General features: G+C 62.7%; 46 protein-coding genes and 3 tRNA genes. 13 read left to right on the top strand and 36 right to left on the bottom strand.

Annotation, left to right across the window (positions count from 1 at the left end):
* Positions 1-127: 127 nt before the first annotated feature.
* Positions 128-1,573 (bottom strand): APC family permease, encoded by a 1,446-nt coding sequence (locus DWV48_RS01810; RefSeq protein WP_118652854.1) that lies wholly within the window; start codon positions 1,571-1,573, stop codon positions 128-130.
* Positions 1,574-2,195: 622 nt separating this feature from the next.
* Between DWV48_RS01810 and DWV48_RS01805 the strand changes: the two genes are divergently transcribed.
* Positions 2,196-3,329: a C39 family peptidase gene (locus DWV48_RS01805; RefSeq protein WP_233546045.1), complete on the top strand. Its 1,134-nt coding sequence runs from the start codon at positions 2,196-2,198 to the stop codon at positions 3,327-3,329.
* Between the two features lie 447 nt (positions 3,330-3,776).
* Here the strand turns inward: DWV48_RS01805 and arcC are convergent, their stop codons facing one another.
* The 3 genes from arcC to DWV48_RS09335 all read right to left on the bottom strand — a co-directional run bounded on the left by arcC (position 3,777) and on the right by DWV48_RS09335 (position 5,577).
* A complete protein-coding gene (gene arcC, locus DWV48_RS01800) occupies positions 3,777-4,739 on the bottom strand; it encodes a carbamate kinase (RefSeq protein ID WP_118652852.1) in 963 nt (320 codons plus the stop codon).
* A 450-nt stretch (positions 4,740-5,189) separates the two neighbouring features.
* A complete protein-coding gene (locus tag DWV48_RS01795; RefSeq protein ID WP_233546063.1) occupies positions 5,190-5,306 on the bottom strand; it encodes an agmatine deiminase family protein in 117 nt (38 codons plus the stop codon).
* Positions 5,272-5,577 (bottom strand): hypothetical protein, encoded by a 306-nt coding sequence (locus DWV48_RS09335; RefSeq protein ID WP_233546043.1) that lies wholly within the window; start codon positions 5,575-5,577, stop codon positions 5,272-5,274. The genes DWV48_RS01795 and DWV48_RS09335 overlap by 35 nt, the downstream gene beginning before the upstream one ends.
* On the opposite strand from DWV48_RS09335, the gene DWV48_RS09330 reads away from it, so the two are divergent.
* Positions 5,576-5,713, top strand: a complete 138-nt coding sequence (locus DWV48_RS09330) for a helix-turn-helix transcriptional regulator (protein WP_233546042.1) — start codon at positions 5,576-5,578, stop codon at positions 5,711-5,713. The two genes, DWV48_RS09335 and DWV48_RS09330, sit on opposite strands and share 2 nt — an antisense overlap.
* Positions 5,714-6,262: 549 nt before the next feature.
* On the opposite strand, the gene nifJ is transcribed toward DWV48_RS09330, so the two are convergent.
* Positions 6,263-9,805 (bottom strand): pyruvate:ferredoxin (flavodoxin) oxidoreductase, encoded by a 3,543-nt coding sequence (gene nifJ, locus DWV48_RS01785; RefSeq protein WP_118652848.1) that lies wholly within the window; start codon positions 9,803-9,805, stop codon positions 6,263-6,265.
* 703 nt (positions 9,806-10,508) lie between these two features.
* Here nifJ and DWV48_RS01780 point away from each other — a divergent pair.
* Positions 10,509-11,573, top strand: a complete 1,065-nt coding sequence (locus tag DWV48_RS01780) for a hypothetical protein (protein WP_118652846.1) — start codon at positions 10,509-10,511, stop codon at positions 11,571-11,573.
* Between the two features lie 444 nt (positions 11,574-12,017).
* Here DWV48_RS01780 and recR read toward each other — a convergent pair whose 3' ends face one another.
* From recR to DWV48_RS01755, 5 genes are all read right to left on the bottom strand, one after another.
* A complete protein-coding gene (gene recR / locus DWV48_RS01775) occupies positions 12,018-12,614 on the bottom strand; it encodes a recombination mediator RecR (RefSeq protein ID WP_118652844.1) in 597 nt (198 codons plus the stop codon).
* Positions 12,615-12,754: 140 nt separating this feature from the next.
* Entirely contained in the window at positions 12,755-13,081 is a 327-nt protein-coding gene (locus DWV48_RS01770) for a YbaB/EbfC family nucleoid-associated protein (RefSeq protein WP_118652842.1), read from the bottom strand.
* Between the two features lie 9 nt (positions 13,082-13,090).
* Entirely contained in the window at positions 13,091-13,273 is a 183-nt protein-coding gene (locus tag DWV48_RS01765; protein WP_147352832.1) for a hypothetical protein, read from the bottom strand.
* Between the two features lie 116 nt (positions 13,274-13,389).
* Positions 13,390-15,990, bottom strand: coding sequence for a DNA polymerase III subunit gamma/tau (dnaX, locus tag DWV48_RS01760; RefSeq protein ID WP_199588832.1), 2,601 nt, complete (start codon positions 15,988-15,990; stop codon positions 13,390-13,392).
* A 49-nt stretch (positions 15,991-16,039) separates the two neighbouring features.
* Complete coding sequence (locus DWV48_RS01755; protein WP_118653043.1) at positions 16,040-16,225, bottom strand: hypothetical protein; 186 nt, start codon at positions 16,223-16,225, stop codon at positions 16,040-16,042.
* Positions 16,226-16,734: 509 nt separating this feature from the next.
* On the opposite strand from DWV48_RS01755, the gene DWV48_RS01750 reads away from it, so the two are divergent.
* From DWV48_RS01750 to pknB, 6 genes are all read left to right on the top strand, one after another.
* Positions 16,735-18,645 carry a serine/threonine-protein kinase gene (locus DWV48_RS01750; protein WP_158574792.1) on the top strand — a complete coding sequence of 637 codons (1,911 nt, stop codon included), beginning with the start codon at positions 16,735-16,737 and terminating at the stop codon, positions 18,643-18,645.
* Positions 18,642-19,646 (top strand): DUF3662 and FHA domain-containing protein, encoded by a 1,005-nt coding sequence (locus DWV48_RS01745; RefSeq protein ID WP_118652836.1) that lies wholly within the window; start codon positions 18,642-18,644, stop codon positions 19,644-19,646. The genes DWV48_RS01750 and DWV48_RS01745 overlap by 4 nt, the downstream gene beginning before the upstream one ends.
* 2 nt (positions 19,647-19,648) lie before the next feature.
* Positions 19,649-20,062: an FHA domain-containing protein gene (locus tag DWV48_RS01740; protein ID WP_118652834.1), complete on the top strand. Its 414-nt coding sequence runs from the start codon at positions 19,649-19,651 to the stop codon at positions 20,060-20,062.
* Positions 20,059-21,708: a Stp1/IreP family PP2C-type Ser/Thr phosphatase gene (locus DWV48_RS01735; RefSeq protein ID WP_118652832.1), complete on the top strand. Its 1,650-nt coding sequence runs from the start codon at positions 20,059-20,061 to the stop codon at positions 21,706-21,708. The genes DWV48_RS01740 and DWV48_RS01735 overlap by 4 nt, the downstream gene beginning before the upstream one ends.
* Complete coding sequence (locus DWV48_RS01730) at positions 21,709-24,528, top strand: FtsW/RodA/SpoVE family cell cycle protein (RefSeq protein ID WP_118652830.1); 2,820 nt, start codon at positions 21,709-21,711, stop codon at positions 24,526-24,528.
* A gap of 75 nt (positions 24,529-24,603) precedes the next feature.
* Positions 24,604-26,535: a Stk1 family PASTA domain-containing Ser/Thr kinase gene (pknB, locus tag DWV48_RS01725; protein ID WP_118652828.1), complete on the top strand. Its 1,932-nt coding sequence runs from the start codon at positions 24,604-24,606 to the stop codon at positions 26,533-26,535.
* Positions 26,536-26,731: 196 nt separating this feature from the next.
* Here the strand turns inward: pknB and DWV48_RS01720 are convergent.
* The 9 genes from DWV48_RS01720 to DWV48_RS01680 all read right to left on the bottom strand — a co-directional run bounded on the left by DWV48_RS01720 (position 26,732) and on the right by DWV48_RS01680 (position 36,294).
* Positions 26,732-26,807: transfer RNA gene (locus DWV48_RS01720), tRNA-Arg, on the bottom strand.
* A 118-nt stretch (positions 26,808-26,925) separates the two neighbouring features.
* Positions 26,926-27,306, bottom strand: coding sequence for a DUF956 family protein (locus tag DWV48_RS01715; protein WP_118652826.1), 381 nt, complete (start codon positions 27,304-27,306; stop codon positions 26,926-26,928).
* A gap of 116 nt (positions 27,307-27,422) precedes the next feature.
* Positions 27,423-28,343: a PTS system mannose/fructose/sorbose family transporter subunit IID gene (locus DWV48_RS01710; protein WP_118652824.1), complete on the bottom strand. Its 921-nt coding sequence runs from the start codon at positions 28,341-28,343 to the stop codon at positions 27,423-27,425.
* Positions 28,344-28,362: 19 nt separating this feature from the next.
* Positions 28,363-29,178 carry a PTS mannose/fructose/sorbose transporter subunit IIC gene (locus DWV48_RS01705; RefSeq protein WP_118652822.1) on the bottom strand — a complete coding sequence of 272 codons (816 nt, stop codon included), beginning with the start codon at positions 29,176-29,178 and terminating at the stop codon, positions 28,363-28,365.
* A 10-nt stretch (positions 29,179-29,188) separates the two neighbouring features.
* Positions 29,189-30,181 (bottom strand): PTS sugar transporter subunit IIB, encoded by a 993-nt coding sequence (locus DWV48_RS01700; RefSeq protein WP_118652820.1) that lies wholly within the window; start codon positions 30,179-30,181, stop codon positions 29,189-29,191.
* A gap of 465 nt (positions 30,182-30,646) precedes the next feature.
* Positions 30,647-32,572, bottom strand: coding sequence for an ABC transporter ATP-binding protein (locus DWV48_RS01695; protein WP_118652818.1), 1,926 nt, complete (start codon positions 32,570-32,572; stop codon positions 30,647-30,649).
* A 1-nt stretch (position 32,573) separates the two neighbouring features.
* Positions 32,574-34,418 (bottom strand): ABC transporter ATP-binding protein, encoded by a 1,845-nt coding sequence (locus tag DWV48_RS01690; RefSeq protein ID WP_233546039.1) that lies wholly within the window; start codon positions 34,416-34,418, stop codon positions 32,574-32,576.
* 283 nt (positions 34,419-34,701) lie between these two features.
* Positions 34,702-35,082: a CDP-alcohol phosphatidyltransferase gene (locus tag DWV48_RS01685; protein ID WP_118652816.1), complete on the bottom strand. Its 381-nt coding sequence runs from the start codon at positions 35,080-35,082 to the stop codon at positions 34,702-34,704.
* Positions 35,083-35,235: 153 nt separating this feature from the next.
* Positions 35,236-36,294 (bottom strand): YeiH family protein, encoded by a 1,059-nt coding sequence (locus DWV48_RS01680; protein WP_118652814.1) that lies wholly within the window; start codon positions 36,292-36,294, stop codon positions 35,236-35,238.
* 249 nt (positions 36,295-36,543) lie between these two features.
* Between DWV48_RS01680 and DWV48_RS01675 the strand changes: the two genes are divergently transcribed.
* Positions 36,544-37,536 carry a LysR family transcriptional regulator gene (locus DWV48_RS01675; RefSeq protein ID WP_118652812.1) on the top strand — a complete coding sequence of 331 codons (993 nt, stop codon included), beginning with the start codon at positions 36,544-36,546 and terminating at the stop codon, positions 37,534-37,536.
* A 306-nt stretch (positions 37,537-37,842) separates the two neighbouring features.
* Here the strand turns inward: DWV48_RS01675 and DWV48_RS01670 are convergent, their stop codons facing one another.
* Positions 37,843-41,412 (bottom strand): 5'-nucleotidase C-terminal domain-containing protein, encoded by a 3,570-nt coding sequence (locus DWV48_RS01670; RefSeq protein WP_158574791.1) that lies wholly within the window; start codon positions 41,410-41,412, stop codon positions 37,843-37,845.
* A 363-nt stretch (positions 41,413-41,775) separates the two neighbouring features.
* Entirely contained in the window at positions 41,776-43,641 is a 1,866-nt protein-coding gene (gene glmS / locus DWV48_RS01665) for a glutamine--fructose-6-phosphate transaminase (isomerizing) (RefSeq protein ID WP_118652808.1), read from the bottom strand.
* A gap of 219 nt (positions 43,642-43,860) precedes the next feature.
* Here glmS and DWV48_RS01660 point away from each other — a divergent pair, with 219 nt between their 5' ends.
* Complete coding sequence (locus tag DWV48_RS01660) at positions 43,861-44,940, top strand: LacI family DNA-binding transcriptional regulator (protein ID WP_118652806.1); 1,080 nt, start codon at positions 43,861-43,863, stop codon at positions 44,938-44,940.
* Here the strand turns inward: DWV48_RS01660 and DWV48_RS09325 are convergent.
* On the bottom strand, positions 44,924-45,313 hold the full coding sequence (locus tag DWV48_RS09325) for a class II aldolase/adducin family protein (RefSeq protein WP_233546037.1): 390 nt from the start codon (positions 45,311-45,313) through the stop codon (positions 44,924-44,926). The two genes, DWV48_RS01660 and DWV48_RS09325, sit on opposite strands and share 17 nt — an antisense overlap.
* Between DWV48_RS09325 and DWV48_RS09125 the strand changes: the two genes are divergently transcribed.
* A complete protein-coding gene (locus tag DWV48_RS09125) occupies positions 45,312-45,590 on the top strand; it encodes a hypothetical protein (protein WP_199588852.1) in 279 nt (92 codons plus the stop codon). The two genes, DWV48_RS09325 and DWV48_RS09125, sit on opposite strands and share 2 nt — an antisense overlap.
* On the opposite strand, the gene DWV48_RS01645 is transcribed toward DWV48_RS09125, so the two are convergent.
* Positions 45,587-46,291 (bottom strand): FGGY-family carbohydrate kinase, encoded by a 705-nt coding sequence (locus DWV48_RS01645; protein WP_118652802.1) that lies wholly within the window; start codon positions 46,289-46,291, stop codon positions 45,587-45,589. The genes DWV48_RS09125 and DWV48_RS01645 overlap by 4 nt on opposite strands.
* A 183-nt stretch (positions 46,292-46,474) precedes the next feature.
* Complete coding sequence (locus tag DWV48_RS01640; RefSeq protein WP_118652800.1) at positions 46,475-47,137, bottom strand: HAD family phosphatase; 663 nt, start codon at positions 47,135-47,137, stop codon at positions 46,475-46,477.
* Between the two features lie 127 nt (positions 47,138-47,264).
* Here DWV48_RS01640 and DWV48_RS01635 point away from each other — a divergent pair, with 127 nt between their 5' ends.
* Positions 47,265-48,131, top strand: a complete 867-nt coding sequence (locus DWV48_RS01635; protein WP_118652798.1) for an ATP-dependent sacrificial sulfur transferase LarE — start codon at positions 47,265-47,267, stop codon at positions 48,129-48,131.
* Between the two features lie 47 nt (positions 48,132-48,178).
* On the opposite strand, the gene DWV48_RS01630 is transcribed toward DWV48_RS01635, so the two are convergent.
* The 12 genes from DWV48_RS01630 to DWV48_RS01575 form a co-directional block, all read right to left on the bottom strand.
* Positions 48,179-48,517 carry a P-II family nitrogen regulator gene (locus DWV48_RS01630; RefSeq protein ID WP_118652796.1) on the bottom strand — a complete coding sequence of 113 codons (339 nt, stop codon included), beginning with the start codon at positions 48,515-48,517 and terminating at the stop codon, positions 48,179-48,181.
* Between the two features lie 62 nt (positions 48,518-48,579).
* A complete protein-coding gene (locus DWV48_RS01625) occupies positions 48,580-49,854 on the bottom strand; it encodes an ammonium transporter (RefSeq protein ID WP_118652794.1) in 1,275 nt (424 codons plus the stop codon).
* Positions 49,855-50,214: 360 nt separating this feature from the next.
* Positions 50,215-50,291 (bottom strand) — tRNA-Arg (locus DWV48_RS01620).
* Between the two features lie 222 nt (positions 50,292-50,513).
* Positions 50,514-50,590, bottom strand: a tRNA-Arg gene (locus DWV48_RS01615).
* A gap of 244 nt (positions 50,591-50,834) precedes the next feature.
* Positions 50,835-51,185 carry a hypothetical protein gene (locus DWV48_RS01610; RefSeq protein WP_118652792.1) on the bottom strand — a complete coding sequence of 117 codons (351 nt, stop codon included), beginning with the start codon at positions 51,183-51,185 and terminating at the stop codon, positions 50,835-50,837.
* Positions 51,186-51,382: 197 nt separating this feature from the next.
* Positions 51,383-51,829, bottom strand: a complete 447-nt coding sequence (locus DWV48_RS01605; RefSeq protein WP_118652790.1) for a hypothetical protein — start codon at positions 51,827-51,829, stop codon at positions 51,383-51,385.
* Positions 51,829-53,001, bottom strand: a complete 1,173-nt coding sequence (gene anmK / locus DWV48_RS01600) for an anhydro-N-acetylmuramic acid kinase AnmK (RefSeq protein ID WP_118652788.1) — start codon at positions 52,999-53,001, stop codon at positions 51,829-51,831. The genes DWV48_RS01605 and anmK overlap by 1 nt, the downstream gene beginning before the upstream one ends.
* Positions 53,002-53,009: 8 nt before the next feature.
* Entirely contained in the window at positions 53,010-53,915 is a 906-nt protein-coding gene (locus DWV48_RS01595; protein WP_118652786.1) for an N-acetylglucosamine kinase, read from the bottom strand.
* Positions 53,916-53,917: 2 nt separating this feature from the next.
* The gene (locus tag DWV48_RS01590) at positions 53,918-55,012 is read right to left on the bottom strand and encodes a DUF871 domain-containing protein (protein WP_118652784.1); all 1,095 of its coding nucleotides are present in this window, start codon (positions 55,010-55,012) and stop codon (positions 53,918-53,920) included.
* Between the two features lie 129 nt (positions 55,013-55,141).
* Entirely contained in the window at positions 55,142-56,455 is a 1,314-nt protein-coding gene (locus DWV48_RS01585; RefSeq protein WP_118652782.1) for a PTS sugar transporter subunit IIC, read from the bottom strand.
* Between the two features lie 54 nt (positions 56,456-56,509).
* The gene (locus DWV48_RS01580) at positions 56,510-56,812 is read right to left on the bottom strand and encodes a PTS sugar transporter subunit IIB (protein WP_118652780.1); all 303 of its coding nucleotides are present in this window, start codon (positions 56,810-56,812) and stop codon (positions 56,510-56,512) included.
* A 12-nt stretch (positions 56,813-56,824) separates the two neighbouring features.
* The gene (locus DWV48_RS01575; RefSeq protein ID WP_118652778.1) at positions 56,825-57,670 is read right to left on the bottom strand and encodes a MurR/RpiR family transcriptional regulator; all 846 of its coding nucleotides are present in this window, start codon (positions 57,668-57,670) and stop codon (positions 56,825-56,827) included.
* Position 57,671 lies beyond the last annotated feature (1 nt).

Here is a 57,671-nt window from a genome sequence, read left to right as displayed (position 1 = left end):
TGGCCCCCGGCCGCGCGGGGTACGTGCACGGCCGGGTGATGCCACAAGAGAGGAGAGGTCGGGCGAATGCCCGGAGGAAAGCGGCGGGTGCGTCGTGTGGGGTCACCCGCCGCTTGCGGGTAGTTCGCTACTTAGCGCGGGCCTTGGTGACGAACATGAGGATGAAACCGACGACCAGCCAACCGATCACGATGGACCACTCGACCATGTCGAGCGATGCCGGGCTGAAGGGCAGGACCAGCAGGCCGATGATGATAGCGCCGGCGAGGATGGCCAGGAAGATACCGAACTTGCCGCCGGGGACCTTGTAGGGACGGGGCAGGTCGGGCTCGGTGTAGCGCATCTTCAGGCACGCGAGGGCGACCATGGTGCAGGAGAGGATGAACGCGAGGGCGGACACGTTGGTCAGCGGGATGAGCATGTTCTTGCCCAGGAACGGACCGACGATGGTGATGACGGCGAGGACCACGCAGGCGAGCTTCGGGGCACCGGACTTCTCATCGACCTCGGCGAACTGCTCGGGCAGCTGGCCCTTGCGGCCCATGGCGAGCATGATGCGGCTCGTGGCGCCGTAGAAGGAGTTCATCGGTCCCATGGGCCCGAGGGTGGCGATGACGAGCATGGCCACGTACAGGATCATGTTGATGTTCTTCAGGCAAGCGAGCGCGGGCACCGGCTGGGAGACGAACTCGTCCCAGGGAAGGATGGTGCCGAAGGAGTAGATGCAGACCATGTAGAAACCACCGGCGGCCAGGAGGGCCAGGGTGATGATCTTGCCGAACTTGTTCCAGTTCAGGCCCTCAGCGGCCTCCTCGGCCTGCTGGGGAATGGTGTCGAAGCCCGCGTAGAAGAACGGGGTCAGGACCAGGACCGAGACGATGCCCGCGAGCAGGTTCGTGGACTCGGTCGCGGCGACGCCGCCGCCGGCGCCGGACACCTGGGAGAAGACGGGCATGGCGTTGCTCGGGGAGCCGGTCACGATGGAGACGCCCATGGCGAGCAGCATGCCGCAGAGCAGGGCCTTGGTGAGGAAGGCCTGGAGCTTGGCCGCGGAGCTGGCACCGCGAAAGTTGAGGAAGACCACGTAGCCTGCGAAGGCGAGCGCGATCAGCGTCGGGAACAGGTACACGTCCGCACCGAGGATGGTGTAGAGCTTGACGGCGCGAAGCCACTCGAGGCCGGGCAGGCTGCCGAACATGTCGGACACGAGCGTGGAGATGGCGATCGCCTCCCACGGGCACAGGATGCCGTTGCCCAGGGCCAGGAACCAACCGGTGATGTAGGATGCCGTGCGACCGAAGGTGCGGTCGACGTACTCCACGATACCGCCGGAAACCGGGATGGCGGCGGTAAGCTCGCCAAACACCGCTCCAATGGGCACCAACGCGATAGCGCCCAAGAGGAATGCGATCATAGCGGGGACCGGGCCGCCGCCGACGACCATCCAGTCGCCGACCTGAAGGACCCAGCCGGTACCGATGATGGCGCCGAAGCCAATGGTGAAGAAGTTCCACAGCGACAGCGTCTTTTTCATGCCGCCCTGTTCGGCGGCAGGAGTGGTGGTGTCCGCCATAGCACGCCTCCTTTCTTTGTTATGGGCCTCTCCGTTCCGGACGGGCCCATCCCTCTGCGCGCGAGGTACACGCGCGCCTTTTCCACGCCTTGGAGGATATTGCCTGCCGTTGCGCGTTTTGCGTGCTTCTCGATTTGCGGAAGCAAGGCGCAGACGAGCGGCCGCGTTTTTGGGACGAGCGGTCGATGATGCAACGGCCAGCGACGGGAGGCGCAGCGGGTGCGCGGTGGGCGTGGCGCATCTGCGCGGGTTACAGGCACGACAGCCGACATCGGCGAGCGCGCGGGCCGCGGCAAGGCGCATCTCAGCAGCGAATCCCTCGTCCCTCCCCTACAGCCATGCGAACAACTCGCAATCCCCTTAATACGATGTGAGGAATCAACGGTTTGAAACGGTTAGTTTGTTTCAAACCGTTGATAAATCACATTACCAAGGCCATTTATGTGAGAAAACCGCGGTTTGAAACTGCCGCCAGATTTCAATTCGGAAATGACTCGCCTTATTAACCCCAGACAAGCGTCGGACAGGCGCATGTGCGCGGCCGGCGCATCCTGCCTGATTATCCACCCTGGAGCTGGTACCATGTGCAGTATTGCCGTGCATACCGTAAGGGGGTGCAGTTGTGGACCAGGGCCATCAAAATGATGCGTCTCGGCGATCCGTTCGCCTTGCCGGCCAGCGAGAAGTGCCGCTCGGCGTGAACGAGCGTCGACGTCAGGCAGACTCGAGTATCAGCGGTGCGCCCCAGCGAGAATATCTTGAGCAACCTCGCGCTGGCAGAACTCCTCGCTCGCAACGCGGCACATATCGCGCCGCGGGCCCTGGTGCCGCCCGCAACTCCAATCTCGGCGTCCCCCGCAGCTCCAGCTTCGGCTCCACCCGTAACCCCAACTTCGGCGCCGCCCGTGGCTCTGGGCTCAGCGGGAAACGCGGCCGCTCGCATGCCTACGTTGACGGAAGCCGCAGATGGTCCGCCTTCAAATCATCACGCGTCACGCATCCCCATCTGCGCTCGAATCGCATCTTCGCCCGCGCAACCTGGATCGATCGCCTTCTGCAGCCGCGCGTAATCGTGGCGGTTCTCGCGCTCGTGCTTGTTGGCGGCAGAGGGCTGGCCATCTACTCGTCCGCACAGCAGCGCGCAGCGGAAGAAGCCGCGCAAGCAGAGGCAGCCGCCGAGAAAAAACGGCTCGCCAACCAAGCGGTCAACCCCAACAAGTTAGGCGTCGGCGCCTATGCCGTCTCCACTCCCCGCTCGGAATGGACGCAGGGCACCATGCCGCACCTGTACCAAACTGATCCCGCTTGGGCAAACAAGTCTTACGCTGGTGGAACGGTGCGCGCCAACGCATGCGGCCCCACATCTCTGACCATGGTCTACATCTACCTAACCGGACGAACTGACCTCGATCCCGGCGCCATGGCGGCGTTTGCCGACGAGAACAATTTCGCCCCAACCGGCGCCACGGAGTGGTCCTTCATGACTGAAGGTGCCTCGATGCTCGGCATCAACTCGGCATACATCAACCCCTCGCGCCGGGACATCACCAACGCCTTGGCAAACGGGCGTCCCGTCATCTGCAGCGTCAGTCCGGGCGACTTCACCACCGTGGGTCACTACATCGTGCTGCGCAGCATCGACGACCGCGGCATGGTCGAGGTCTTCGACCCCAACAGCCCCTACAACTCCGCACGACGTTGGGGCATCCAGGAGATCCTCAACCAAACCCAAGCGTGCTGGTCATTTTGGGTGTAATCCCCCCCACCCTCTCGTTGCGTCATCCAGTCAGCACCCTTCCACAAACATACAAGTGCCTATGGCCGCACGAGATTGACTATGTCTCTCACGAGATTGCCTATGGCAATCTGCCGGTTCAGAGGCCCAAGCGGCTGACAACCATAGGCAATTTCAGGGTAGTCATAGGCAATTTCAAGGCGCCCACAGCCAATGTGTGGCGACACGTGCAAAGGACGCCCCGGGGCAGTTTTCCGGGACGTCCAAAGGAGAGGAAGGCTATGTAGGAGGCCGACCCGGCATCCGTCGTCGTGTTAGGCGGACGCAAGCGGTTTGACCAGCAGGGAGACAAGCCAGGGAATGCCGCGCCCGAGGCTTGGCGCTCGAGCGCGGCGAGCGAAAACGCAAAGCGATAGCTCATCGGAATTCCAGATGCCGGACATCGTCCGACACGCTGAATACCGATATCTAGCCCGTGATGCGCGTGCCGGAGAGACCGGCCATGGTCTCGGCGGCCTTGTCGAGGGCACCGATGATGCAGGTGCGGCCCTTGCGGGAGCGCGCGAACTTGATGGCGGCGCGGACCTTGGGCTCCATGGAGCCCTTGCCGAACTGACCCTCATCGGCCAGGCGCTCGGCCTCGTCGGCGGTGAGCTCCTCGAGCTCCTCCTGGTTGGGCTTGCCAAAGTTGATGGCGACGTGCTCGACGGCGGTCAGCAGGAACAGAACGTCGGCGGAGCAGTCCTCGGCGAGGAGCTCGCCGCCCATGTCCTTGTCGATGACGGCGGCAACGCCCTTGTAGCAGCCCTTGTTGTTGTAGTCGCGGACGACGGGAATGCCGCCGCCACCGCAGGCGATGACGATGAACTCGTTGTCGAGGAGGTTGAGGATGGAGTCGGCCTCGACGATCTTCTTGGGCTCCGGGGAAGCCACAACGCGACGCCAGCCGCGGCCGGAGTCCTCAACGAACGTCATGTCCGGATTCTCCGCCATGATCTCCTTGGCCTGCTCCTCGGTGTAGAAGGGGCCGATCGGCTTGGTCGGGTTGACGAACGCGGGATCGTCGGGATCGCACTCGATCTGGGTGACGACGGTGGCGGCGTGCCAACGCTTATAGCGCTTGTGCATCTCGCGGCCGATGCCCTGCTGCAGGTGGTAGCCGATGTAGCCCTGAGACATGGCGCCGCACTCGGGCAGGTCCATGGAGGGGGTGCCGATGGCGTCGTGCGCGGCGGCGAAGGCGTTCTGGATCATGCCAACCTGCGGGCCGTTGCCGTGGGTGATGATGATCTCATTGCCCTGCTCGATGAGGCCCAAAAGGGCGTGGGCGGCGTGGTTGACCTTCTCGATCTGCTCGGCGGGAGTGTCGCCAAGGGCGTTGCCACCAAGAGCCACGACAATGCGGTCGGGCTTGCCGTAAGGCTTGGACATAACTGCCTCTTTTCTAACGTAGGGCGCCGGTTCTAATATTCACCAGCAGGCTTACTTTATGCAATATACCCTCAATGTGCCACTGAAAGGACCTTTGTTTTTAGTTGTCTTGGTGAACGGACGATTATTGGCGATAAGCGTTAATAACGAGCTTATAGGCATAATCTCATCACATTGACCAAATGTCAGGCCCTTGCGCCTCTTGTATATCAATCCTGCAGATTTAGCTTGTCTATGCATTTCTATACAAGAATGAACAAGAATATGCGCACCTGTTATCACAGTGGAGTAAACGGGGCACCCGCGCACGAGATTGGGCGCCCCCGCAAGAGATGCGGCCGCCCGGCTTGGAGACGGGGCCGGGCGGCCTTCGGGAGATGACGAAGGGAAGCACATGGTGAACGGGGCGCTTCCGCTCCGCGGAAAAGCGTGATCAGGCGGAGCGGCCCATTACGCAGAGGGCTCCTGCTGTGTGATGCAGTGGATGTTGCCGCCACCGTAGACGACCTGCTCGGACTGGACGCCGACGCACTTATAGACGCCCTCGCCCCAAACCTCGTCGTAGATCTATGAGCTCGATGCAGGGGACGGCGATGGCGATCTTCATCATCGCACCCTTGAAGGGCAGGGTCCATTCCTCGATCTTCTTACCCTCGGGCAGGTTCTCGAGCATGGTCATGAGGCCGACGACGTCCTTGTGGCGGTCCACGCGGGCCATCATGATGTCGAGCAGCGAGCCCATGGCACGTGCGGCGTCGCCCAAGGACTCATGGCCACCGAGCTGGATGGAGCACGGGCTGTCCGAGCGGGAGGCCGAGGTCCTGAGCCTCGTCGTCATGAAGAAGACCAACCAGGAGATCGCCGACGAGCTCGTGCTCGCCGTGGGGACCATCAAGTCCCACGTGCACAACCTCGTCAAGAAGACCGGCACCAAAAACCGCGAGGACCTCATCGTCGACTTCTGGCAGAGCTAAGGTGTGAAACTAGATACCCACCACAACCAGCAGGTTTACGCTTTTACATCACGTTTTTGTCGTTTTTTCTTGCGTTTTCCATCTCGATTATGGTCGAATTACTACGCTTTTCCATCAGGCACCTCGCCATGCGCAGCATCCTGTTCGACACGCGTTTGGGCATTTCAAGTTATGGCCCGCCTCCACTCGGCTGCCTCGAGAGTTAACTCTCGAGGCGGCAATCCGGACAAAACGACAAAAACCCGCCGCGAGAGTTAACTCTCGCGGAACTCGCCTTTTCCGTGGCAACGCCGAGACTTCATTTCTCGTGACTTGCGCTTCGCTGCAAGTACTTCATACCAAGCGCCTCATGCCAAGCACCCCCGCACCATGCACTTCGCACCTCAGATTAGCACCCGTCCCTTTCTCGAGGTGATGACTTGTATCGCGCATTTCCATCACGCTGGGAACTGTGTTTTCCGACGCCCATGCAAACGCCCCCGCCGGAAATGAATCCGACGGGGGCGCATCAGGCGCTATGCGCTGCGGCTTACAGCCCGTTTTAGGCGACTACTCGTTGTAGAGCGTCTTGAGCTTGACCAGATGCTGGTAGCGATCCATGGCAGCGGCCTCGTTCTCGGCAAACAGCTCCTCGGCACGCTCCGGGAAGGAACGCGTCAGGCTGGCGTAGCGCGCCTCGTTCATGAGGAAGTCGCGATAACCGCCAGCCGGCTCCTTGGAGTCGAGGGCGAACTTCTTGCCCTCGGGGGCAGCCGGGTTGTAGCGGAAGAGGTTCCAGTAACCGCAATCCACGGCCTTCTTCATCTCGGCCTGGCAGTTCTGCATGCCGCCCTTCTTGATGGAGTGCATCTCGCAGGGGCTGTAGCCGATGATGATGGACGGGCCGTCGTAGGCCTCGGCCTCGTGGATGGCCTTGAGGGTCTGGGCCGGGTTGGCGCCCATGGCGACCTGCGCCACGTACACGTAGCCGTAGCTCATCGCGATCTCGGCGAGGCTCTTCTTCTTGATGTTCTTGCCCGCGGCGGCGAACTGGGCGACCTGGCCCAGGTTAGAGGCCTTGGAGGCTTGGCCGCCGGTGTTGGAGTACACCTCGGTGTCGAACACGAAGACGTTGACGTTGTTGCCAGAGGCGAGGACATGATCCAGGCCGCCGAAGCCGATGTCGTAGGCCCAGCCGTCGCCGCCGAAGATCCAGAAGGACTTCTTGGTGAGGTACGCCTTGTCGGCCAGGATCTCCTTGGCCTTGTCGCAATCGGACTTCTCGCACTCGGCGATCAGCGCGGCAGCGGTGGTCTTGGAGCCCTCAACATCGTTGCGAGCGTCCATCCAAGCCTGGGCGGCGGCCTTCAGCTCATCGGAAGCCTTGTCGCAGCCGAACATCTCCTCGCACGCGGCGACGAGCTTGCCCTGGACGGCCTTGTAGCCGAGCTCGAGACCGAGACCATGCTCGGCGTTGTCCTCGAACAGGGAGTTGTTCCAAGCCGGGCCGTGACCGTTCGCATCGGTGCAGAACGGGGAGGTCGCGGCGGGGTTGCCCCAAATGGAGGAGCAGCCGGTGGCGTTGGAGATGAACATGCGGTCGCCGCAGACCTGGGTCACCAGGCGGGCGTACGCGGTCTCGGCGCAGCCGGCGCAGGAGCCGGAGAACTCAAGCAGGGGCTGCTTGAACTGGCTGGACTTGACGTTGTTGCCCACGAGCTCGGGCTTCTCGGCGACGTTGGCCACGCAGTAGTCGAAGGTCTTCTGCTCGACGAGCTCGCCCTCGGCGGGAACCATGGTGAGCGCGTCCTTGGGGCAGACCTTGGCGCAGTTGGTGCAGCCCATGCAGTCGAGCGGGCTGACGGCGATGGCGAACTTGTAACCGGTGTCCTTGGGGATCTTCACATCCAGCATGCGCATGGTCTCGGGGGCCTCGGCGACCTCGTCCGCGTTGAGCGCGAACGGACGGATGGTGGCATGCGGACACACGTAGGCGCACTGGTTGCACTGGATGCACTTGGTCTCGTCCCAATGCGGGACCATAACGGCGACGCCGCGCTTCTCGTATGCGGAGGCGCCCAGCTCGAACTGGCCGTCGGCGCAATCCTTGAAGGCGGAGACGGTCAGGGAGTCGCCGTCCATGCGGGCGATGGGCTCCATGAGCTCCTTGACCTGCTTGGCGATTGCCGTCTTCTCGGCATCGGTGAGGACCTCGGCAGGAGCCTCGTCGGTGGCGTCGGCCCAGTCGGCGGGAACATCGAACTTCACGAACGCGGTCGCGCCGGCGTCGATGGCCTTGTGGTTGGCGTCGACGATAGCCTGGCCCTTCTTAGCGTAGGACTTGGTGGCGGCGTCCTTCATGTACTGGAGCGCCTCCTCCTGCGGCAGAACGCCGGCCAGCGCGAAGAACGCGGACTGAAGCACGGTGTTGGTGCGCTTGCCCATGCCCACCTTGGCGGCCAGGTCGATCGCGTCGATCAGGTAGACGTTGATGTTGTTCTTGGCGATGTAGCGCTTGGCATTCGCCGGCATATGGGAGGCGAACTCCTCGGGCGTCCACTGGCAGTTGACCAGGAAGGTGCCGCCGGGCTTGACGTCGCGGACCATCTTGAAGCCCTTGATGATGTAGCTCGGGTTGTGGCAAGCCACAAAGTCGGCCTTGGTCACGTAGTACGGGGAACGGATCGGGGAATCGCCAAAACGCAGGTGCGAAATGGTGACGCCACCGGTCTTCTTGGAGTCGTACTGGAAGTAGGCCTGGACGTACTTGTCCGTGTGGTCGCCGATGATCTTGATCGAGTTCTTGTTGGCGCCAACGGTGCCGTCGCCGCCAAGGCCCCAGAACTTGCACTCGATGGTGCCCTCAGCCGCCGTGTTGGGGGCATCCGGGTCCATGGGCAGAGACAGGTGGGTAAGATCATCCTCGATGCCGATGGTGAACTCGCGCTTGGGCGTATCGGACTTGAGGTCCTCGAACACGGCGAAGGCAGCCGCCGGCGGCTCGTCCTTGGAACCGAGGCCGTAACGGCCGCCGGTCACCACGAGGTCGGAGCGGCCCGCCTCGTACAGCGCGGAGACGACGTCCTGGTAGAGCGGCTCGCCAATGGAGCCGGGTTCCTTGGTGCGGTCGAGCACGGCGATCTTCTTGACGGTCGCGGGCAGCGCTGCCACGAAGTCCTCAACGGACCACGGACGGTACAGGCGGACCTTGACCAGGCCGACCTTCTCACCGTGGGCGTTCAGGTAATCGATGACTTCCTCGAGGGTGTCGCAGAAGGAACCCATGCAGACGACCACGCGGTCGGCGTCGTCGGCGCCGTAGTAGTCGAACAGATGGTAGCTGGTACCGAGCTTGGCGTTCACCTTGTCCATGTAGGACTGGACGATGGCCGGCAGCGCGTTGTAGGTGCCGTTGCAGGCCTCGCGGTGCTGGAAGAAGATATCGCCATTCTCATGGGAGCCGCGAGCGGTGGGGTGCTCGGGGTTGAGGGCATGGTCGCGGAAGGCCTGGACGGCCTCCATGTCGCACATGTCCTTGAGGTCCTCGTAATCCCACACGGCGACCTTCTGGATCTCATGCGAGGTGCGGAAGCCATCGAAGAAGTTGAGGAACGGCGTCTTGCCGGTGAGAGCGGCAAGGTGGGCGACGGGCGAAAGGTCCATGACCTCCTGGACGTTGCCCTCGGCGAGCATGGCAAAGCCGGTTTGGCGGCAGGCCATGACGTCGGAGTGATCGCCAAAGATGTTGAGCGCGTGGGTGGCGACGGTACGGGCCGAAACGTGGAAGACGCTCGGCAGGCCCTCACCCGCGATCTTGTACATGTTCGGGATCATGAGCAGGAGACCCTGGGACGCCGTATAGGTGGTGGTGAGGGCACCAGCGCCCAGAGAGCCATGGACGGCGCCGGCAGCGCCAGCCTCAGACTCCATCTCAACCACGTTCACGGGCGTACCGAAGATGTTCTTCATGCCCTGAGCCGCCCACTGGTCGACATGGTCGGCCATGGGGCTGGACGGCGTGATCGGGTAAATACCCGCCACTTCGGTGTACGCGTACGAAACGTACGCGGCGGCCTCGTTGCCGTCCATAGACTTGAACTTACGATCTGCCATATACCCCTCTCCTCTCGACTAGGTATATAAGGCGCCGGGAGTCACTGCGGCTCCCGGTATGCTCGCATGGCGGACGGAACCGAGCAGCTGCCTCGGAAGATCGCACCATGCACTCGCGCGGCATGACATATCGCCACGCGGGATGCGCATGTAGAACCATTGTACCCCCGATTATGAGTCCTAAAAGCACAATCTAGTTGAGTCGGCGAACGTATGTTTTCGCAGGTAGATATACTGGACTACGCAGCATCTCATCAATGATGAACCTCGTGCCATCGACACCGGCTTGCTCAATGTGCCGCCCTCGCGGTCGTACTCCACCATCATCGTCCGCCGCGTTCTGTTGCCGGCATGTGCCGCCACCCTACCTCGACGGCACCTCCGCACGCCCTTGCGCACTTCGGCCCAAAGGCCAGCGTTACCGCGCGAACGGCCACGCCCCACAATCATCCCCAAGCACTGCCGCCGCTCCGGACAGCGTGCTCCCTGATCTGTCCGGGCTCGCACTCGCGCATCTTTCGGCGATTAATGCCGACGACTAATTCCGGTGATTCACCTAAGTACGTTCAATTTGGCCAATGCCTCGAGAACAGAAGCAGATAATTTGTCAAAACCCCAGATAGAGAGCTCATTAATTCTGGGTATATCCGACCCAACCACATTATTGAACGTACTTGAATGCAAGCTGGAAGGGAACCGACTGATGGACCAGATATTGAGCGGGCCAACCGCCTTTGCGCTGCATCGCATTCCGCCGCAATACCGCGCCCTGCTGCCCAGCGTCCCCTTCATTGGCGCACCTGCATGCTGGCGCACCGTCCTCAAAGAATCCTTGTTCCGGACTTTAATCCAGCCACCGCTCTACTGCCTACGTCAAGCACGATCCGCCTGTTCCGGCGCAAAGAACCTCAAAGACCAGCTCTGGCTTGGCGATCTCCCCTTTGGGGCAATCGAGAACTACGGCTCTGACCTCCAAGTCACCTCGCCCCTCATGACCCTTCTGACACTCGCCCGCATTCCGCATGTTTCCGATGTGCGTCTCCTCATGGCAATGTATGAGCTGTGCGGTACGTTTTCGCTTTTCGCACCCACCGAGGAGTTGTGCGCCGCACTCGAAACGGCACGCTCGGCGGGCGCACGTTTCTTCGAAGAATGGCGGCCCGTTAAGAAAGCCGACGGCAGGCCAAGCGGACTCTGGAGCCGCAGGCCTCTTGTTGCAATCGAGGAGCTCTCCTCCTTTGCCAACGAAGTGCGCACGTATCGTTGCGGAGCGCGCTTCGCTCGCTGCGCCAAGCTGGTCACCGGAATATGCGCGTCTCCCTTTGAGGTGCAAGCCACTATGTTACTTTCGCTGCCGCCAAAACTCGGAGGCCAAGGGTTCAAGGGGCTCGAGAACAACAAGGAAATTAAGCTCACTAGCGACGCACGTCTCCTCTCGGGACGAGTCCGCTGCTGTTACGGAGACCTCTTTTTCGAAAACACCACCTCGGGGCGTCCGCTGGATATTGAGTGTCAAAGTGGTCTGGTCCATGACCGATACGAGTCCTTCATCTCGGATTCGGACAGAATGGCCGCATTGCAAACCATGGGGATCGAAGTCCTGCCCCTTACCTATGACCAGCTTTTCAATCCAGAGAAGTACCACGCCGTCTGCGCCCATATTGCCCATTTGCTGGGCACCAAGCCCCCGGTTCTGGATGCCCGCATGCACCAGATGGAAACCAACCTGCGATACCGCCTATTCACCAGCTGGAATACGCCCTTTTAGCATGGCCGCGCCAAGCATCGATCGGGGCGGGCATGGCCAGGTGCCTGCACGAAAAACTGCACCCGTCAAGCAGACCCTGCACGTGAAATCTCGAGGACTTTCGTATCGCTTGCTGCTAAGTACGTTCAATTTGGCTGTCACCGGAACTCGGCCCGTTTAAGGCGACACCTCTACCTGCGCTTTTGATAGGCCGCATTCATTCCGTACTCAGGGTAAGCCAAAAATTGAACGTACTTGGAACATCGAAGCGCCGCAAAGCCGCCCGGCACCGCAGATCGACACCGTATCCACGCCAAAGCGCGGGCGCACGTATAGCGGGTTTTTGGATGGATGCCCGCAGATTGGACTTCCAGAAAGTCGTCTTGGCGTGTGCGGCGTGCGCATCCGGACATTTTGTGCCTCCCAATGCCCGACTCCCTGCACGCGACAACGATTAGCCCACTTCTACAACGCCCGGCGGGCCTCGATAGCGCGGCCCAAGGTGAGCTCGTCAGCGTACTCGAGGTCGCCGCCCACGGGCAAGCCGCTGGCCAGGCGCGTGACGGTGGTCCCCAGTGGCTTGATGGTGCGCGCGAGGTAGCTCGCTGTGGTCTCGCCCTCGATGTTGGGGTTCGTGGCGATGATGACCTCTTCGATGTCCTCACTCCCCAGGCGAGCGAGGAGCTCGCGCACATGCAGCTGCTCGGGGCCGATCTTGTCCATGGGGCTAATCACGCCGCCGAGCACGTGGTAGAGGCCGCGGTAGCTTCCCGTCCGCTCGATGGCGGTCACGTCGCGGGGCTCGCCCACCACGCAGATCCGGTCGCGCTCACGGGACATGTCCTCGCAGATGGCGCACTCGTCGTCGGTAGCGTAATTGAAGCACCGACTGCAAAAATGCACTTCGTTCTTGACCATGAGGATGGCATCGGCCAGGCGGCGCGCCTCCTCGACGTCGGCTTCGAGCAGATGGTAGGCGATGCGCTGGGCACTTTTGGGGCCAATACCCGGCAGGCGTCCCAGCTCGTCGAGGAGTATTTGAAGGCTACGATCGGCACTCATGCTTCAATCCAAAATCGTTCCACAGCGGCGTGCGTCCGGAGCGCGCATCTTGGGGACGGACTCCAATTTGCACAAAGAGGGCCGTGTGCATTTTGGGGACGGACTCCAAAATGCACACTCTGCCTCAAGTTCAACAGATGCTAAAAAGGCATGCCGGGCATGCCTGTGCCCATGCCGCCGGTGGCGGCGCTCATACGCTTGTTGGCGATCTCGGCCACGCCGCGGTAGGCCTCGTTCACGGCCGCCACGATCATGTCCTGGAGCATGTCAACGTCCTCGGGATCGAGCGCGTCGGGGTCGATGGTGACGGACTGAAGCTGCATGTTGCCGTCCACGGTCACCTTGACCATGCCGCCGCCGGCACTGGCGTCAACGGTGACCTCGTTCATGCTCTCCTGGGCCTCGGCGAGCTTCTTCTGCATCTGCTGGGCCTGCTTCATGAGCTGCTGCATGTTGATTCCGGCCATGGGTTCTCCTTACTCAAGCCTCCTGCGATTCCCGCAGGCGAATAGTCCAAGGGCATGGTACCACGGGGGACCGCAGCCGCCGCGGGAGGCGGCCGTAGGCGCGGCCACAAACGCGGTCACGGTCTCTGCCGCGATCACGCCTGCGGCCACAGCTGCGGTCTCGGCCTCTACCCCAGTCTCGGTCTCGACCACGGCTGCGCTCTCGAGGGTAACTTCGTCGATTTTTCCTAATGAAAGCAGGAGATTTTTCGACGAATCCACCCTCGCAGCATGAGTGCCTTAGCTGCAGGACAACCCCGGCGACCGAACTACTTGAAGACGACGTTGCCCCAGATGTTCTGGAGCACCTCTTTCGCGTCGACGGCATCGGCAGCGGGTGCAGAGGCGGCGTCGCCGGCGGCGGGAGCGGTAGCCGCGGGCGTCCGAGCTGCGGCGGGCCGCCCAGATGTCGCGGAGGCGGCGGGCTGCGCGGGTGCCGTGGGCTGCGCGGGTGCCGCGGGCTGCGCGGGAACGTCGAACGGCGGCAGCTCATCCTCATCGGCATACGAGGCTATCGTCGCGTCGTCGTACGGGACCTGCTCATCTTCCCACGCCCTACGGTCGGCCTCGATGTCGCGTTCGGGCAAGACGGTGGGACCACTCACCTGGTCGACCGTCTGCGCGGACTGAGCAGATGCCGGCTGCGCCGAGACATCGGTCCTGCCCTGAACAGGAGCCGACGCGGGCTGCGCGGCCGACACCGCCCGCGGGGCGGCGACAACGGGCGCCACCTGCTGGGCAGGCGCGGTCTGGCGGGCGGGGGCGGTGGAGGCGCTCTCCGCAGCGGGAGCCGAGGGGGCAGCAGGGGCCGGCGCCTGAGCCGGCGCGGCCTGGACGGTCGCCGTGCCCTGCGTCGCCGCCGGAGCGGATGCGGCCTTTGGCGCCGGCGCGTCTCCGGGGCCGCCCTCCATCACGTACGTCACCGAACGCTTGCCGAACACCTGGCAGATGATGGGCATGACCAGTTGCGCCGAATCGGGCCGGGTGATCATCTTGAGCGCAAAGGTTGAACCCTTGGGGAATTCAATCGTAAGCGTCTCGCCGTCATCGCTCACCGCGCGAGAGCTCTGCAGCAAGCCACCGCGAGAGGGCTGCTCTGCCGTGACGCGCTTGACCGCATCCGCCCAACGACGCTGCAGTTCGCCGGCGTCAGCGGCAGGGGGCGTGACGGCGCATGAAGCCATGTGGAGCTGGGACTCGGCGGAGACGGTCGCCTTTGCTGAGGGAGCACCAGTCGCCGACGCCTCAGACGAGCTCATGCTTGCACCAGGCACCTGGGTCGCAACGGGTGCCGTGCGACCTGAAACCGAGCAAGCAGTCGCACCAGGCTCGGGATTTGTCGAGTAGGCTGGGGCGGGCGAGCACGATGTCTCAACAGCGGTGGGACGAACCTGGGCGGACGCCGAATTCGCAGTGGGCGACGCGGCAACAGCGGGTTCCGGATTCGCAGCGGGTACCGCAGCAGCAGGGGGCACCGGTGTCGCAGCGGGTGCCGCAGCCGATGCCGTGACAGGATCGGGGGCCGGTCCCGAGGCAGCGGCTTGGGCGCCGGTCCTCTGGCCTCGCCCCATAGCCGCCGCTGGCATCGCTCCACGCGTGGGCGCAACGCCGCCCTTAGCTGGCGCCGCCTGCGCGGCAGGCCTTGTCCCCGTCATCGAGGCAAGCTGCCCTGCCCCCATCGGCGTACTCGGAACACCGGCGGCAATCTGGGCCTCCAATCGCGCGATGCGCTCGGCTAGGGCTTCCAGCGTCAAGTCGGACTCGGGACGAGCGAGCCTTGTGAGGGCTATCTCCAGGACCAAGCGCGGATCGGAGGCACTGCGCATCTCGAGGGCCGCATCGTCAAGAACGGTCAACGCGCGAGCAAGGCGATCGGCACTCCCAAACAGGCGGGCCTCCTCCACCAGCGCGGCGACCTCCTCCGGCGTCCCATCGAACAGCTCCGTCTTGGGGCCAGCGATCGCTGCGGTATAGACATCGCGCATGTGCGCCACCAGGTCGCGCGTGAGCTCCAGCAGGTCATTACCCTCATCGACCTGGACACGAACCAGCCCGAACAGGCCGACGGTGTCGCGCACGGCCATCTTGCAGGCAAACTCGGCGAGGACCGTCGACGCGACTTCGCCCAGCAGGGCGCGGGCGTCGTCCGCACGTACCGAGCCATCGCCGAATACCGAGAGCTGCTCGAGCGTGGACAGGGCGTCGCGCATGCCTCCGCGTGCGTGCTTTGCCACAATATCGAGGGCCTCATCGTCAAAGACAAAACCCTCCCGCTCGCAGATATACCGCAAACGTCCCACGATATCCTCGTTCGAGATACGGTGGAAATCAAAGCGCTGGCACCGCGAGAGAATGGTTTCCAAGATCTTTTGCGGATCGGTGGTGCATAGCACGAAGATCACGTGGCTCGGCGGCTCCTCGAGCGTCTTGAGCAACGCGTTGAACGCCGCCGTCGTGAGCATGTGGACCTCGTCGATGATGTAGACCTTGTACGCGCCGCGCACAGGCGCAAAGCTCACCGAGTTGATGATCTCCTCACGCACGTTGTCGACGCCCGTGCGGCTCGCGGCGTCCAGCTCATACACATCGGGGTGGGTTCCCGCCGCGATGGCCTCGCACTCGGGACACGTGCCGTCCGGCATGCAGCCCGAGGCGCCCTGCGCACGGGCGGCGTCGGACTTCTCGCACAGTAGAGCCTTGGCGAGGATGCGCGCCATGGTGGTCTTGCCGGTACCACGCGGCCCACAGAACAAGTACGCATGGGAAAGACGACCCTCGGCCACCGCGTGCTCAAGGGTGGAGACGATATGTTGCTGGCCAACCACGCTTTCGAACGTGAGTGGACGGTACTTCCTGTACAGCGACTCCATAAGGTGCCTCCTTTACGGCGTTTCGGGCACAGACACGCAAGCGACGAGGCTACAGCCCGTGTTCGACAAGACGACAATCGATCTCCTTTAAGGTCGACCGAATCGCGAAGAGTTGTTTGTATGTGGCGGATTTTACCCTGTTCTCCGCGCGAAGCTTCTCCATATGACGAGCCGTCTCGTCCAGCTCACGCCGCACATCGGCAGCGAACTGGTCAAACGCCGTCAGTCGATCCATGTTCTCCACGCAAGGCGCCCCCTTCTCTCCCCTTTTACCTCCCCGCTCGCGAGCGCAGGACGGACGCGGCGACGGCACGGGTGGGGCTCGACCCGCTGATGATGAATCGCTCCATCAATCATACCGTCTTGCGTCCGCGCGGGTGCCCAGGGGCGCAGCGGCGGCCCCGCCGAGGAGGCGCATGCCCGATATCGGGCGATTTTGTAACGAGTTTGCCGCGGGGTCGAGTAGACGCCTGTTTCGGCTTCCTGCGAGCTGGGGTTTTGTTGTTCAAAACGCCCGTCTACTCGGGGCGTTCGGATTCTCGTTACAAAATCGCCCGATTCCGGGCACTCCCGCATGGTGGAACGGATACTCCCGCCTGCACGCGTGGTAAAATTCGACCTACATCAACCGGCCACGGCCGTGAACGCAGCTCAAACGCACCAAGGATGGCCATGCCGCTATTCTCCCCACACAGATCGCCCCGATCCGGGGCAGGAACACCCGCATCTCACGGGCCCACCGCGGTGCCCGGCGCCAAAGCGGGCTATCCCGCGAGCGACCACGCGGGCAATGGGTTTACACCCGGCGGGGCACCACTGTCGCAGCGCCACGGACTCGGCGGCGTGCACGTTGCCCCGCCGCCCCCGGCGGGGTCCGCCGCATCCGCCCTGCTTAAGCGCTATCGCCCCCTGCAAACACGTGCGGCGGGCGGCTTTGGCAGTGTCGAGATCTGCCTCGACGGGCGCCTGCAGCGCCGCGTCGCCATTAAACGCATGCCGCTCGCCTCCCCCTACAACCGCGTCTCCACCGAAACCACCGCGACCGCGCTGGCCGAGGCCCGTACTGCGAGCATGCTCCAGCACCCCAACATCGTGCAGGTCATCGATTTCACCTACGACAGCGCCTATGCCTACCTGGTCATGGAGTACGTCGACGGCATGAGCCTCGAGGAGTTCCTCGCGCAGGTCGACGGTCACTCACTCACGTACGATGAGGCGGCCTGCATTGCCGATGCCCTCGTCCAGGCGCTGTCCTTCGCGCACGAGAACGGCGTACTCCACCTCGACATCAAGCCGGCGAACGTGCTTATCGACCACAGCGGCCACGTCAAGCTGGCCGATTTTGGCATGGCAACACTCGCGAGCGCCGCGGGGTTCGGCGGAGCGCGCGGCGGCACCATTGGCTACATGCCCCCCGAGCAACTCAACGGCGAGGTCGTGGACGAGCGCAGCGACATATTCGCCCTCGCGTCCGTGCTCTACGAATCGCTCTGCGCCGCGACCCCATTCCGGGCGGGCACGCCGGCGGACTCCCTCGCGAACATCGAAAAGGGCGTGATCTACCCCAGCGACCTGCTCCCCGACATCCCCGAATCCGCTGAGGACGCGTTGCTTTGCGCCCTCGCGCCCAACGCCTGCGACCGCATGGCGGACGTGGGTGAGTTCGGTGACCTCTTTTTGGCCAGCTTGGGGAACCCGCGCGAGGGACGTCGAAGTCTGGCGCGCATCATCGCCCGCCTGACCTCGGACGAAGAAGAGGAGCAAGGGGGCGAGACGCAAGAGGCGGCTCGCGCCTGGGAGCTCGATCCCGCAGAAGGATACCTGGGCAGCCGCACACCCCGCGCGCGGTTTTACGCGCTCGGGGCGATCAGCGGAGCCGCAGTCGCGGTAACGTCCTGGACGCTCCTGGGCGACTTGGGGATCGCCGACCCACTTGTACGCGCGCTCACCGCAATGGGCATAGGCGCCGGCGCGGCGCTCGCCCCGCAGATTGGATCGGCTCTCGCCGCGGGCGGCTGGCTCATGCTTATCCTAAACAACACGCCCCTGCTCTCGGTGCTGCCCGTCGCCATCCTTTCGTTTGCCCTGTTCAGCGCTTGGTGGCTCGTGTGGGGCCGTCTGCAGCCCGCCTCCTCCATGGCGTTCACCGTTGCCGCGGCATGCACGCTGACCTGCGGGAGCACCTTGTTCGCAGCGCCCGTCGTGGTTGCGCTCGCCGCGTTCTTCCTTGCGCCCGCCCACGCCGCCACATCCACCGCCTGTGGCCTTGCGTTCGCGCGCCTCCTTATCGCCGCGCACGTCGCCGGCGGCGCACTGCCCCTCGACATGGCCGCACGAGCCCTGTTCTCCCTCGAGTTCCTCATCCCCGCCGCAGGCTTCTCGGCGGCTGCCGCCGGTGCGGGCTGGATGCTCGAACGCATATGCCAGGCGCGACAAGACAGCCGCTCTACCAGCCTCACAACCATCCTGTACCTGCTGCTTCCCGTGGTTTCCGTTGTGTTGCGCTATCTTGCACAGCCTATGGAAATTGCCAGCGTGCCGCCCCTCGAGGTCGCCGAGGCTGTGGGACTTGGGTGCCTATCCTCTATAATCGTTTGGATATGCGTGTATTTGCTTGGATACAAACGAGAAACCCCGGAAGGTGATCGCTCGTGAACTTCCTGAATATCTTCGAGGACCGCGTTGCCGGCATTTTTGGCGCAGCGCAAGCTCCGTTCTCTTTTAAGAAGCTCGCCAAGCAGGCGGCTCGCGAGATGGAGGACCAGACGCTCGTGATCAACGGCGTGGACACCGCACCCGCGTTGTACACCGTCCTCATCTCCGCCGACGACGACCCGCTGCTCGCACCGTACTACGCGCAGCTCGCACGCGAGGTTTCCGAATTCGTGAAGGCGCAGGCCGAGAAGAAGCGCTACCGCTTTTCGGGCTCCCCACTCGTCCGCTTTATGATCGACCCGTCCCTCAAGGCGGGCAAGTTCTCCGTGTTCGCCGAAAACGTGGACGCCCCCACCCTCGCCCGCCTCTATGAAGAGGAGCGTGCGTTCCTCAACGGGGGGAAGCAGGGCGGCGCGAATGCGTTCGGATCCAGGACTCCGGCCCCATCCCCCGTTTCGCAACCCGCGCTGTCACCGCTCGCCGCCGACGCCGAGATGGGTGCTTCCGCGGCCGCCGGGATCGCGGGGCAACCCGACCCGTTCGCAGCCGACTCGCCTGTGCCCGACCCGCTCGCGGCCCCCATTCCCGTTCCCAAAACCATGACGCGCGAGCAGATCGCCGGCCTGGGCGGCGCTGCAGCCGCAACCGGTGCTGCCGGGGTTGCCGCAGCGGCAGCTGGGGCGCACATGGCGCCGTCCCGTCCTTCCGCGCCCGCCCGTCCGCTCGCCCAGCTCGTGGACGTGGTGACCGGCGACACGTACGAGATCACGAGCGCCCGAGCCACCGTGGGCCGCGAGCGCTCCGTTGCCGATGTGGTCCTGCGCGACCCCAACGTCAGCCGCAGCCACGCCCAGCTCGCCTTCACCGGAAGCGACTGGTCCATCGAGGACCTTGGCTCCACCAATGGCACGCTCGTCAACAACCGCCGTGTCTCGCGCTGCCCGCTGCGCACCGGCGACCTGCTGACCTTTGGCCTCAGCACCTTCGAGTTTAGGGGCTAGCCGTGATTGACATCTTCCTGTTCGCGGGGCGCATCGTCCTCATCGTGTTGCTCTACATCTTCCTGTTCGCCGTCATGAAGACCGGCGTGGGACTGGTGCGCGGCCAGCGTCGCGACTCCGCCATTTGGACCATCGACGTCGACAAGGGCCCGCGCGGCATCCGCGGCATCCACATGGACATCCTCGGCCCCGTCATCGTGGGCCGCTCCCCCAGCTCGGACATCTGCGTGAACGAGCCCTTTGTCTCGGCGAGCCATGCGCGTTTTTCGCTGCAGGGGCCCGCGCTCGTGATCGAGGACCTCAACTCGCTCAACGGCACGCTCGTGAATGGACGCGCGCTCAAGGAGCCCGCCACCCTGCGCGAGGGCGATGAGGTCCAAATCGGAGACGTGGTCATGAAGGTGAATCGCCGATGACCGACGAGCGGGACTACACTTCACGCGGGGTGGGCGAAGTGTTTGACGAAGAGCTCCCCCGCGAGCCCTTGGGTGCTCACGCCGAGCCAGCCATGCCCGCTGCCGCTCCAGCCCCAGCTGCTCCGGCCGTCCCCGTGACCCCCGCTCCGGCCCCCGTCGCGACTCCCGCCCACGCCGCGCCCGGATCCTTCGAGTCCATCACGGAGCCCGAAGAAGAGCCCGAACCTGTCTACCCATTTGAACCGGCAACCGATACGGCCCCGGAGACACCCGCCCCCATCGAGGCGATCCCCGACCCCACCGCTCCCACCTCCCCCGAGGACACGGCAGAGATCGACATCACCGCCGTCGAGGCACAGCTGAACGACCCGGGCTCGACGCAGAGCTTCGAGCCCATCACCGATGATCTCGTGAACACTGACGAGACTTTTGACGCCGGGACCTCTTCTATGCTCATGTGGGGTGCCAGGTCCGATGTTGGATGCGTGCGCAATCACAACGAGGACTCTTACCTTGTGGCCTCGCCGCTCTTCTGCGTCTGCGACGGTATGGGTGGCCACGCCGCCGGCGAGGTGGCGAGCGCCATCGCCGTCGAGACCATTGCCAAAACCGGCCCCAAAACAGCCGACGCCGCCCAGCTCGGAGCCGCCATCGAAGCCGCCAACGCCGCCATCATCGAAGCCGCGGTGAACGGCATAGGTCGCCCGGGCATGGGCTGCACGGCAACCGCCGCGGTCATCGACGGCACCACGTTGGCCATCGCGCATGTGGGCGACTCCCGCGCCTACCTACTCCACGAGGGAACGCTCATCCGCGTCACGCGTGACCACTCATATGTCGAGGAGCTCGTGGACGCCGGCGAGATTACCGCCGACGAGGCTCGTGTGCACCCCAATCGCTCGGTCATCACCCGCGCACTCGGTAGCGATCCCGCCATGTACGCGGACCACTTCACCTTGAACGTCGAGGAGGGCGACCGGCTCATCCTGTGCTCGGACGGCCTTTCGAGCATGATTCCCGACGGCGAGATCGAACGTGTGGCGCAGCAGAGCTCCACCGCGCAGATCTGCACCGACAACCTCGTCGACGCCGCGCTCGCGGCCGGCGGCGGCGACAACGTGACCGTCGTCGTGGTGGACATCACCGACGACGGGCGTATTCGCGAGCTCGCCCGCAAGCACCGCCGCGTGATGACCCTCTCGCTCATCGGATTGCTGCTCGCAATCGTCATCATCGCCGGGGTCTCGTTTATCTCGATCACCAAATCGGTGTATCTGGGCGTCAAGGATGACGCAGTCGCCATTTACACCGGTGTCCCCGGCAAAATCTTGGGACTCAAGCTCCATTGGCTTGAGGACGAGACCTCAATTAAGCTGAGCGACCTGCCAGAAGACACGCAAAATCGCCTGCGCGAGGGCATTCCGCAAAAGAGCCTTGAGAACGCTGCGGACGCCGTGGACAACTACCGCGAGCAAATTGACGAGTCCAAAGCCAAGGCCCTCGCCGATGCGCGGGCAATCGGCCTTGACGCGCAATACGGTGCCGAAGGGGACGGCGCAAGCGGTCCCGCCGACGCCTTGGGGTCGAGCGACCCCGCCGATTCTGTAGCCCCCACTAGCACATCAACCGAGGGAGGTGCCGCGTAAATGAGTCGCCGCACGACCGAATTGCTCCTGCTCATAGCCGCCGCGTTCCCCGTGACGCTGCTCTACGCCCTCTATGTGGTCAACGCGGGCGCCGCGCTCTCGTTCCAAACGCTCGCCGTACCGCTCGGCCTCTTTGCCGCCTTTGCCGCCGCCCATATTGGCGTTCGATTCTTCGCCCCGGGCGCCGACCCCGCGCTGTTACCCATCGTGTTCGCACTCTCGGGCATTGGCATCACGTTCGTCACCAGGCTCGAGCCCAGCGCGGCCATGGGTCAGATCGTCTTCCTGTTCGTGGGTGTCGCGCTCATGGTGGGCACACTCGCGCTCGTCAAGAACCTCGAGGTCGTCAGCCGCTACAAATACGCACTCGGTGCCATCGGCATTGTGCTGCTCGTATTGCCCATGCTCATTGGTACCGAAATCTACGGCTCCAAACTGTGGATAAAGATTGGCAGCTTCCAGTTCCAGCCCGGTGAGTTCGCCAAGGTGTTCATCGTCCTGTTCCTAGCGGGCTACCTCGCAGAGAACCGCGAGCTGCTCTCCATCTCCAACCGCACCGTACTCGGCATCAAGCTCCCGCGGATTCGCTTGCTGTACCCCCTGTTCATCGTGTGGGGCATTTGCCTTCTGGTGGTGGCATTCGAACGCGACCTGGGCAGCGCGCTGCTGTTTTACACGGTCTTCCTCATCATGCTCTACGTTGCCACGGGGCGCGTCTCCTACGTGCTCATAGGCCTCGTGCTCTTGGCCGTGGGCGCGTTCGGTATGTACCACATCATGAGCCATGTGCAGGTGCGCGTAGCCATATGGCTCGACCCGTTCAAAGACGCCCAGAACATGGGCTTCCAAATTGTGCAGGCGCTCTACTCGCTCGCCGATGGAGGCCTGTTCGGTGTGGGAATCGGCAAAGGCCTGGGCGGCGACACCATTCCCGTCGTGGCATCCGATATGATCTTCGCCGCCATCGGCGAGGAGATGGGCCTGCTCGGCGGCGTCGCGGTGCTCCTGCTGTTCATGCTCTTCGCCGTGCGCGGCCTCACTACCGCGGCGCGCGCCAAATCCGACCTCGCCGCGTTCTCCGCCGCCGGCCTCACCGCGGCCGTCTCGTTCCAAGCCTTCACCATCGTGGGCGGCGTGACCAAGCTCATCCCGCTCACGGGCGTCACCCTGCCCTTCATGAGCCAGGGCGGCTCCTCGCTGCTCGCGAGCTTTGTGATTGTGGCGCTCCTGCTGCGCGCAGGCGACGAGGCGACAGGGCGTTCCACCGAGATTGCCAACACGAGCACCGACCTGGCAACCGCCGGCTATCGCGTGACTGCGCGTGGATCCCATGTGCGTCGCCCGGGCCTCGATACGCCCGAGAGCGGCCTGTTGGGCCGCGTGGCCCTTGCCAACCGCCTCACCCGCACAGTACTGCTGTTCACCGCCCTGTTTGCCGTGCTCATTGGCAACATCACCTATATCCAGGTGTTCAAGGCGTCTGAGTATCAGAACATGCCCAGCAACAACCACACCATCACCAAGGCGCGCTACATCAAGCGCGGCTCCATCATTACCTCCGACGGGCTCACGCTTGCCGAATCCATCCAGCAGGAAGATGGCACGTACGTGCGCTCCTACCCCAACGGCAACCTTGCCGCCCATGCCGTGGGCTATTACTCGCAGCAGTACGGCAGCTCGGGCGTCGAGGCTTCGCAAGACGAGACGCTTACCGGCTCCAAGGATTACTCGAGCTGGCAAAACGCCCTCAACTCCCTTGCCGGCATTACGCAGCCCGGCAACTCCGTGCAGCTCACGATAGACTCGCGTATCCAGGTCGCCGCTGAGCAGGCACTCGCCGGGCGCAAGGGAGCCATCGTCGTGCTCGACCCCCGCACGGGCGCCGTCTTGGCCTGGGCGAGCGCCCCGGCGTACAACAATACGGATATCCAGGCGGCCATCGAGTCCGCCAACGCCAGCGGCGGTGCCGATACCTCCATGTTCGACCGCGCTACGCAGGCTCTCTACACCCCTGGCTCCACGTTCAAGGCGGTCACGCTGGCGGCGGCGCTCGAGAACGGCGTCGCAACGCTCCAGTCCACCTACAACAGCCCCGGGCGCCTCGAAATCGGTGGTGCAGACGTTGTGAGCGTGAATGAAGTCGGGTACGGAAACATCACGCTCGACCGAGCCTTCGCCGTCTCGTCCAACACGGTCTTTGGCCAGGTTGCCGAGCAGGTAGGGGCAGATCGACTCGTGGCCACCGCAGCGGCATTTGGGTACGGCCAGAGCCTGGGTATCGACTTCTCCACCGTCGCCTCCGTCATGCCCGATCCCTCGGAGATGACCGAATGGGAGCTCGCATGGGCAGGCGCCGGCCAGCCGGTTGGCCAGGGACACACGCCCGGCCCGCAAACCACGGTCATGCAGAATGCCGTCATCGCCGCCGCGATCGCCAACGACGGCATCGCCATGAACCCCTATGTGGTCGGCCAAGTGCTCGCATCCGACGGAACGGTCATCAAGACCACGCGGACGCGCTCGCTCGGCCAGGCCGTGAGTAGCGACACCGCTGCCAAGATCAGGCAGGCCATGCTCGATGTCGTCCAAAACGGCAGTGGATCTGCGGCCAGCATCGCCGGCGTCAAGGTCGCCGGTAAGACCGGTACGGCGGAGACCAACAGCAGCACCCCCAACTCGACGTTCATCGGGTTCGCGCCATACGACACGCCCACGCTCGCAATCTCGCTCGTCCTAGAGGAGACCACCGAGAACGAGGCGACCGCCGCAGCCGCTGCGGGACAAGTCCTGCGCGCGGCACTCGCGGCCCAGAGCTCGTAACGTATTCGCCCACCCACGGGCCCAAGTGAGGTAACGATTTCCGCTTTGCGGATAGGATGATGAGGAGTTTGACAGATGGCAGAGGTACAGCGCGTCCTCGGAGGCAGATACCTGCTCAAGGACAAAGTAGGCAACGGAGGCATGGCAAGCGTCTATCGCGCACAAGACCAGGTGCTCGACCGCACGGTGGCAGTCAAGATCATGCTGCCCCAATACGCTGGCGATGCCACGTTCGCGGCGCGCTTCAAGCAGGAGGCTCAGGCTGCGGCCGGACTGCAGAGCCCCTATATCGTGGGCGTATACGACTGGGGCAAGGACGGCGACACGTACTACATCGTCATGGAGTACCTACGCGGCACCGATCTCAAGAGCGGCGTGCGCAGCCATGGCGCCCTTGACCCCAAGAAGGTCGCCCAAATTGGCTCCCAAATCTGCGGGGCACTCTCCGTCGCCCATAAGCACGAGATAATCCACCGCGACATCAAGCCGCAGAATATCATGGTGCTGCCCGACGGCAACATCAAGGTGATGGACTTTGGCATCGCCCGCGCCAAGAACAGCCACCTCACCCAGGACAACAACGTGCTGGGCACGGCCCACTACGTCTCGCCCGAGCAGACGCGCGGCCAGGAGCTCGGCCCCACGAGCGACATCTACTCCCTCGGCGTGGTGATGTACGAGTGCGCTACCGGCCGCGTTCCCTTTGACGGCGACGACGCCATCTCCGTTGCGCTCAAGCAGGTCAACGAGCTTCCGGTCCCCCCTTCGCAGATCAACCCCGGCGTAGACCCGGCACTTGAGCGCATCATCCTCAAGTGCATGGAAAAAGATCCTGCCGCCCGCTTCCAAACGGCAGACGAGCTCCGCGAGGTCCTCAACGCCTACGCCGCCGGTCGTGCCGTCGACGTGGCCGAGCCCACGCGTGTCATCGCGGGCGCCGTTCCCATGAACGGCATGGGTGCCACCGAGACGCGCGTGATGAACGATGCCACGCAGGCAATGGCGAGGCCCGCCGCAGGCGCCACCTCGGCCAGCCCCCGAGTTTCTACCCAAAACGGTGGCAGGAGCGCGTCCTACGAGGAGTCCAAGAGCAACAAGGGCAAGATTGCGGCAATCGTGGTCGGCGCCATCGCCGTCATCGGCATCGCCGTATTCCTCGCCTCCAGCCTGTTCGGCGGCGGCAAGATGGTCACCGTTCCCAACGTGATCAACTACACCAAGGAAGATGCGGAATCGACGCTCGAGAAGGCTGGTTTTAAGGTCGAGTACGGCAATCCGGTGACTGACGAGGAGATCGAAGAGGACCACGTGGTCGACCAGACGCCCGACGGCAACCGCGAGGCCAAGGAGGGCTCTACGGTCAAACTGACGCTCTCCAAGGGCCCCGAGCCCGTCACGCAGGTTGAGGTTCCCAACCTTACCGACATGACGCGCGAGGAGGCCGAGGCGGCGCTCAAGGCGCTCAACCTCAAATGCCAGGTACACGAGGAGGCCAACGACGCCGACAAGGGCAAGGTCTTCAAGCAGGGCACGAACACCGGCGAGATGGTCGACGAGGGCTCCACGATCGAGATCTGGGTCTCCACCGGTCCCGACACCGTTGAGGTCCCGAGCATCACCGGCTACAACGAGTACGACGCCAAGGCAGCGCTCGATGAGGCGGGGCTGAGCTACAACTTCACCTCCGAGTACAGCGACTCCGTGAGCAAAGGGCTTGTGGTTAGCTTCAACCCCGGTGGCAACGTTGCCCCCGGCACCACCATCACGGTCGTTCTCTCCAAGGGCCCCCAGCCCACCGAGAAGGTCAACGCCCCCTACTATGTGGGCGAGTACGCCTCAACTGCCATCAAGGACCTTAAGGCTCTTGGCTTTGTGGTGACCGTGAACGGCCCGCAAGACGGCGTGGTGACCGCCCAGTCCGCCTCCGGCTCGCTCGATAAGGGCTCCAGTATCACGCTGACCACCCAAGCTCAGCAGTCCGGCGGCGATACCGGGTCTGAAGATTAACGCACGCCACGCGAACGGAAAACGCGCTTGGGGATTGAGCCCCAAGCGCGTTTTTTTATCTCGACCAGTGCTGTGGGCTTTGGAACGGGCCTCCCGTTTCGAGCCCCACTCCCCACGCTTGCTCAGCGTGATCAGGTATTCCGTATGGGAAAAATCAGGCCAGAGGAGATACGTCCTCTGGCCTGCTATTTCTCAATGGTGCCCCCGATACGATTCGAACGTACGACACCCGCTTTAGGAGAGCGGTGCTCTATCCCCTGAGCTACGGAGGCATTGCCATGTGTGCGGCGACCGTACCTAAAACCCGTAAAGCGTCAATCCGGGCTTACCGGAAACGATCGGGCGGGCCGGACGGCACCGGCCGAGTCGCAAAAGCGCACTCTCGATATTCTAGCGGTTTTTGCGGAACAGTGACAGCACGCCACGCTTGATCACGTCAAAGAAGCTCAAAGAACGCAGCAATTTCTCCTCCGGGACATGCTCGCGCATGGCCCGAAGCGTCGCCTTGTTGTCTCGCGTCGAGAACGAGAAGCCCGACTCGCTGCCGTGTACGAAGATAGCGAAACGCGCGATCTTCTTGCCCCCGAACATGACGGACGCCGCCACGCGATCGATCTCGTCCCAGGGAATCTGAATGTAGTCCTCGGGGTTGCGCTCGTTGTAGAACTCGAAGGCCTTGTTCCCCAGCATCACGTTTCCGTATGTGGCCATACCGTGAAACGATGTGGCGTGCTCGGTGTAATAGACGGAGCTGTTCTGCGACTGCGCCATCTTGGTCCCCTCTCCTCTTCGCGCTATTGAAAACGCGCCTGCCACCGATGGTAGACCATGGTAGCAGGCGCGAATTTAGGTGCAAGCGCGACAAACGCGCTCAGACCCCGGATGTCTTACATGATGCCGGCAAGGCGGGCGATGATGCCGACGGCGAACAGGGCAATGATGATGACGATCGGGGAGACCTTCTTCTTGAGCAGCTGGCAGCACAGGAGCGTGAGGCCCACGGCGGCAAGGCCGGGGATCAGCTGGTCGAGATTGGCCTGGAGCGTGGTCACCTTGGCGACCTCGAGGCCGGTGGGACCGAGCGCCGCGAACTGGCTCAAGGCCTGATGGATGCCCTCAGTACCCGCGGGCAGGCTCGCCCAATCGATGTAGGCGCCGGGGGACTGCTGAACCGTGGAGACGACCGGCGTGAAGGAGATGCTCACCCAGCGCTGCACGAGCGCGCCGATGATGAACATGCCCAGAATGGAGGCACCCTCGGTGATCTTGCCCATAAGACCGCCAGAGAGGTCCTTGGTGATGGAGGTACCAACCTTGTAGCCAAACTCCTGGGTGTACCACAGGAAGGCGATACGGATGATGTTCCACGCGAAGAAGAACAGCAGCGGGCCCATGATGGAGCCGCCCAGAGCGAGGGAAGCGCCAAGGGCACCGAGGATCGGGCGAAGGGTGAACCAGAAGACGGGGTCGCCAACGCCAGCCAGCGGGCCCATCATGCCGACCTTAACGCCCTGGATGGCGGCGTCCTCGACCTGCGCACCGTTGGCGCGGTCCTCCTCAAGGGCGAGGGTGACGCCGATAACGGGAGCGGACACGTACGGATGCGTGTTGTAGAACTCCATGTGACGCTTGAGCGCCGCGATCTGGTCCTCCTTGTTGGAGTAGAGCTTCTTGATCGCGGGGATCATAGCGAAGCACCAGCCGCCGTTCTGCATGCGCTCGTAGTTCCACGAGCCCTGCAGGAACTGATGACGCATGCACACCGACATGCGGTCGGACTTGGAAAGCTGAACCTTGTTCTCTGCCATGATGTACGTCCTCCCTTCCTTACTCGTAATCGTTCAGGATGTCGCCGAGCGGGTCGCCGGTGCCGGCAGAACCGCCGCTGTTCTTGGCCAGGTCCTTGAGGCCGAGGTACAGCAGGGCGAGGGACACGCCGATAACGCCAAGGGCGATGAGCGTGAGCTCGGAAATGGCGGCGAAGACGAAGCCGAGCGCGAAGAACGGCCAGACCTCCTTGGTCGCCATCATGTTGATGACCATGGCGTAACCGACAGCGGCGACCATGCCACCGCCGACGGCCATGCCGCCGGACAGCCATTCGGGCATCATGTTGAGCGCGTCGGTCACAATCTCGGGCGAGACGAAGCACAGGGCCACAGCCGGGATGGCGATGCGGGCACCCTGCATGAGGATGGCCAGGATCTGCCACATCTCAATGCCCTTGAAGTTGCCCTTCTCGGCGGCGGCATCCATGGCGTGAACCAGGGGGATGGCGAGTGTGCGGCAGATCATCGTCAGGAACAGGCCAGCCACGGACAGCGGCACGGCGAGAGCGATAGAGGTGGTGATGGCCGTCTGGGAGTCGGCCGTGCCACCGTCGAGCGCGAGCACCATGATGATGGCGGACGCAACGGAGGCCAGGGCCGCATCGGGCGCGACGGCGGCGCCGACGTTCGCCCAACCGAGGGCGATCATCTGCAGGGAGCCGCCGAGCATGACGCCCTCCTGCAGGTGGCCGGTCACAAGACCGATGAGCGTGCAGGCCACGAGCGGCTGGTGGAACTGGAACTCGTCCAGAATACCCTCCATACCGGCCAGCAGCGCGATGATGGCGATCAAAACGATCGAAAGTGCTGACATATTCCCTCCTTTACTGGGCGGCCAGCTCGGACTTGGCCTTCTTGATCATCGCGTCGAAGGACTCGGCGGAATCTGCCGGGACCTTGCGGATGTCGAAGGAGATGCCACGGGCGGCGAGCGTCTCGAGCGTCTCGACGTCGTCGTTATCCATGGCGATGGCGTTGGTCACGACGACCTTGCCCACGGAGTGGGCCATCGAGCCGAGGTTGACCTCCTTGATGTCCACGCCGCCCTCAACCGCGCGGAGCAGGTCCTGCGGGGTCTCGAACAGAAGCATGGCCTTGGTGGCGCCGAAACGCGGGTCCTTGGCGACCTCGATCATCTTCTGGACCGGGACGACGTGGGCCTTAACTCCGGGAGGCGCGGCCTCCATGATCATGGACTTGCGCAGGTCATCGTGAGAGACGGCGTCGGACACGACGATGATGCGATCGGGGTTGGTCATCTTGGTCCACGTGGTTGCCACCTGACCGTGGAGCAGACGGGTATCGACACGGGCGAGCACGAACTTGATGTGGCCGTCGCCGAGGACCGTGCCCTCGGGGATGGCACCCTGATGGGCGGCCGGCGCCGCGACTGCCGCGGGCTTGGCCTCCACAGGCTCGAGAGACTCAGGCTTGACGCGAACGCCGGCGCGGGCCTCGGAAATGACGTGCTTGGCGATATCGTGGGCCGTCTTGGATGCGTCGAAGCGAGCGGTGTACACCTCGACGAGCATCGGCAGGTTCACGCCGGTCAGGATCGCCCAACTGGGATGGGCGTCGAACAGACCGCTGATCTGGTTGAAGGGCGTGCCGCCCCACAGATCGACGAGGAACAAGACGTCCTCGGGATCGTCGAAGGAAGCGACCGCCTCTTCCACCTTCTGGCGGAAGTCGTCCGGACCCATGCTCGGCATGAGGGAAACCGTGGCGACGTTGGGCTGATCGCCGAAGACCATCGAACCGGTCATCTTCAGACCCTCTGCCAAGTCACCGTGGCTTGCCAAAACGATACTTACCATCACACAACCTCCTCTGTTGATACACGTTTTGAACACAACTTCTGTTATGGTATGCCGCTCGTCCGTAATATTCAACCCTTTGTCGAACAGGGAAAATAATGCATATTCGCAGGTCGAGGGGTTGTTATATAGATTCAGTTTTTCGCCCCACTATTTCAGCACGGTAAGTCCGCAGGTACGCGCCATATACGTGATATGTCGCGGCTTGCACTCGATGCGGCGACTCGCATTTAAACGCCCCCAATCGGGCTTTTTCATTCCGTTGAACGGCGGCAAGCAGGCCGTAAGCGGATTGGGTCACGGCGCACGGCCCGCCCAGGCTCACCACAAGTCGAGGACGGAGCGGTGCGCATCCGCTCGGATGGCCGCGCCCCGGAGCGGAACGGGGCGGCCAGCCCAGGCGGGCGCCAGGCCGGCGCGGCGCGATACGGCGACCGACCGGGCGGCCGTGCGCCCTCACGATCTTTAAGCGAACTGGCTGCGATACAGGTCGGCATACGGCCCGTCCTCGGCGAGTAGCTCCTCATGCGTACCCTGCTCGATGATGGTGCCGGCGCGCATGTGCAGGATGAGATCGGCGTCGACGATCGTGCTCAGGCGATGTGCGATGACGAAGCTCGTCCGCCCATGCATGAGCGTCTCCATGGCTCGGACGATGTCGCGCTCGGTGCGCGTGTCCACGCTCGAGGTCGCCTCGTCCAAGATCAAGATTTTGGGGTCGCACAGAATGACGCGCGCAATGGTGAGCAGCTGGCGCTGGCCCTGGCTGATGTTCTCAGCGTCGTTCTCAACATGCGTATCGTAGCCTTGGGGCATCGTGCGGACAAAGTGGTCCATGCGCGCCATCTCGGCGGCGGCGACGATCTCCTCGCGCGTGGCTTCCGGGCGCCCATAGGCGATATTTTCGGCGATGGTGCCGTCGAACAGCCATGCATCCTGCAGCACCATGCCGAAGTTCCGGCGCAGGTCCGCGCGCGTCATGGCATGGGTGTCCACACCATCAAGCGCGATCTCGCCAGCGCCGATCTCGTAGAAGCGCATGAGCAGGTTGATGAGCGTCGTCTTGCCGGCACCCGTCGCGCCCACGATGGCGATCTTCTGGCCGGGCTTCACATGGAACGTCACATCGCGCATGAGCGGCTTTTCCGGGTCGTAGCCAAAGCGCACGTGCTCAAAGTCCACGCGCCCCTCGACTTCCGCCGGCAGGCTCGCGGCCACATCGGGGGCAGGGTCGGGCTCGACCTCCTCCTCATCGAGGATGTCGAACACGCGCTCGACGCTCGCCAGGGCGTTCTGCAGCGTGTTGATGGTGAACGAGAGCTGCGTGAGCGGCTCGGACACCTGATAGATGTAGTGAAAGAACGCCTGGAACACGCCGATGGTGATCTGACCGCCCACGAGCATGCCCCCCGCGACGATGGCGATGAGCACCTGCGCCAGGCGGATGATGAAACGGATCAGCGGGCTGATGGCGTTGGTCGCGAAGTCGGCCCTGCGGCTGGCGCGGGCGAGCTTATCCGACAACTCGCTCACCTCGGCGGCGCTCAGCTCCTCGCGGTTGAAGCTCTTGATGATGAGGCGGCCCGAGTAGGCCTCCTCGACCGTCGCGGTGAGCTTACCCACGTAGCGCTGGCGCTCCGCAGCGAGCCGCAGCGTCTGCTTTGAGACGTACTGGGTCACCACCGTCGAGAACAGGGCGAACACCAGGAAGATGCCGGTGAGCAGGAGGCTGTAGCGGAACATCATGAACAGCGCGCCGACGATGGTGCCCACGGCGCTCATGAGCTTGAGCAGGCCGGTTTGCAGCACCTCGGACATCTTGTCCAGGTCGTTGGTGGCACGGCTCACGACCTCGCCGGGCTTGTGGCCGTCGTAGAACTTGAGCGGAAGGCGGTTGAGCTTCTCGGCGATGCTTGTGCGCAGAGAGAGGTTGAGCTTCTCGGCGAAGCCCGCCATGACGAAGCACTGAACCGAGTACAGCGCACAGGCACCCGTCCAGATGGCGAAGTAGATGGCGAGTTCACGGCCGCCCGTGTCCCAGCCGACGGTGAACGTGCGGCCCTCGGCGAAGGCGGCCTGAATGCTCGTCCACAGGACGTCGATCACGTGCGCGCTGTACGCGGGGGCGGCGACATGGAAGCCCGTGTAGACGATAATGGCGGCAACCACCACGCCGAAGCGCCAGCGCTCTCCGCGGGCGGCGCCCCAGAGGCGGCGCACGGTGCCCCAGGCGTCCTTCGGCACCCCGAGCCCCTCCTCCGGCGTGCCGGAATTATCGGCCATCGCCTGGGCGTCCTCTATGGCACCCTGCTTGCGCTCGCGCTCGATGCGAGAGTTCTCGGAGAACAGCTCGTCACCGCCATCGTTGCGCTTCTTCTTATTCCACGCCATGCTACTCACCTCCCTTCATCTGGCTATTGGCGATCTCGCGATACACCTCGCAGCTCTCCATGAGCTCCTCGTGCGCGCCCTTGCCCTCGATGCGACCGTCTTTGAGCACGATGATCTGGTCGGCATGCAGGATCGTGTTGATGCGCTGGGCGATGATGAGCACCGCCGCGCCGCGCGTCTCGGGCTTGAGGGCGCGGCGCAGGGCGGCATCGGTCTTGAAGTCGAGCGCCGAGAAGCTGTCGTCGAAGATGTAAAGGTCCGCGTGCTTCATGAGGGCGCGTGCGATGGCGAGGCGCTGGCGCTGACCGCCCGAGAAGTTGGTGCCGCCTTGGGCAACAGGTGCCTCGAGCTTCTCGGCAAGCCCCCAAACGAAGTCGGACTGGGCCACATCGAGAGCGTGGCGCATCTCGGTTTCGCTTGCGCTCTCATTGCCGTAGCGCAGGTTGCTCGCGACCGTGCCGCTAAACAGCCACGCCTTCTGCGGCACGTAGGCGATCCGGTCGCGCAGGTCGCGCTGCGTGAGGTCGCGCACGTCCGTGCCGGCGAAGCGCACAGAGCCCTCCGTTACATCGTGCAGACGCAGGAGCATCTTGGCGATGGTCGACTTGCCCGAGCCCGTCGATCCGATGATGGCCGTTGTTTGGCCGCGACGGCACGCGAAGTCGATGTCGTGGAGCGTGTCCTCATCGGCATCGGCAAAGCGGAACGAGGCGTGGTCAAACTGGGCGACGACGTCGCACGCGCCAGTCGCAGGCGAAGCGGACCGCAGGCCCTCTCCGGGGCACCCGCCGTTCGCGCCCACCTTCGTCGGCAGACCCGAAGCAACGCCCGCGGTGCCCTCTCCTGTCCCTGATATGATCTCGCCGTCAGCTGCGGCAACCCCGTCGACGATGCTCGGCTGCTTGTAGATGACGTCGGAGCAGCGCTGCAGGCACACGATCGCGCGCGGGACCATCAGTGCCACGAACTGGGCCATCATGATGTAGAACATGATGAGCATGGCGTACTCGACCACCGCCGAGATGCTGCCGATCTCCATGGCGTGTGCGCCCACGCGGTTGCCGCCGAGCCACATGAGCAGCACCTCGGCGATGTTCATGAGGCAGAAGCTAAAGCAGTCGACGCCGGCGAAGATCCAGTTGACCTTGATCGCCGCGTTCGCGTAGTCGCTGAACACGCGGCCCATGCGGCCCTCTTCGTGGCGTTCCTTGCCGAAGGCGCGGATGACGCGCACGCCGATGATGTTCTCGCGCAGCACAACGTTCATGCGGTCGATGAAGCCCTGCATCTTCTCGAAGATCGGCGCGGCGCGGCGCACGGCGATAACGGCGAAGACCATGACCACGGTCACCACGGCGAGCATCATGGCGCCCATCTGGGCGTCGATCTTGAATGCCAGGACCGTGCCCATGACGCAGATGATGGGAACCGGCAGCATCGCCTGCGTGGCGAGCATGACCGTCTGCTGGATGACATTGACGTCGTTGAGGGTGCGCGTGATCATCGAGCCCGTGCCGAACTCCTCGAAGTCACTACCCGAAAACGCGAGCGAAGCCTCATACACGGCGTTACGGATGTCGCGGCCCACGTATGAGGCGAGACGGGCACATAGGTAGTTGCCGAGCAGGGCGCCGCCGCTCGCGCAGCAGCACGCCAGCAGCATCTTCAGGCCCTGTCCCAAGATGAAATCGGTGCCCCCGCTCGCGACACCTTGGTTGATCATCCCGGCGAGCATCGTGGGCACGTACAGCGTGCCCGCAACGTCCAACAACAGGGCCGCGAGCGTGGCGGCGACGAGCAATTTGTACGGCCGTACGGTATTCAGCAGCAGCTTCACAACCATCATCCCCCACGCGTCAAACCCCGATGACCGTCAATCGCCCCGCAAGCGATGAACGACTCGCCACCTCGAACGATCCCCGCATCGCTCCGCTCGAACGATCATCAACAATACATGTGCGCTGTATTAGACACCAATCCTATCTTAACGTCACAAGCTTCTCAATCGCACGCCCCCAGCATCGCTCTTAGCAACCCACTTCCTCAAAGGAAAAGCCCCGCTCCCCCATGGGGGAGCGGGGCTGGCGCCCGCACAAGGCGAAAATCGGCTTACGGTCGCTACGTGGAAGTTATTCCTCCGCAGTAGCGACTTCCGTGGCCTCCTCAGCTTCCGCGGCTTCCGCAGCAACGGGCTCCACGCCATCCGGCGTGACCCAGCCCTCCTGAATCGACTCATAGAACGTCGCGCAATCGGTCAAGTCGTGCACGCTCTTGCCATCGAGCCACGGAAGCTCGACCAGCTCCGGCAGGGTGGTCACCAACTCTGAGCAATCCACGAAGCGGCCCTTGTCGTTCAGGCGCTCGCAATCCTGGACGCGCCAGTACCCGTCGGTGTGGGTCACATAGTACTCATGGCCATCGACGTCCATGAATACGCGCGTCTTAGAGCGCAGGTAGGACAAAAGCCCCTCGAAATCCAAGGAGATCTCCTGATCAGCCTTCATTCCCATAGTTGGCTCCTATCTGTCGGGCGCCCGGACCCGACGCCGGGCGCTTGCATAACCGATACCTCCATCTTTCCCACCTTGCGCACGTTTTACGAGCAAAACTTGGTGGACGGCTCTTTTGTTCGAGCAACGGTATGCATACGAGTGACGCCCGACCTACCAAATACCAAGCAGGTGCTGCATGCCCACGCTTACCAGCGTGATGCCAATCCAACAGCACAGACCCATGAAGATGGGCTTGCCGCCCGTCTTGACCAGTTTGACAACGTCGGTGTTGAAGCCAATCGCCGCCATGGCCATGACAATGAAGAACTTGGAAAGAGTCTTGATGGGGGCGGTCACGGCTACCGGCAGGGCGAACACGGTGGTAATGACGCTCGCCAAAACGAAGAAAAGGATGAAGAACGGGAAGATCTTCTTGATGTCGAACGTGCCCGTGGCAGCACCGTCACCCGTACCCGTCTCGGCGGCGCGCTTTGCCTGTCGGACCTGCCAAAAGGCGAGGAACAGCGTAATGGGGATAATCGCGAGCGTGCGCGTGAGCTTGACGATTGTGGCATGGTCGAGCGCGTTGGAGCCGGGGTGCATGCCGTCCCACGCCGTCGCCGCGGCGGTTACCGAGGACGTGTCGTTCACAGCAGTGCCGGCGAACAGGCCAAAGCCCTCGTTGCTCATGCCAAGCATGCCGCCAAGCGTGGGAAAGACCAGCGCGGCGATGATATTGAACAGGAAGATGACGCTGATTGCCTGGGCGATCTCCTCGTCGTCCGCATCGATGACCGGAGCCGTGGCGGCGATAGCGGAACCGCCGCAGATCGACGAGCCCACGCCCACGAGCGTCGATATCTTGCGCGGGATGTTCATGACACGGCACAGGACAAAGGAGATCACGAGCGAGGTCGTAATGGTGGAGACAATGATGGGCAGCGAGCTGGCGCCCACCTTGGCGATCTGCCCCAAATTGAGTCCGAATCCGAGCAAGATGACCGCATACTGGAGAATCTTCTTAGAGGTGTACTTGATGCCCGGGGCGGCGGCTTCCGCGACACCCGAGCGCTTACGCAGCACGTGTCCCATCACCATGCCGATGAGAATGGCGAAGACGGGACCACCGATGACCTCGAATCGCCTCCCCAACAACCAGGCCGGCACCGAGATCGCCAACGTCAGCGCCACCCCGCGCCACAGGTCCTTGAAATCCTTGAAGAGCTCCACGCATCCACCTTTCTCAACCTCAACCGTGAACCTCAATTGAGAGACAAGCTCAATTGAGGGCCGTCCTCACATGGGGGTCACCCCAAATCGAGGTTTACATGTACCGCCGACCGCCCAATCGAGCGTTGAGTCAGCGCATCTACTAACAGAATCATGGTAGGACCTTTGTCTATAATGATTTCTATTCGATTGGTTATAGACTTATTAGGTATTCTTATTCACATCGGCATAGCAGGTGGAAACACGAACATGCTCGACTACCGCACCCATACGTTTCTAGAAGTCTATCGGCAGCGCAGCTTCACGCAGGCCGCGCGTTCCCTCATGATCACGCAGCCGGCCGTCTCCCAACACATAAAGCAGCTCGAATCGCACTATGGGTGCCCGCTGTTCGTGAAAACGGGCCGGGGTATCGAACCCACACCTGCCGCAACCGTGCTGTATCGAAGACTCCTCACCATGGAAAACGACGATGCGCGTCTCGTTGCGGAAGTGGGGCGCCTAACAGCAGCGCCCACGAAGGCCCGTGAGGCGCCTCTCAAGCTGGGATGCACGCGGACCATCGCCGACTTCATGGCCCCGCAGCTCGTGGCAGCCCATCTCGTTCGGCACCCCAACAGCCCCGTCACGCTACGGGCCGGCAACACACGCGACCTTGTGGGCGCCCTCGATCGGGGCGATATCGACTTCGCGCTCGTGGAGGGCTCATTTGACCGCGAGCGCTTTGACTACGAGGTTCTCTCGCACGAGCCGTATATCGCCGTTGCCGGCGGAGCGGACGCCGAAGAAATCGTCACTCGTGGGACGGGCGCCGAAACCGAGGTTGCCGACCCAACAGGCACCGAGCAGGACGCCTCCCGCACGGGGCTCCATGCTCGCGTCGCCCGACCCAGCTCCATTCGTGACCTTCTCGGCGAGCGCCTCATTCTGCGAGAGGCTGGGTCGGGTACGCGCGAGATTCTGGAAAAACACCTGGCGGCGCGCGATCTCGCCGTGACGGATTTTGCGGAGATCGTCGAGCTCGAGAGCATCCCCACCATCAAAGCGTGCGTGCGCGAAGGCACCGGGGTCACGTTCATGTATCGGGTGGCCGTGGAAGAAGAACTCTCTCGAGGGGAGCTCGCGGATATCACGCCCGCCGACTTCTCAATCGAGCACGACTTTTGCCTCATCTGGCAACGGGGCAGCCAATACGCACCACGATATCGAGCCCTCTGCAAAGCGTGGCGCGGCCTGCTGTGAGCCCTTCATGCCGTAGGTGATTCCAAACCGAAGCGCAACAGGTGAAGCTGAAGGGCCTGACCCCGGCGGAGTTCCGTGATCAGGCCCTTCAGAAGGCCTCGTATAGGTCATGTGATTTATCACGTCCAAGTTTTGGAACGTAGTTCACCCCTAGTTCCCACAGGGGTTGAGAACGGCGCGTTCTGTTCTCTTTTTTCGACATTTCACCTGAACGGCTTAAGACGGCGGCGTGCCTCAATACACCGCCAGTCCCACATTGAAGAAAAAGGCGGCTGGCACCGCGCCAACCGCCTGCAACGCTACGTCTTACTTGTCGTCCGGCCTCAAACGAACGCGAGCAAACATGCCCATGGTGGCCATAACGGCTCCAAGAACCCCAAAGATGCCAACAGCGACAACGGAGTCTCCCGTTGCAACAAGACGGTCCCCCGCTTCGGACTGCGGACCCGTTGGGGCGGGGTCCACAACGGGCTGGTCGGCGTCCGCGCCTTCCCCGCTCGCATAGGTCACCGTACCGGAGATGCGCTCCTTCGTCTGCTCCCAGCCATCTTGACCGATGAACGCACGAAGCGCCTCCTCGCACGTGCCGTACTCATGCACGAGCATCGCCTGTCCAAAGGACGGATATGTGCCAGTCGCACCGGGCAGGTAGCTGTTGAGCGCCACCGTGTACACGCGCTCGGAGTCGAGCGGCTGCCCGCCCACCGCGATCTTGACCACACGCTGCCCGTCAGGCTTGCTCCAGTCGACCGTCATCGAGGCGCCGCCCACCGTAAGCACGGAACCCGAGCTCTTGGGCCACTCGTACTGCATGGGGTCCTCGCCCGCCTCCATCGCAGCCACCTGCTTGGCAAGCACGTCGCGACACTCCGCCGAGATCGCGAGCGAGCGTTCGATGGCGTCGAGCACCTGTGCGCCAGTCATCTCGTAGGTCGCCAGCGTGTTCCCGTAAGGCGAAACGCCAAGGATATCCGCAGCCGTGACGTCCCCTGCGGGGATGCCTCCGCGAATGCCACCCACGTTCTCAAACGCGAGGTCCGCCCCAGTCTGGGCGAGATACGCACCCGTGACCACGTGGCCGATGGGCGCGTCCTCCGTGCGCACGAGCTCCCAGCCGCCCGGCAGCGCATCGGTGGCGTACTCGTACGCCTTGCCGCTCTTGCCAATCACCTGTGAGAGCGCGTCTTCGCTCTGGGCAACAAGCTCCGCGGTCAGGCCGTCGATGGCCTCGTTGGGCCGCGCCGCCTCTACGGTGGAAGTTGCCTGGGATGTATGGCCCTTCACGGCAAAGCCCTCGCTCGTAGTGTCCGCAACGCTGATCTCATCGCCCGCGTTCGTTTCGAGGTCGAGCGTCAGCACGCCGATGGAGCCGAAGTACTCCGACGCCGGGCTGGACGCCATCTCGACCACCGCGACGTCGCGGCCGTCGGCGCCCTCGACCGTCTCGTCGATCTTGATGTGCTCATGCCCCGCGATGACCGCGTCCACGCCCTCGGTCGCCGCGGCGAACGCTTTCGGGTCCTCGTTATGCGTGAGCGCCACAACCACGTCGGCACCTGCGGCGCGCAGCTCGGCTGTCGTCTCGTTGGCGGCCTCCGCGCTGTCCGTGAACGAGACGTCCGCCACGTTGGCCGGAGCCGTCGAGCCGTAGAAGTCCTCATCGATAACGCCGAACACGCCCACGGTGACGCTGCGCCCGGTCAGGTTGCCCTCGTCGTCGGTCAGTGCGACCTCACGCAGCAGGTACGGGGACTCGAACAGCGCCGCGCCCGTCTCGGCATCCTCCACGTTGGCGGCGAGCACCGAGAAACCCGCATCGGCGTCGATCTGCGCCAGGCGCGCAGACCCGTAACTCCAATCGTGATTGCCGGGCGTCGTCGCGTCGTAGCCCGCGGCATCCATGAGCTGAGCAATCGCGTCGCCCTCGCTCGAGGTGGCGAACGTAGTGCCGTGGAACGTGTCACCCGCGTCCAGGATGAGGTCGGCGCCCACGTCCTCGGCCAGCGCCGCCACGGCGCCGAACGCGTTGGCCGCCTCGCCGTCCGCGCCCTTCACGCTGTAATGCCCGTGGATGTCGTTGGTGTGCAGGATCTGCATCGATCCGTCGTAGGACAGGTCGGCAGCACTACCAAACACCTTGATCTGGGCATTTCCGTACGTTAACACCCCATTCGCGGTGAAATCCGGGTCGTTGTTGAGTTCAACCGCGTCCTCCCAAACGCCATTGATGGCGAAATAGCTCTCGCCCTCGTTCGCCACAACATCCGCGTAGAAGGGAAACTGTTGCTCATCCAGGTATGCGCGCTCATAGCCGCGCTCAACGGGAATGCCCCACACGGGCACCTCGTCACCCGATCCGTCATCCATCAAGCCGTCAATCGTCTCCACCACCGCATAGCGTTGGCCCTCCTGCACCGGCACCGGCTCGTCAAGGTCAATCGTGTATGCGCCCGCCAGCGGCAGCTCCTCAGTCTGCTCCGCCACCAACGCGCCGTCGTCTGGGTCTTCCGTCTCGTCGCCCAGCAGGTAGATGTCCACATCCGCGCTCGCTCCCGCAACGCCGGCAAAAGCCGTGACGCTCTCGATACGCATGTCCTCCTCGGCGGTGAACACATTGGCGACCGATACCTCACTCGTCGCCAATAGCGGGGCGCCCTGCAGCTCGTTCGTATTCGCGAGGTCGTATTGCTGAATGATGCCGCTCGCATCGGGCTCTGCCTCCGCCGTGATGGCACAGAAGGAGTAAATCGTCTTGTCGTAGTACGAAAGATAGAAGTATCCGCTGCCGTCGAGACCCCATTCGGTATAGGAGCCGGAATCCGGGTCTGCCGACGTACTGCCCCAGCTGTTCTTGACGATCCAGGCGCCGTTGCCGTCGGGCGCGGTGGGGAAGCTCTCGCGCGGGTAATTGTCATCCCAGCCCACCACGGTCACGAAGTGGTTGTACGGCAGGGCGTCGTAGGAGTACTGGCACCAGTTCTTCATGCTGAAGTACGCGGTGTTCTGCGTCTCATCATCCGGGGTGGACGTGTCGGAGTGGTAGGACAACGTGACCGCGCCGCCGTCCATGATCTGGGTCTTGACCGCCTCGGTGGCAGACGGATCGTACTCGCCGAGCACCAGATTGCCATCGGAATCATAGGAGTTTCCATACGGTCCGGGCAGCAGTTGAGCGGACTCGACCGTCGCCACGCGATTCGCGCGGTTCGCGCGCAGAGCCTCGGCGAGTGTCCAGGGCTCCTCCCAGGAGAAGCAGGACATCTGTAATCCCGTGTACTCGTCTATCCATTTGATGAGCGTCTTGTAGTCGTCCTGATAAGGCGCCACCGACTCGGCCGGCAATCCGCCCATCGACATGATCCACGTCGCGGCATCGAGCGCATTGCCGCTCGCATCGAGATAGTCGACTCCCTCGCGAGGAACCGAACCCTCGCCCACCTGAGACGCGGCCCCCAAGAGCGCGAGCGTCTCCACCGGGGTCTCCATACGGCCAAAACCTGCGACGAAGTACTCGGATAGGTCGAGATAGCTCGCAGAAGCAGGGTCGGCCGACCCGTAGCCCTGCATGAGCAGGTTGCTCTCAAGCGCCGAGACAGCACCGAACGCCCAGCAGCTCCCCCAGGGGTTTTGGTTCTTGACGGGCGTCACGTAGGTGGTGCCGTCAACATTGCGCAGGTCGAATGCAGCTGGCAGCGAACCGTTTGCGTACGTCGTCGCGTCGTTGGCGGGCGTCGTGTAGCGCGCACCGATGCCACCGTACGCGCCCGCCGGGGACACAGCATCGAGCTCCACACCAGCCGGCAGATAGAGCGCATCGTGCAGACGCGAGACCGCGTTCGTGCCGTCTGCGTGCGCCGCTATGGGATGCCCGGCCACCGCCAGGACAAATGCAAAAAGCGTTATCGCGGCACGTATCGCGCCACCACGGCTTAGCAGTTCCCGCACGCAAGGACGGCTCGCCCTGTTCGCACCCCTAGCCATACGCCCCCATTCCCAACGATATCTAGATGTGCCTAGGGTAACCGACCTCCCTCTACTTCAAGATCTCAATTTGGGAACAGGCGCTTAATTGAGGTGGCTCGCCTTTTAAAGACACGCGGTAGAAATGTCGAAAAGAACGAGGATGAAGCGCATCATTTTCGACATTTCTACCGCGATAGGTGGTTGCGAGGCTCGCCTTGCAGCATCACCTCAATTTAGTACCTGCCCCCAAATTGAGGTCGCTTGGGCCCCGGGGAGCTACTCCACGGTGACGCTCTTCGCGAGGTTACGGGGCTGGTCGACATCGCATCCGCGCAGGATGGCGACCTCGCGCGCCAAGAGCTGCAGGGGCACCGTGGCGGTGATGGCACTCAGCGCATCCCGCACGGCAGGCACGTAGATGACATGGTCCGCGACCTTGCGAATGTCCTCGTCCCCCACCGTCGCCACGGCGATGATGCGCGCGCCACGTGCCTCGCACTCCTTGAGGTTGCTTACGGTTTTGTCGTACGTGGGGCTCTTGGTGGCAACAGCGATGACCGGGAAACCGGGGTCGATCAGCGCAATGGGCCCGTGCTTCATCTCGCCCGCCGCGTACGCCTCCGCATGCAGGTAGCTGATCTCCTTGAGCTTGAGGGCGCCCTCGTTTGAGATCGCGGCGCCCATGCCGCGGCCCACAAAGAGCGCAGAGTGTGCGTCCTTGCACGCCAAGGCGGCCTCGTGGACGGCCTCCTTCTGCGTGTCGAGTATCCACTGGATCTGCTCGGCGGTGTCGCCCAGCTCGTGGAACAACATGCGCACCTGGGCAGTCGTGAGCTTTCCTTTGACCTGGCCGAGCAGCAGTGCGAGCAGCGTCAAGCTCACCACTTGGCCGATAAAGCTCTTGGTGGAGGCCACCGCGATTTCCTTGTTCGCCTTGGTGTAGATCACGCCGTCGCTCTCGCGGGCCACCGGGCTGCCCACTACGTTGGTGATGCCGAAGACCTTCGCGCCCTTGATGCGCGCGTCGCGAATCGCCGCCAAGGTGTCCGCCGTCTCTCCCGACTGAGACACGGCAACCACCAGCGTCGAAGGCGTGATGATGGGGTTGCGGTACCTAAATTCGCTCGCCGCCTCAACCTCGCAGGGAATGCGCGCCCAGCCCTCGATAAGGTTCTTCGCGATGAGGCCGGCATGATAGCTCGTGCCGCACGCGATCACGTACACGCGATCGATCACGTCGAGCTGCTCGTACGTCAGGCCGAGCTCGTCGATGTCGAGCTCCCCCGTGGGGGCAAGGCGGCCCACCAGCGTGTCGCGCACCACGCGCGGCTGCTCGTAGATCTCCTTCATCATGAAGTCGGGATACCCGCCCTTTTCGGCCATATCGATATCCCAGTCGATATGCGTGACCTCAGGCTCAATGACGTGTCCGCGCTCATCGGTGAACTCGACGCCTTCCGGCGTGAGGCAGGCGAACTGCCCGTCCTCGAGGACCACGACGTCGCGCGTCGCGTCGATAAGGGCGATGACGTCGGAGGCAACATAGCTGCCGCGCTCGCCGCGACCGATGACTATCGGGCTGTCCTTGCGGGCAACCGCGATGACCCCGGGCTCGTCCGCACACACGGCGGCCAGGCCGTAGGCTCCCACCACGCGCGTGCACGCCTCGCGAACCGCCGCGACAAGCGGGCGCGGCTCGGATAGATGGTGCGGATAGGCCTCCTCGATCAAATGCGCAAAGACCTCGGTATCGGTTTCACTCCTAAAGTGATGGCCCTTCGCCGTGAGCTCTTCGCGCAACTCGGCAAAATTCTCGATGATGCCATTGTGGACCACCGCGATTTTGCCATCGCAGCTCACGTGTGGATGAGCGTTTTCCACCGAGGGGCGCCCATGCGTCGCCCAACGTGTGTGACCGATTCCGCAGGTCGCAGCCGCATGACGGGCGACCAGCTCGTCTTCGAGGCCTGCCACCTTGCCCACGCAGCGAACCACATCAATCGTGCGCGACGACTCCCCCGTAGAGCCAAGCTCGAGCGCGACGCCAGCCGAGTCGTAGCCCCGGTACTCAAGGCGCTTGAGGCCCGTGACCAGCACGTCGACGGCGGCCTCGGCTCCGGTATATCCAACAATTCCGCACATGGAAAACCCTTTCGGTCGATTGACGGCAGCCCAAGAGTTTACGGACGAATTGTTACAAGTTGGTAACAATGGTATTTGTTTTTTGGGACCATTTGAGATGACGCGCGCCCCCGATTGAGAAACTCAAATTAGCGCCTGTTCCCGAATTAAGGTTTTGAAGCGATACAATGGATAGGTTTTCCGCATAACCGCGTTCGGCAAGGCGCTTTTGGAGGCCCCATGGCTCGCCATACCACCGTCACCATCAACGACGTCGCCAACGAGGCGGGTGTCGCGCTGGGCACTGTATCGAACGCCTTCAACCATCCGGAGAAGGTGCGCCCCGAAACGCTTAAGCGCATCAACGAGGTCGCGGCAAAACTGGGATACGCGCCCAACCAGAGTGCCCGCATGCTCGCCGGTGGCAAAAATCAGTCGTTCGGCCTCGTGCTGCCCAGCCTTGAGCACGGCATCTCACTGCAAATCGCCAACGGTGCCAACGCCGAGGCCCAAAAGCACGGATACGGCCTGCTCATCGCCAACGCGGACAACGACGATATTCTCTCCGCCCGCTACCTGTCCTACTTTATGGGCACCCAAATGGCAGGCATCCTCGTGCAGCCCATGAGCGTCTACGGCTGGAAGCCCTCCATGGCGACGCCCTCGGTCCCCACCGTCTACCTCGACTTCCACAGTGACGAGCCGGGGTATTTTGTTGGCGCCGACAACCGTGCACAGGGGCGCCTTGTGGCCCAACACGCCATCGAAGCCGGCGCCCATCACGTTGCGGTCTTTGGTAAAGACGAATTTGAAAAGCTCGGCATGCGCATAGCGGGCATCAAAGACCTCATGCACGAGACGACGGGCGTAACGTTCGAGTTCATTGACGAGGGCTCTTGGAACCTGGCACGCGATGGATATTCAATCGGGCGCCGCCTTGCCAAGCGCCCCGCGTCGGAACGGCCCGACTTTGCGATTGCGCTCTCCGACGTGCTCGCCACCGGAGCCATCGCGGGCATCCAGTCCGCCGGGCTCAGCGTGCCCGACAACATCAAGGTTGTGGGTAGTGACGGTAACCCGCTCGCCTGGAGCGGCAACGTTCCGCTCACCACCATCGCTCCCCCCGGGTACGAAATTGGTCGCAAGGGCGTGCAGTACCTCATCGCGCAGATTGAAGACAACCGCAGGGCGGGCAACGCCATGCCCACCGAGAATCATCAGGCTCTGGTGCGGCCATTCCTGCTCGCACGCGCAAGCTCCGGAGAGCACAACGCCACCGACTTCGCCGATCCGGACCTGGATATCAGTGGGTACCTGTAGTCGGGTTAGGCAGGAGCCCGCATGGGCTCCTCCGGCGACGGCGCGAGGGGCGATCGTCTTGGGCCATCGCCCGCACGAACGCAACATCCTGACCGGAGAGCGCGGCAAGCGTGGTCCCGCAGACGTCATTCTCAAAATCATCTTCCGCCGCACGGATCGCACCCTGCATGAAGAAATCGCGGCAGGTATCACGAAGATCCTGGTCGGAAATGCGGTTGAGGAAGTCGTCCGAACCGCCGTTAGCCGCACGGGCCGCGAGGTAGATCTCCGCCGCCTTCTCGATGGTGTGCGCGAGGCCAAAGGTCGTGTCGAAATCCGGACCGGCCGCGAACAGGCCGTGGTGCGCCCACACAATCGCTTCGTAGCTCTTCATGAGCGCGCAGGACGCCTCGGCAATCTCGGACTTGCCGGGCACCATCCGAGAACTTCATGCGCATGTTGGTGTCGCCAAAGGTGAAGATCGGGCCATCCACGTTCTCGCCCTCGGCGGCCACGAACTTGAAGTAGCCGTCACCATCCTGCGTGATACCGAGGAACGTGTTGGTGCCGCGGCCCGGATAGAACTGGGGCAGATAGGCGCCGAGGGCGATGGAGAAGACTCCGACCTTCGCGCGAGTTTCTACGAGCATGTTTTCCTCCTTATTGGTTAGGGCTGCGGATCGATGCGCCTCACGTCGAAGCTGCGGGCAACGCAATCGCGGGCGTCTTGCAAGCTGGCAAATTCCCCGCCGGCGATCATCTGGACGATCAGATTGCCGATACTCGTCCCCTCAATGGGCCCGGCGAAGACCGGCAATCTCGTGGCGTTCGCCGTCATCTGATTGAGGTAATAGTCCTGGCACCCGCCGCCGACGATATTGATCGAGGTGTACTCGTTGCCCGTCAGCTCGCGGAGCCCCTCGACCGCCTTCGCATAGCAGGCGCCCATGCTGCAGTAGATCGTGCGGATGATCTCGCCGATCGTCTCTGGGACAGGCTGGTCGCCATCGGCGCGGGCACGCTTGATCTCGGCAATCATGGAATCGGGCACCAAGAAGCGATCGTCCTGCACATCGACGTAGGCCTCGAACGGCTCTGCTTCGCGGCACAGGTCGCACAGCTCGTCAAAGCCGACCTTGTGGTCGAGCATCGCTTTGCGTGCGGTCTTCCCCTCAACGTAGTCCACGCCGTTAATCTCACGACGGACCGACTGATTCATCCACAAACCCATGATGTTCTTGAGATACCTAAAGCGGAACTCAAAGCCGCCCTCATTGGTGAAATTCTGCTCATAGCTTTCCGCAGTGGTGATGGGCTCGGGATTCTCAACGCCCAGCAAACTCAACGTACCTAAAGAAAGAAATACGCAAATGCGAGGTTAAAATCTGTTACACCAAGTAGAGCTTGTTTTTGACAACACAACTACCTGCGGTTTTGTCAAAAGGGGAACTCTGTCTACTCGCGCGTCGTCAATTTAACCCCGCATTTGCGTATTTACCGAGCGCGCCATTAGGGACAACCCCCAATGGCGCGCGCATTGCCCCGTCGGTGCAATTTATCCGTTCACGGCGGCAATCGCGGCGGGCAACTCATGCAGGCTGCCGAGGATCGCCGTGCACATGGCCTCAATCTCGCTGGTGGGCGGCACCATGTCGGGAATCATGAAGACCCGCGCGCCGGCGGCGTGACCAGAGCGGACACCGTTATGCGAGTCCTCTACCACCGCGCAGTTGGCCGGCTCGACGCCCATACGTTCCGCCGCCAACAGGAAGATGTCGGGTGCCGGCTTGCCGTTCTCAATCTCGTCGCCCGTGGTCATCGTGGCGAACATGTCGAGCAGCCCAAAGCGCTCAAGACGCGGAATGGCCTTCGCGCGGTAGGTTGAAGTTGCCAAAGCGAGCGGATATCCGGCGGTGCTCAGCTCCTCGAGCGCCTCGCGGGCGCCGGGCATCAACGTGAGGTCCGTCTCGCAAATGCGATCAAAATGCACGTGATGCAGGCGGAAGCACTCCTCGGCGAGAGCCTCATCTCCATGCAGGTGATTCGCCACCAGGGCATGCACCGATGGCGCGGTGCGGCCAATGAACGACTGGGTGAGCGCATCGGGGAGCTCGAATCCCAAGTCGTGGGCGGCGAGCTTCCACGCCGCCTGACTCACCCGCTCGGAATCGACGAGCGTGCCGTCCATGTCAAAAAGAATCGCTTGAATGGGCTGCATGGCTCTCCTCTTAACGTCAGTCTCGCACGGCGCCGAGAACATGTCGATATGATGCGAATTGAGATGCGAAGCCATCAACCTCGCCCTCGGCAAGCATTGTAACGGCTCGTTGGGTAAGATACCTTCCATGAGCACAAGAATCGACATACCAATATCGATTTGCAGCGACGAGAAGATGCAACGGCTTATCGAGCTGCTTCGGTCGTACGAAAGCGTCGCCATCGGATTTTCGGGCGGGGTGGACAGCACCTTCCTCGCCGCGGTCTGCGTGCGTGCGCTGCCCCCGAGCCATGTGCATCTCATTCACCTCGATACACCCCTGGTGGGAACGCCCGAGCGCGCATCGTTCGAACGAGAGCGGGAGCGGTTTGAGCGCCTAGGGGCCCATGTGGTCAGCATCGCGGTCGATCCGCTTTCGGATCCCACCGTGGCGAAGAACCCCGCAGATCGCTGCTATCACTGCAAGCGCTTGGGATTCCAACGCATCATGGATGCCGCGCATGAGCTTGGAGCGCACGTGGTCCTGGAGGGCAGCAATGCCGACGACGTCGGAGACTACCGCCCCGGCACGCGCGCCGTGCGAGAACTTGGCGCGAAATCCCCCCTCATGGAAACAGGTTGGAGCAAGGCAGAGGAGCGCGAGGTGCTGCGCGCCTGGGGGCACGAGGTGTGGAACCTCCCGGCAGGAGCCTGTCTGGCAACGCGTGTCCCCTGTGGTGAAATCCTCACCGCGGAGAAGCTTCATGTTGTTCAAGCCTGCGAGGACTACCTGCATAGCCTGGGGTTTGAGCAGGTCCGCGTGCGCTTGGACGCCGGCACGGAGCGGGTGAGTCTCGGCGAGGATGAGCTCAAGGCGACGCTGCTCCAAAATGCGCAGACAGGAGAGCACGCGCTGCCACAACGCATCATTGACGAACTCGGACGACGGGGCGCCCAAAGGGTCGACCCCATCGTCCGAGCATACATTCACGGCGAAGGTAACGGCAAAGCATAACGACCTGCAGCGGAGCGCAACGCTCCTACCCGCAACGCCCAGAGCCGCTACAGCGCGGCGGGCCCGTGTTCGCCGGTGCGGATGCGAATGACGTCCTCCACAGGGGTCACGAAGATCTTTCCATCCCCGACCTCCCCCGTTCGAGCTGCATCGCAAATGACCCGCACTAGATCATTCACCTGCTCGTCATTCACAACGATTTCGAACTCGACCTTGGGGATGGTGTTGAGAAGGACTTCGGTGCCACGCACGTACTCCTTCCAGCCGTGTTGGTTGCCGCAGCCCTGTACCTGAGAGATGGTCATGCCGCGAATGCCCTTATCGAACAGCGTCTCCTTGAGGACCTCGAGCTTGTCCTGACGAACAACAGCGGTCAGTTTCTTCATGGCTACTCCTATCGTTTCATTTATACGCGCCGGTTAGCGAGCCAAACGAGCTCGCAGCAGGTCTAGTCCAAGCCCGTGAAAGCGGGATAGGCGCTCTCTCCATGCTCGGAGATATCCAGGCCCAAAGCCTCCTTAGACTCCTCAACGCGCAGGCTGCCACCGCAAAGAGCCTTCACCACAAACACGATGGCAAGGTCGAGAACGAGGACGATGGCGACCGTGACCACAATGCCCAGGACCTGCGCGACGAGCAGCGTGGGATCGCCGGTGTAGAGCAGACCGCCAAAGGACGTCCATGACAGCTCGGGCACGCAGAACAGGCCGGTGAGGATGCCGCCAACGATACCACCAATGCCGTGGCAGCCAAACGCGTCAAGCGCGTCGTCGTAGCCGAAACGGGCTTTGAGGTGCGAGATCGCGAAGTAGCACACCGGCGGGACCGCGGCGCCAATGATCAGCGCAGCCCAGGGCTCGACGAAGCCCGCGCTCGGCGTGATGGCAACCAGGCCTGCCACCAGGCCCGTGCTGGCGCCCACCAGCGTGGGCTTTCCCGTTGCAAGTCGCTCCACAATCAGCCACGACACCAGGCCCGACGCACTTGCGGTGACGGTGTTGAGCAACGCGAGGGCGGCAACGCCGTCGGCGGCAAACTGCGAACCGGCGTTGAAGCCAAACCAACCGAACCACAGCAGACCAGCACCGAGGGCAACAAAGGGCACGTTGTGCGGACGGTAACTCATGACACCGAAACCGCGACGGCCGCCCAGTGCGATGCAAAGCACCAGACCGGTGAGGCCGGAGGAAATGTGGACCACGTCACCACCGGCGAAGTCGAGCACGCCGATCTGCTCGCCAATCAACGAGCCTTCGCCGCCCCACACCATGTGTGCGAGCGGGGCGTACACAACCAGCACCCATATGCCCAGGAACAGCACGATCGCCCTGAACTTCATGCGGCCGGCAACGGAACCGGTGATAATCGCCGAGGTGATCATGGCAAAGGCCATCTGAAAGGCGATGTTGACGATGGCGGGATAGGTGGCATCGACCGGTGGGTTCACGGCCTGCTCGAGAACCTGCTGGACAACGGGCAAGCAAAGCAGCTGGTCAAAACCGCCGAAAAACGAGATGGATCCGTCTCCGCCATACGCGAAAGACCAGCCGGCGAGGATCCAGAGCACACCGACGACACCAATGACCACAAAGGTCATGAGCATGGTGTTGGCGACGTTCTTACGGCGGGCAAGACCCCCGTAGAAAAATGCGAGACCTGGGGTCATAAGGAAGATGAGCATGGTGCAGATGAGCATGAAGGCCGTTGAACCGGTGTCGAACATGGTATCCCCTAACAATCCGGTTTTGCGTACATAACCTGGTGGACCGGTCGCGCCGGACCACATTGGCCCACGGCGCAATTGCAACTTGGCCATCATGCCACCCGGAACGCTCAGGACTGGCGCGAGACCCACTCGTTAACGTATAGATGCAAAGGGGAAACAGCCCTGTCAGCATTCTGAAACAGGCGTGCAACTCCCGAAACTAGGCTGAAAAGGGCATGTAATGTGGATAAAGATCAACCTTATTACTAAAGCCGAAGCGATATGCGGTCCGAGGTAAATGGGCACCCAAGACGCTCGCAACGCAAACGTTGTATAAAAAACCCGGGCCGCTTATACGACCCGGGTCCTCATTTCGACTGGTGCGGCGTACAGGATTCGAACCTGTGACGTTCTGATTCGTAGTCAGACCCTCTATCCAGCTGAGGTAACGCCGCAACGCACGGAATATATTGCCACGCGCCCATGGCGGAGTCAAGCACTAAACCTAAAATCTTTTCGACGGAGGCAACCCCAGCGGCGACTTCGGTTGCAACGATAGGACGGCGGTGTTGGGCCACGGCCTCAAGCCATCACGACCCCACCCTCTCATCCTTTTCACAGCGATGCCACATTAAAAAAACCCGAGCCGCTTAGACGACCCGGGTTCTCATTTCGACTGGTGCGGCGTACAGGATTCGAACCTGTGACGTTCTGATTCGTAGTCAGACCCTCTATCCAGCTGAGGTAACGCCGCAACGCGAAGTATATAGTGCCACCAATCATGCACCCCGTCAAGGATTCTTCGCCACTTTTTCAGATTCCTGAAACTAGCAGCTATTCCTCGAGCTTGCAAAAGACGCCGATGCCCAAATAGGGAGCGACATCAAAATGCCCCGCTTCCCATCTTCAAAAACAAGACGTAGGCGATAGCCATCCAAAGGCTCCACCTCGACCACGTCAACAAGCTCAGGCATATCCATTCCCCCTTTCCTCTCCCCTCAGCGCGCAATCGCGGCCTCGAGAACGGTGTACGGGACCGCCAAACGGCGCAGGAGGGCACGCAGGCGCAGGAAGCAGTCGTAGCCCGTGTACTCCAGCCGGAGAATCGCCGGCAACTGGTAAGGCTCATCCACATGGAAGTACTCCATAAGCGCGTCGAGTTCCGCGGGTTCCACCACCGCCTCGATGCGATGCGGCGTCTCCTCAAAGCACCACTCGGTAAGCGGGCCATCGCTTTCCTGCATCACCTCCAACGCGCCCTCGGGCGTCATTGCGCACTCGATACGCAGTACCTCCTCATCCTGGTCGCTCTCAAACAGCATCGCTCCGCAATCAAACAGATCTAGCATCGCCACTCCCCTTTCAACTCGACCGCTCTCCTCGTCATCTAGTTTACCCAATAACGGAACATTTGTTCGTGGAACTTCTGTTCGTATTCGATGGAGAGCGCCGAGGTTTGTCCGGACGCCGTGCTACTCCCCCAAACAAAAACGGCCGCCCGAAGGCGACCGTCGTTCAACACGTGAAATGTGTTGGGGCTGCCCGTCTACACCATGATGCCCCGGAAGAACAGCAACCAGCACAGGAGCGTGAGCGACGCGAGGGCGACCGCGAACGTAATGAAAAACCCCTGGCAGAGCCCGCGCTTTGAGTCGAGGAAGAACCGGGAGAACGCGAGCGCGCTTGCCGTCAAGACCGGCGCGGCGCAGGTCGTCGAAAGCCCGATCCCAACACCCGCCTTTGACGCGAAAAATGGGATGACGATTGTTCCCAGCAAGACTGCCCCACCCAAAAGGAACGCACTCTTGAATGTAAACGGGACGGAACCCGTTGCCGTCACCTCGTTCGCCAGATCCTCGGGCATGACACCTACGAGCTTGGCTGACTTCTGGACGCTCTGCTTTGCCTCGGTGCGCAGTCTCTCGGCATCTTTGCGCGACGGGTCCGCCGCAGTCCCACGGGCGGCGATCTGCGCCTTGGTCTTTCTACTCATTACCTGCTCCTCGGGGGATTGATAACACTACCCAGCACAACCGACTCACACGCGCCGGTGGCGGAGGGAACATTTGAGGGGCGCCCGCTCAGCGTCTGGTTGCCCAGCACGGCGAAGGCGACCGCTTCTTTCGCGTCGGAAGAATAGCCCAACTCGTCTTGCGTGCACACATGTGTATTCGGCATGCGGGCCGCGATACGCGTCACGAGCGTGGCGTTGTGCGCGCCACCACCGCCCACAATCAGTTCGTCGAGCTCCCCGTCGAGCCTCGGGGCAACGAAACGCTCGCAAGCATCCGCCACACTCGCCGCGGTGAACTCGGTGAGCGTGGCGACTGCATCCTCGGGGTCCATCTGGGGGTGCGCCGCAAGGAACTCCTCAACGAACTGCATACCAAACATCTCGCGACCGGTCGACTTGGGCGGCTCCATGCCAAAGAACCCATGCTTGAGCAACTCGGCAAGCACGCCCTCATCCACGCGTCCGCGCGCCGCGACACGCCCGCCCTCATCATACTCGACGCCGAACAGACGACGGCATGCCTCATCAACCGCCATGTTGCCCGGGCCGGTGTCGAAGGCGAACACGTCGCCCGCACGGCTCCCGCGCGGCAGCACGGTGACGTTCCCGATGCCGCCGATGTTCAGCAGCACGCGGTTGTGTTCGGTCGAACCGTACAGCACGATCTCGGAGAACGGCACGAGGGGCGCGCCTTGGCCGCCGGCAGCCACATCCATGGCGCGGAAGTCATACGCCACGCGGATGTTATGGTCGAAGGCGATCGCGGCGGCATCGCCCAGCTGCAACGTTCCGGCATGAAAGCGGCTGCCATCCGCGTAATCGCGCGATGCACCCGGCTCGTGCCAAATCGTCTGACCATGGCTGGCAACGAACGCGACATCACCGGGCGCAACCCCGGCCTTTTCGCACACCGCGGCGACCGCACGTGAGAACAGGTGGCCCAACTCGGCATGGAGCGAGCACAGCAGACGCGAATCCCCGCCCCCGGGCGCCACCGCCTCCAAAATCCGAGCCTTCGTGGCATCGGGCATGGGATAGGTGATGAACTCGCGCAACTCTACACGCGTGGACTCGTCCACGCCGTCGATATCCACAAGGGCACAGTCCACGCCATCCAAGCTGGTGCCGGACATCAATCCAATCGCTAGCATGGCGCCTCCTACTCCCCAAGTCGCTGGCGCAGGATCAGGCAGGGACCCGCCGCAGGCCCGAACACCGGCTCGACAAGCTCAAAGCCCTCGGGCAGCGCACGGCGCAATGGCGAGAACAGCAGCTCGCCCGCTCCCTCGAACACGCCGCCCACATACCCCACGGGAACGTACTCGCCGTGCTCAAACAACCCCCCGACGGCGGCGGAGGCGATTTGCGCCAACTCGGAAGCCGCGCGCTCGTACACGTTCAATGCAAAGGGATCCCCCGCCAGAGCGGCGTCACGCATCACGCTCGTGAGCGATGCCACCTTCGCGCGCTCGCCCCCCAGCTCATCACGGACGTACAGGATCAGGTCGGAAGGCTCGGAAAGCCCCAGCCGCTCCATCACGACATCAAACAGCGTGCCTCGCTCATCGCGTCCATCGGCTTGGCGGCTGAACAGACGCAGCAGCTCGCGGCCGATCCACCAGCCGCTCCCCTCGTCACCGATCTGATAGCCCCAGCCTCCGGCGCGCTGCTCCCGCTCGCCGCGGACGGCGTAGGCGATTGAGCCCGTCCCGCAAATGACCGCGACGCCATCGCGCACAGCGAGGCTCGAGGCCCAAGCGGCGCGCACGTCGTTCACCAGCTCGAATGGGCGCTCACCGGCGACCGCGCGCACGACCTCCTCGATCGAGGCGCGGATGCGGGGGTCCTGACCGTAGCCCGCTAGGCCAAAGCCAATGCCCACCTCGTCACCAGCTGCCGCCGCGAGCGCCTCCACGCCCTCGGCGAGCACCGCGCGCATGCCGTCGTAGCCCACCTGACCGGCGTGGCACGTGGGCAGGCGCAGCTGCTGCAGCATGTTCATGTCGTTGTCGTACAGCTCGAACAGAGTCTTGGTACCCCCGCCGTCCACGCCGATCCACTGCATGCCTAGCACGCCTCCCTAAAGCGGAACTTCTGCCACGGGCGAATCGTATCGAGCAGGAAGTGCTCGATGTCGGGCACGTGGCCCACCACGGAGCTCTTGCCGCTGTTCTCCATATCGGAAAGGGCGATCTGCAGCTCACCGGCATAATGACCGTATTCACTGCTCTCGATGACCACGTCGCCGCGACGGATTGTGGCAGGGGCGTTGAGGACCTTGAACTCGTGGCCCTTGTACTTGACGCGACTCTGCGTGGAGCGCAGAAAGTTGACCGAGACATCGCCGCGGTTGAAGTGTAGCTCGTCGAGCACGATGGAGCGCTCGACCTCGGGCAGACCCTCGATGAGTTCAACGTCAAAGCACACGAGGTTGCGCGGCAGGTCCTTCAAAATAGCGAGCTCCTCATCGCTCGGATAGCAGTTCGAGATGATGACGTCGTCGATGGTGCCCATGGAGATGAAGTGCTCCACCTGCAGGTGCAGCGGCAGGTGCCGGTGCATCTCAAGCGTGGGCAGACCGTCGGTCACGGGCCAGTTGGCAAACGTACCACTCGCCTGGGACGTTACGAACGCGGCCGTCTGCAAGCCATGGCGGCGGAAGTTCTCGGTGCACTTGGTAAAGTGCTCCAGCGTGAGGCCGGAGTAGTTGTGTGGATAGAAGTTGTGACACCCCACCAGGTGATTCGTGTCGGGACAATAATCCATGATGGTGTCCACGTAGTGGGTGTCGTTGCTCATGTTAATCTCGACGAGCAACCCTTGCGGGTTGAACGTCATGAGCGATTCCTCGCTGCCACTAAAGCCCATATCCAGGCGAATGCCGTCCGCGCCGATCTCCTTGAAGAACGATAGGTCCTTATACGACACGCCAAGCTCGTCGAACACGCGCGGATTGCAGTCGAGCATGACCTCAAAACCCAGCTCGTGTGCGCGATTGTTCATCTCGATGTAATCGCGCTTGAGCGTCTCGCGGTCATCTTCGACCGAAAGCAAACAGCTAAAGATCCGCGAGAAACCCGCCTTGGCCGCGCGCTCCATATAGGCGAACGTTTCTTCCCTGGTGGCCTTTTCCGGATAGATGGAGATACCCAAGCGCTTCATGAGGTTCCTTTCGTCTATGCGGGCGAGCCGCACGGCGCGCCTACGAGGTTCAAAACAATAACGGGTCCCGAGCTACCTTGTGCCCGGGACCCGTGCGATGGCTACACAGCGGTCACGTTATCGCTCGCGCTACGCGACGTCGGCGGCGGGCTGCTCCTCGAGCGAACCCTCCTCCTTGAGCTGCTGCTTGTCGTACATCTTGACAAACGGCAGATAGCAGAGGACGGAAATGATGATCAGGACAATGCACAGCACCGAGGCACGCCAGTCGCCTCCGGTGGCCAGGTAGGCACCGATAGGCCCGGGCAGGGTCCACGGGGCGGTCACGATCACCTGGTTCACGAGACCCATGGAGGTCACGACCCAAGCGATGACGGCGCAGACCATGGGCGTCACGATGAACGGGATCGCGAGGGTGAGATTCAGCACGATGGGCGTACCGAAGATCAGGGGCTCGTTGATGTTGAAGATCGCCGGAACGACGGCCAGACGGCCAAGATCCTTGAGGTACTTGGAGCGGCAGACGGTCACGAGCAGCAGCGCGAGGCCGATGGTGCAACCCGAGCCGCCAATCCAAATGAACCACTGATAAAAGGGCTCGGCGGAGATGGCGGGCAGGGCGGTACCGGCAGCACCAGCGGCGACGGCGTTGGCGTTCTGCTCAAGCAGGGTCAGCCACAGCGGACGGGCAATGGAGCCCACAATGGACACGCCGTGGATGCCGAAGAACCAGAAGAAGCAGGTAAGGAAGACGATGAGCAGGACACCCGGAAGGGTGTCGGTGGCGCTCACGAGCGGAGCGATCAGCGTGGAGACCGCGGTGTGCCAGTTGAAGCCCACGAAGTACGTGAGCGAGCCGATGATCAAGATCACGATGAGCGTGGGCGTAAGGGCCTCGAAGGAGCGAGCAACCGACGGGGGAACCTGCTCGGGCATGGTGATCTTGAACTTGGAGTTGTTCGTGAAACGGAACACGTTAATCGCGATGAAGGTCACGATCATGCCCACGAACAGGCCGCCGCCACCCAGGTTGGCCATGGGCAGCACAAAGCCGGCAACGCCAGCCTCGGCCTCAGCGGCAACGTTGACCGGGGTGAAGGTCAGCAGGAACGCCATGACGGACAGGATACCGCCCGAAACGCCGTCCAGGTTGTAAGAACGGGCGAGGCTGTTACCCATGCCAAAGACCGCGTAGAGCGCCATGATGTACATGGTCATGCGGTAGGGCAGCAGAATCGTGGCCGCGTTGCCGGACAGGAACTTGTAGATCTCCCAGTCCTGGGGCAGCGGCGGCATGGCAACGATCAAGAAGAACGAGCCAACGATGATGAGCGGCAGCGCGGAAACAACGCCGTCGCGCACGGCAAGCAGATAGCGGTTTCCACCGAGCTTGCTCATGATAGGCCCGAGAGACCTATCGAGGAACGCTTGGAATTTGTCCATGTGTTCGCATCCTTTCTTACTCAAGGGCACTCGACTGCCGAGCGCACGTGGGCCTTAGCTCAAAATCTCATCGACCTGCTTGAAGATGTTCTCGCAGCGAGCCATCGCGTAATCCTGGGGCTGCATGGCGGCAACCGGGATGGACACCTTGGCGGCGATGCCGCCCTTCTGATAGGCGATCTGCGGGCCGAGCAGGATGACGTCGTACTCGGGTGCCTTGTCCTGGCACACGCCCATGGCGCAGGCATCGACCTTGAGGCCAAAGCCCTTCTCCTCCGCGTACTTCTGCATCTTGGTCATCAAGATGGTGGTGGACATGCCACCGGAACAGACGAGCAGGATCTTGTAGTCCTTCATGGTAACCACCTTTCACTGGTGCTTTCGGATCTGGTTTTTCTCCAATACCTCCGAAAAGCGCTCATAGTTGCGATTGACGAATGATTTGAATAGGATATCGATGACTCCCAGCTGGCCGATGCGCGATGCCATGGCGGCGGAGCGCATGAGCGGTTCGGTCGATCCGACAAAGAGGATCTGGTCGGCGCTGCGCGTGAGCTCAGACTCAAAGCCAGCGCCGGTGATGGCGATCACCTTGCCACCTCGCTCGTGAGCCAAGCGCGCACACGTGTTAACCTCATCGGTCGAACCCGAATAGCTAATCGCAATCGAGAGGTCATCCGGACCGCTATTCGAGGCATACAGCAACTGCCCATGCCAGTCGTCAATCAGGTTGCAGTTCACCCCAATCCTCAAGAGTTTGTAGTGCAGGTCGCGAGCTGAGAGCAGCGATGCCCCCATCCCGAACAGGTTGATGGTGCGCGCGGCTTCCATAAGGTCAACGCATGTGTCGTACACCTCGGGATCGTTGAGTTTGCCCACCAAGCGCAACGAGTCGACGTTGCCCCTCGTGACCTTCTCGATGGTCTGCCGCGTCGTGTCGGTGGGCGCCAGATCGTCGATCTTGGACAACTCGTTCTCACGTAGAAGCGCTAGATCGTATATGAGAAAACGTTGGAACTCCTTATATCCCTTGAGGCCCAGCTTTTTACACATACGGGTGATGGTCGACGGGGAGGCGAACGTGTATGCCGCCAGCTCGTGGATGCTCAGCCCAGAGATCTCTCCGGGTGCCTCGAGAATCCTCCCGATCAAGTCGCGCTCAGCCGGGCTTGCGCTGTCCTTATGCTGCTTTAAACGTACCAGTAGGCTTGCCATG

It is taken from the genome of Collinsella sp. AF08-23 (assembly GCF_003479805.1).
Classification (GTDB): Bacteria; Actinomycetota; Coriobacteriia; order Coriobacteriales; family Coriobacteriaceae; genus Collinsella.
This window is presented reverse-complemented; position numbering and strand designations above follow the sequence as displayed.

Coding starts and splice junctions, on each gene's coding strand:
- DWV48_RS01810 (WP_118652854.1), bottom strand. CDS start 1,573: ATGGCGGACACCACCACTCCTGCCGCCGAACAGGGCGGCATGAAAAAG.
- arcC (WP_118652852.1), bottom strand. CDS start 4,739: ATGTCCAAGCCTTACGGCAAGCCCGACCGCATTGTCGTGGCTCTTGGT.
- DWV48_RS09330 (WP_233546042.1), top strand. CDS start 5,576: ATGAAGAAGACCAACCAGGAGATCGCCGACGAGCTCGTGCTCGCCGTG.
- DWV48_RS09335 (WP_233546043.1), bottom strand. CDS start 5,577: ATGACGACGAGGCTCAGGACCTCGGCCTCCCGCTCGGACAGCCCGTGC.
- nifJ (WP_118652848.1), bottom strand. CDS start 9,805: ATGGCAGATCGTAAGTTCAAGTCTATGGACGGCAACGAGGCCGCCGCG.
- DWV48_RS01780 (WP_118652846.1), top strand. CDS start 10,509: ATGGACCAGATATTGAGCGGGCCAACCGCCTTTGCGCTGCATCGCATT.
- recR (WP_118652844.1), bottom strand. CDS start 12,614: ATGAGTGCCGATCGTAGCCTTCAAATACTCCTCGACGAGCTGGGACGC.
- DWV48_RS01770 (WP_118652842.1), bottom strand. CDS start 13,081: ATGGCCGGAATCAACATGCAGCAGCTCATGAAGCAGGCCCAGCAGATG.
- dnaX (WP_199588832.1), bottom strand. CDS start 15,990: ATGGAGTCGCTGTACAGGAAGTACCGTCCACTCACGTTCGAAAGCGTG.
- DWV48_RS01755 (WP_118653043.1), bottom strand. CDS start 16,225: ATGGATCGACTGACGGCGTTTGACCAGTTCGCTGCCGATGTGCGGCGT.
- DWV48_RS01735 (WP_118652832.1), top strand. CDS start 20,059: ATGACCGACGAGCGGGACTACACTTCACGCGGGGTGGGCGAAGTGTTT.
- DWV48_RS01730 (WP_118652830.1), top strand. CDS start 21,709: ATGAGTCGCCGCACGACCGAATTGCTCCTGCTCATAGCCGCCGCGTTC.
- pknB (WP_118652828.1), top strand. CDS start 24,604: ATGGCAGAGGTACAGCGCGTCCTCGGAGGCAGATACCTGCTCAAGGAC.
- DWV48_RS01715 (WP_118652826.1), bottom strand. CDS start 27,306: ATGGCGCAGTCGCAGAACAGCTCCGTCTATTACACCGAGCACGCCACA.
- DWV48_RS01710 (WP_118652824.1), bottom strand. CDS start 28,343: ATGGCAGAGAACAAGGTTCAGCTTTCCAAGTCCGACCGCATGTCGGTG.
- DWV48_RS01705 (WP_118652822.1), bottom strand. CDS start 29,178: ATGTCAGCACTTTCGATCGTTTTGATCGCCATCATCGCGCTGCTGGCC.
- DWV48_RS01700 (WP_118652820.1), bottom strand. CDS start 30,181: ATGGTAAGTATCGTTTTGGCAAGCCACGGTGACTTGGCAGAGGGTCTG.
- DWV48_RS01695 (WP_118652818.1), bottom strand. CDS start 32,572: ATGGCGTGGAATAAGAAGAAGCGCAACGATGGCGGTGACGAGCTGTTC.
- DWV48_RS01690 (WP_233546039.1), bottom strand. CDS start 34,418: ATGATGGTTGTGAAGCTGCTGCTGAATACCGTACGGCCGTACAAATTG.
- DWV48_RS01685 (WP_118652816.1), bottom strand. CDS start 35,082: ATGGGAATGAAGGCTGATCAGGAGATCTCCTTGGATTTCGAGGGGCTT.
- DWV48_RS01675 (WP_118652812.1), top strand. CDS start 36,544: ATGCTCGACTACCGCACCCATACGTTTCTAGAAGTCTATCGGCAGCGC.
- glmS (WP_118652808.1), bottom strand. CDS start 43,641: ATGTGCGGAATTGTTGGATATACCGGAGCCGAGGCCGCCGTCGACGTG.
- DWV48_RS01660 (WP_118652806.1), top strand. CDS start 43,861: ATGGCTCGCCATACCACCGTCACCATCAACGACGTCGCCAACGAGGCG.
- DWV48_RS09125 (WP_199588852.1), top strand. CDS start 45,312: ATGAGCGCGCAGGACGCCTCGGCAATCTCGGACTTGCCGGGCACCATC.
- DWV48_RS09325 (WP_233546037.1), bottom strand. CDS start 45,313: ATGAAGAGCTACGAAGCGATTGTGTGGGCGCACCACGGCCTGTTCGCG.
- DWV48_RS01640 (WP_118652800.1), bottom strand. CDS start 47,137: ATGCAGCCCATTCAAGCGATTCTTTTTGACATGGACGGCACGCTCGTC.
- DWV48_RS01635 (WP_118652798.1), top strand. CDS start 47,265: ATGAGCACAAGAATCGACATACCAATATCGATTTGCAGCGACGAGAAG.
- DWV48_RS01630 (WP_118652796.1), bottom strand. CDS start 48,517: ATGAAGAAACTGACCGCTGTTGTTCGTCAGGACAAGCTCGAGGTCCTC.
- DWV48_RS01625 (WP_118652794.1), bottom strand. CDS start 49,854: ATGTTCGACACCGGTTCAACGGCCTTCATGCTCATCTGCACCATGCTC.
- DWV48_RS01610 (WP_118652792.1), bottom strand. CDS start 51,185: ATGCTAGATCTGTTTGATTGCGGAGCGATGCTGTTTGAGAGCGACCAG.
- DWV48_RS01605 (WP_118652790.1), bottom strand. CDS start 51,829: ATGAGTAGAAAGACCAAGGCGCAGATCGCCGCCCGTGGGACTGCGGCG.
- anmK (WP_118652788.1), bottom strand. CDS start 53,001: ATGCTAGCGATTGGATTGATGTCCGGCACCAGCTTGGATGGCGTGGAC.
- DWV48_RS01595 (WP_118652786.1), bottom strand. CDS start 53,915: ATGCAGTGGATCGGCGTGGACGGCGGGGGTACCAAGACTCTGTTCGAG.
- DWV48_RS01590 (WP_118652784.1), bottom strand. CDS start 55,012: ATGAAGCGCTTGGGTATCTCCATCTATCCGGAAAAGGCCACCAGGGAA.
- DWV48_RS01585 (WP_118652782.1), bottom strand. CDS start 56,455: ATGGACAAATTCCAAGCGTTCCTCGATAGGTCTCTCGGGCCTATCATG.
- DWV48_RS01580 (WP_118652780.1), bottom strand. CDS start 56,812: ATGAAGGACTACAAGATCCTGCTCGTCTGTTCCGGTGGCATGTCCACC.
- DWV48_RS01575 (WP_118652778.1), bottom strand. CDS start 57,670: ATGGCAAGCCTACTGGTACGTTTAAAGCAGCATAAGGACAGCGCAAGC.